At 69.1% G+C, this 56,799-nt stretch carries 55 protein-coding genes and 1 pseudogene (2 of these 56 cut by a window edge); 31 read left to right on the top strand and 25 right to left on the bottom strand.

Features of this window, described 5'->3' with window-relative positions:
* A protein-coding gene (dnaE, locus tag BO226_RS10475) for a DNA polymerase III subunit alpha (RefSeq protein WP_071935181.1) crosses the window boundary here: on the top strand, nt 1-1,775 show its 3' portion. 1,762 nt of this gene lie to the left of the window's left edge; 1,775 of the gene's 3,537 nt are visible here — the last part of the coding sequence; its start codon lies beyond the left edge, outside the window; the stop codon is at nt 1,773-1,775.
* A gap of 66 nt (nt 1,776-1,841) precedes the next feature.
* On the opposite strand, the gene BO226_RS10470 is transcribed toward dnaE, so the two are convergent.
* Nucleotides 1,842-2,069, bottom strand: a complete 228-nt coding sequence (locus tag BO226_RS10470) for a hypothetical protein (protein WP_006554120.1) — start codon at nt 2,067-2,069, stop codon at nt 1,842-1,844.
* Nucleotides 2,070-2,207: 138 nt separating this feature from the next.
* Between BO226_RS10470 and BO226_RS10465 the strand changes: the two genes are divergently transcribed.
* Entirely contained in the window at nt 2,208-2,651 is a 444-nt protein-coding gene (locus tag BO226_RS10465; protein ID WP_024101255.1) for a nitroreductase family deazaflavin-dependent oxidoreductase, read from the top strand.
* 119 nt (nt 2,652-2,770) lie between these two features.
* On the top strand, nt 2,771-4,096 hold the full coding sequence (gene ilvA, locus BO226_RS10460; RefSeq protein WP_071935180.1) for a threonine ammonia-lyase IlvA: 1,326 nt from the start codon (nt 2,771-2,773) through the stop codon (nt 4,094-4,096).
* A 35-nt stretch (nt 4,097-4,131) separates the two neighbouring features.
* Here ilvA and BO226_RS10455 read toward each other — a convergent pair whose 3' ends face one another.
* Nucleotides 4,132-4,407, bottom strand: a complete 276-nt coding sequence (locus tag BO226_RS10455) for a hypothetical protein (protein ID WP_019289739.1) — start codon at nt 4,405-4,407, stop codon at nt 4,132-4,134.
* A gap of 87 nt (nt 4,408-4,494) precedes the next feature.
* The gene (treZ, locus tag BO226_RS10450; RefSeq protein ID WP_071935179.1) at nt 4,495-6,243 is read right to left on the bottom strand and encodes a malto-oligosyltrehalose trehalohydrolase; all 1,749 of its coding nucleotides are present in this window, start codon (nt 6,241-6,243) and stop codon (nt 4,495-4,497) included.
* A gap of 110 nt (nt 6,244-6,353) precedes the next feature.
* Between treZ and BO226_RS10445 the strand changes: the two genes are divergently transcribed.
* Nucleotides 6,354-7,025: a TetR/AcrR family transcriptional regulator gene (locus BO226_RS10445; RefSeq protein WP_024101252.1), complete on the top strand. Its 672-nt coding sequence runs from the start codon at nt 6,354-6,356 to the stop codon at nt 7,023-7,025.
* A gap of 10 nt (nt 7,026-7,035) precedes the next feature.
* Here BO226_RS10445 and BO226_RS10440 read toward each other — a convergent pair whose 3' ends face one another.
* Complete coding sequence (locus tag BO226_RS10440; protein ID WP_071935178.1) at nt 7,036-7,449, bottom strand: YchJ family protein; 414 nt, start codon at nt 7,447-7,449, stop codon at nt 7,036-7,038.
* Nucleotides 7,450-7,571: 122 nt separating this feature from the next.
* On the opposite strand from BO226_RS10440, the gene BO226_RS10435 reads away from it, so the two are divergent.
* The gene (locus BO226_RS10435; protein WP_006554113.1) at nt 7,572-8,057 is read left to right on the top strand and encodes a TIGR00725 family protein; all 486 of its coding nucleotides are present in this window, start codon (nt 7,572-7,574) and stop codon (nt 8,055-8,057) included.
* 117 nt (nt 8,058-8,174) lie between these two features.
* Here BO226_RS10435 and BO226_RS10430 read toward each other — a convergent pair whose 3' ends face one another.
* Entirely contained in the window at nt 8,175-8,639 is a 465-nt protein-coding gene (locus BO226_RS10430) for a hypothetical protein (protein ID WP_232238101.1), read from the bottom strand.
* 365 nt (nt 8,640-9,004) lie between these two features.
* Between BO226_RS10430 and BO226_RS10425 the strand changes: the two genes are divergently transcribed.
* Together BO226_RS10425 and BO226_RS10420 are read left to right on the top strand one after the other, a co-directional pair.
* Nucleotides 9,005-9,214 carry a helix-turn-helix transcriptional regulator gene (locus tag BO226_RS10425; protein ID WP_071935177.1) on the top strand — a complete coding sequence of 70 codons (210 nt, stop codon included), beginning with the start codon at nt 9,005-9,007 and terminating at the stop codon, nt 9,212-9,214.
* A gap of 8 nt (nt 9,215-9,222) precedes the next feature.
* Nucleotides 9,223-9,735 carry a DUF2029 domain-containing protein gene (locus tag BO226_RS10420; RefSeq protein WP_006554110.1) on the top strand — a complete coding sequence of 171 codons (513 nt, stop codon included), beginning with the start codon at nt 9,223-9,225 and terminating at the stop codon, nt 9,733-9,735.
* Here BO226_RS10420 and treY read toward each other — a convergent pair.
* From treY to BO226_RS10405, 3 genes are all read right to left on the bottom strand, one after another.
* Entirely contained in the window at nt 9,732-12,038 is a 2,307-nt protein-coding gene (gene treY, locus BO226_RS10415) for a malto-oligosyltrehalose synthase (protein ID WP_232238117.1), read from the bottom strand. The two genes, BO226_RS10420 and treY, sit on opposite strands and share 4 nt — an antisense overlap.
* Nucleotides 12,039-12,121: 83 nt before the next feature.
* Nucleotides 12,122-14,422, bottom strand: coding sequence for a glycogen debranching protein GlgX (gene glgX / locus BO226_RS10410; protein WP_071935175.1), 2,301 nt, complete (start codon nt 14,420-14,422; stop codon nt 12,122-12,124).
* A gap of 47 nt (nt 14,423-14,469) precedes the next feature.
* Nucleotides 14,470-16,566, bottom strand: a complete 2,097-nt coding sequence (locus tag BO226_RS10405) for an acyltransferase family protein (RefSeq protein ID WP_071935174.1) — start codon at nt 16,564-16,566, stop codon at nt 14,470-14,472.
* 149 nt (nt 16,567-16,715) lie between these two features.
* Between BO226_RS10405 and BO226_RS10400 the strand changes: the two genes are divergently transcribed.
* Nucleotides 16,716-18,005, top strand: a complete 1,290-nt coding sequence (locus tag BO226_RS10400) for an adenosylmethionine--8-amino-7-oxononanoate transaminase (protein WP_071935173.1) — start codon at nt 16,716-16,718, stop codon at nt 18,003-18,005.
* A gap of 9 nt (nt 18,006-18,014) precedes the next feature.
* Here BO226_RS10400 and BO226_RS10395 read toward each other — a convergent pair whose 3' ends face one another.
* Complete coding sequence (locus BO226_RS10395) at nt 18,015-18,524, bottom strand: alpha/beta fold hydrolase (protein ID WP_071935172.1); 510 nt, start codon at nt 18,522-18,524, stop codon at nt 18,015-18,017.
* Between the two features lie 99 nt (nt 18,525-18,623).
* Between BO226_RS10395 and BO226_RS10390 the strand changes: the two genes are divergently transcribed.
* The 6 genes from BO226_RS10390 to BO226_RS10365 all read left to right on the top strand — a co-directional run bounded on the left by BO226_RS10390 (nt 18,624) and on the right by BO226_RS10365 (nt 24,408).
* Nucleotides 18,624-19,763, top strand: a complete 1,140-nt coding sequence (locus BO226_RS10390; protein ID WP_071935171.1) for an 8-amino-7-oxononanoate synthase — start codon at nt 18,624-18,626, stop codon at nt 19,761-19,763.
* Nucleotides 19,760-20,473 carry a dethiobiotin synthase gene (gene bioD, locus BO226_RS10385; protein ID WP_071935170.1) on the top strand — a complete coding sequence of 238 codons (714 nt, stop codon included), beginning with the start codon at nt 19,760-19,762 and terminating at the stop codon, nt 20,471-20,473. Before BO226_RS10390 ends, bioD begins: the two co-directional genes overlap by 4 nt.
* Before the next feature lie 104 nt (nt 20,474-20,577).
* A complete protein-coding gene (locus BO226_RS10380) occupies nt 20,578-20,865 on the top strand; it encodes a hypothetical protein (protein ID WP_024101240.1) in 288 nt (95 codons plus the stop codon).
* The gene (locus tag BO226_RS10375; protein ID WP_071935169.1) at nt 20,862-21,698 is read left to right on the top strand and encodes a hypothetical protein; all 837 of its coding nucleotides are present in this window, start codon (nt 20,862-20,864) and stop codon (nt 21,696-21,698) included. Before BO226_RS10380 ends, BO226_RS10375 begins: the two co-directional genes overlap by 4 nt.
* A gap of 45 nt (nt 21,699-21,743) precedes the next feature.
* Complete coding sequence (locus tag BO226_RS10370) at nt 21,744-23,660, top strand: fumarate reductase/succinate dehydrogenase flavoprotein subunit (protein ID WP_071935168.1); 1,917 nt, start codon at nt 21,744-21,746, stop codon at nt 23,658-23,660.
* A gap of 1 nt (nt 23,661) precedes the next feature.
* On the top strand, nt 23,662-24,408 hold the full coding sequence (locus tag BO226_RS10365; protein WP_071935167.1) for a succinate dehydrogenase/fumarate reductase iron-sulfur subunit: 747 nt from the start codon (nt 23,662-23,664) through the stop codon (nt 24,406-24,408).
* A gap of 37 nt (nt 24,409-24,445) precedes the next feature.
* On the opposite strand, the gene BO226_RS10360 is transcribed toward BO226_RS10365, so the two are convergent.
* Entirely contained in the window at nt 24,446-25,441 is a 996-nt protein-coding gene (locus BO226_RS10360) for an iron-siderophore ABC transporter substrate-binding protein (protein WP_071935166.1), read from the bottom strand.
* A 112-nt stretch (nt 25,442-25,553) separates the two neighbouring features.
* On the opposite strand from BO226_RS10360, the gene BO226_RS10355 reads away from it, so the two are divergent.
* Nucleotides 25,554-27,158: an MFS transporter gene (locus BO226_RS10355; RefSeq protein WP_198040658.1), complete on the top strand. Its 1,605-nt coding sequence runs from the start codon at nt 25,554-25,556 to the stop codon at nt 27,156-27,158.
* 36 nt (nt 27,159-27,194) lie between these two features.
* On the opposite strand, the gene BO226_RS10350 is transcribed toward BO226_RS10355, so the two are convergent.
* From BO226_RS10350 to BO226_RS10325, 6 genes are read right to left on the bottom strand one after another with little or no spacing between them, the layout of a single operon-like run.
* Complete coding sequence (locus BO226_RS10350; RefSeq protein WP_071935165.1) at nt 27,195-28,352, bottom strand: VWA domain-containing protein; 1,158 nt, start codon at nt 28,350-28,352, stop codon at nt 27,195-27,197.
* Complete coding sequence (locus tag BO226_RS10345) at nt 28,349-30,550, bottom strand: DUF5682 family protein (protein ID WP_033097628.1); 2,202 nt, start codon at nt 30,548-30,550, stop codon at nt 28,349-28,351. Before BO226_RS10345 ends, BO226_RS10350 begins: the two co-directional genes overlap by 4 nt.
* The gene (locus tag BO226_RS10340) at nt 30,547-31,665 is read right to left on the bottom strand and encodes an ATP-binding protein (RefSeq protein ID WP_064061528.1); all 1,119 of its coding nucleotides are present in this window, start codon (nt 31,663-31,665) and stop codon (nt 30,547-30,549) included. The genes BO226_RS10345 and BO226_RS10340 overlap by 4 nt, the downstream gene beginning before the upstream one ends.
* 47 nt (nt 31,666-31,712) lie before the next feature.
* Complete coding sequence (locus tag BO226_RS10335; protein WP_071935164.1) at nt 31,713-33,113, bottom strand: DUF5691 domain-containing protein; 1,401 nt, start codon at nt 33,111-33,113, stop codon at nt 31,713-31,715.
* The gene (locus BO226_RS10330; protein ID WP_071935163.1) at nt 33,110-34,399 is read right to left on the bottom strand and encodes an SWIM zinc finger family protein; all 1,290 of its coding nucleotides are present in this window, start codon (nt 34,397-34,399) and stop codon (nt 33,110-33,112) included. The genes BO226_RS10335 and BO226_RS10330 overlap by 4 nt, the downstream gene beginning before the upstream one ends.
* A 42-nt stretch (nt 34,400-34,441) precedes the next feature.
* Nucleotides 34,442-35,068, bottom strand: coding sequence for a TetR/AcrR family transcriptional regulator C-terminal domain-containing protein (locus tag BO226_RS10325; RefSeq protein ID WP_071935162.1), 627 nt, complete (start codon nt 35,066-35,068; stop codon nt 34,442-34,444).
* Between the two features lie 161 nt (nt 35,069-35,229).
* On the opposite strand from BO226_RS10325, the gene bioB reads away from it, so the two are divergent.
* The 3 genes from bioB (at nt 35,230) to BO226_RS10310 (ending at nt 37,066) form a co-directional block, all read left to right on the top strand.
* Nucleotides 35,230-36,243, top strand: a complete 1,014-nt coding sequence (gene bioB, locus BO226_RS10320; protein ID WP_019289721.1) for a biotin synthase BioB — start codon at nt 35,230-35,232, stop codon at nt 36,241-36,243.
* Entirely contained in the window at nt 36,243-36,443 is a 201-nt protein-coding gene (bsaP, locus tag BO226_RS10315; protein WP_024101231.1) for a biotin synthase auxiliary protein BsaP, read from the top strand. Before bioB ends, bsaP begins: the two co-directional genes overlap by 1 nt.
* Nucleotides 36,444-36,532: 89 nt before the next feature.
* On the top strand, nt 36,533-37,066 hold the full coding sequence (locus tag BO226_RS10310; RefSeq protein WP_071935161.1) for a GNAT family N-acetyltransferase: 534 nt from the start codon (nt 36,533-36,535) through the stop codon (nt 37,064-37,066).
* A gap of 61 nt (nt 37,067-37,127) precedes the next feature.
* Here BO226_RS10310 and BO226_RS10305 read toward each other — a convergent pair whose 3' ends face one another.
* Genes BO226_RS10305 through BO226_RS10295 form a run of 3 tightly spaced genes read right to left on the bottom strand, consistent with a single transcriptional unit; the run spans nt 37,128 to nt 39,303 of the window.
* Nucleotides 37,128-37,694 carry a DUF488 domain-containing protein gene (locus BO226_RS10305; protein WP_024101229.1) on the bottom strand — a complete coding sequence of 189 codons (567 nt, stop codon included), beginning with the start codon at nt 37,692-37,694 and terminating at the stop codon, nt 37,128-37,130.
* A 16-nt stretch (nt 37,695-37,710) separates the two neighbouring features.
* Nucleotides 37,711-38,358, bottom strand: coding sequence for a maleylpyruvate isomerase family mycothiol-dependent enzyme (locus BO226_RS10300; RefSeq protein ID WP_071935160.1), 648 nt, complete (start codon nt 38,356-38,358; stop codon nt 37,711-37,713).
* 45 nt (nt 38,359-38,403) lie between these two features.
* The gene (locus tag BO226_RS10295) at nt 38,404-39,303 is read right to left on the bottom strand and encodes an SDR family NAD(P)-dependent oxidoreductase (RefSeq protein WP_071936410.1); all 900 of its coding nucleotides are present in this window, start codon (nt 39,301-39,303) and stop codon (nt 38,404-38,406) included.
* A gap of 111 nt (nt 39,304-39,414) precedes the next feature.
* Here BO226_RS10295 and BO226_RS10290 point away from each other — a divergent pair, with 111 nt between their 5' ends.
* Together BO226_RS10290 and BO226_RS27705 are read left to right on the top strand one after the other, a co-directional pair.
* Entirely contained in the window at nt 39,415-40,044 is a 630-nt protein-coding gene (locus tag BO226_RS10290) for a TetR/AcrR family transcriptional regulator (RefSeq protein ID WP_024101226.1), read from the top strand.
* A gap of 62 nt (nt 40,045-40,106) precedes the next feature.
* A complete protein-coding gene (locus BO226_RS27705; RefSeq protein WP_006554085.1) occupies nt 40,107-40,247 on the top strand; it encodes a hypothetical protein in 141 nt (46 codons plus the stop codon).
* Nucleotides 40,248-40,262: 15 nt separating this feature from the next.
* On the opposite strand, the gene BO226_RS10285 is transcribed toward BO226_RS27705, so the two are convergent.
* The gene (locus tag BO226_RS10285; protein WP_071935159.1) at nt 40,263-40,973 is read right to left on the bottom strand and encodes an NUDIX hydrolase; all 711 of its coding nucleotides are present in this window, start codon (nt 40,971-40,973) and stop codon (nt 40,263-40,265) included.
* Between the two features lie 82 nt (nt 40,974-41,055).
* Here BO226_RS10285 and nadA point away from each other — a divergent pair, with 82 nt between their 5' ends.
* The 4 genes from nadA (at nt 41,056) to BO226_RS10265 (ending at nt 46,166) form a co-directional block, all read left to right on the top strand.
* Nucleotides 41,056-42,087: a quinolinate synthase NadA gene (gene nadA / locus BO226_RS10280; RefSeq protein ID WP_019289717.1), complete on the top strand. Its 1,032-nt coding sequence runs from the start codon at nt 41,056-41,058 to the stop codon at nt 42,085-42,087.
* Nucleotides 42,084-43,655: an L-aspartate oxidase gene (locus tag BO226_RS10275; protein WP_071935158.1), complete on the top strand. Its 1,572-nt coding sequence runs from the start codon at nt 42,084-42,086 to the stop codon at nt 43,653-43,655. The genes nadA and BO226_RS10275 overlap by 4 nt, the downstream gene beginning before the upstream one ends.
* 1 nt (nt 43,656) lies before the next feature.
* A complete protein-coding gene (nadC, locus tag BO226_RS10270) occupies nt 43,657-44,523 on the top strand; it encodes a carboxylating nicotinate-nucleotide diphosphorylase (protein WP_071935157.1) in 867 nt (288 codons plus the stop codon).
* 200 nt (nt 44,524-44,723) lie between these two features.
* Complete coding sequence (locus tag BO226_RS10265; RefSeq protein WP_071935156.1) at nt 44,724-46,166, top strand: WS/DGAT/MGAT family O-acyltransferase; 1,443 nt, start codon at nt 44,724-44,726, stop codon at nt 46,164-46,166.
* A 52-nt stretch (nt 46,167-46,218) separates the two neighbouring features.
* Here BO226_RS10265 and BO226_RS10260 read toward each other — a convergent pair whose 3' ends face one another.
* The 4 genes from BO226_RS10260 to BO226_RS10245 all read right to left on the bottom strand — a co-directional run bounded on the left by BO226_RS10260 (nt 46,219) and on the right by BO226_RS10245 (nt 50,180).
* Nucleotides 46,219-47,337, bottom strand: a complete 1,119-nt coding sequence (locus tag BO226_RS10260; RefSeq protein ID WP_071936409.1) for an alpha/beta fold hydrolase — start codon at nt 47,335-47,337, stop codon at nt 46,219-46,221.
* Between the two features lie 65 nt (nt 47,338-47,402).
* A complete protein-coding gene (locus BO226_RS10255; RefSeq protein WP_071935155.1) occupies nt 47,403-47,822 on the bottom strand; it encodes a hypothetical protein in 420 nt (139 codons plus the stop codon).
* 108 nt (nt 47,823-47,930) lie between these two features.
* Nucleotides 47,931-49,685, bottom strand: a complete 1,755-nt coding sequence (locus BO226_RS10250; protein ID WP_232238100.1) for a PHA/PHB synthase family protein — start codon at nt 49,683-49,685, stop codon at nt 47,931-47,933.
* A 111-nt stretch (nt 49,686-49,796) separates the two neighbouring features.
* Entirely contained in the window at nt 49,797-50,180 is a 384-nt protein-coding gene (locus BO226_RS10245) for a helix-turn-helix domain-containing protein (protein ID WP_006554077.1), read from the bottom strand.
* A gap of 121 nt (nt 50,181-50,301) precedes the next feature.
* Between BO226_RS10245 and hisD the strand changes: the two genes are divergently transcribed.
* Genes hisD through hisH form a run of 6 tightly spaced genes read left to right on the top strand, consistent with a single transcriptional unit; the run spans nt 50,302 to nt 55,323 of the window.
* Complete coding sequence (hisD, locus tag BO226_RS10240) at nt 50,302-51,624, top strand: histidinol dehydrogenase (protein ID WP_071935154.1); 1,323 nt, start codon at nt 50,302-50,304, stop codon at nt 51,622-51,624.
* Entirely contained in the window at nt 51,621-52,748 is a 1,128-nt protein-coding gene (locus BO226_RS10235) for a histidinol-phosphate transaminase (RefSeq protein WP_071935153.1), read from the top strand. Before hisD ends, BO226_RS10235 begins: the two co-directional genes overlap by 4 nt.
* A complete protein-coding gene (gene hisB, locus BO226_RS10230) occupies nt 52,745-53,359 on the top strand; it encodes an imidazoleglycerol-phosphate dehydratase HisB (RefSeq protein ID WP_006554074.1) in 615 nt (204 codons plus the stop codon). Before BO226_RS10235 ends, hisB begins: the two co-directional genes overlap by 4 nt.
* Before the next feature lie 3 nt (nt 53,360-53,362).
* A complete protein-coding gene (locus BO226_RS27700; RefSeq protein ID WP_016696019.1) occupies nt 53,363-53,518 on the top strand; it encodes a hypothetical protein in 156 nt (51 codons plus the stop codon).
* A 1-nt stretch (nt 53,519) separates the two neighbouring features.
* Nucleotides 53,520-54,677: an MFS transporter gene (locus BO226_RS10225; protein ID WP_071935152.1), complete on the top strand. Its 1,158-nt coding sequence runs from the start codon at nt 53,520-53,522 to the stop codon at nt 54,675-54,677.
* A gap of 10 nt (nt 54,678-54,687) precedes the next feature.
* A complete protein-coding gene (gene hisH, locus BO226_RS10220) occupies nt 54,688-55,323 on the top strand; it encodes an imidazole glycerol phosphate synthase subunit HisH (RefSeq protein ID WP_024101217.1) in 636 nt (211 codons plus the stop codon).
* A 365-nt stretch (nt 55,324-55,688) separates the two neighbouring features.
* Here hisH and BO226_RS10210 read toward each other — a convergent pair.
* Nucleotides 55,689-56,207: pseudogene (locus tag BO226_RS10210) on the bottom strand (helix-turn-helix transcriptional regulator); the annotation flags it as partial.
* Nucleotides 56,208-56,290: 83 nt separating this feature from the next.
* On the opposite strand from BO226_RS10210, the gene BO226_RS10205 reads away from it, so the two are divergent.
* On the top strand, nt 56,291-56,799 hold the 5' end (the start) of the coding sequence (locus BO226_RS10205; RefSeq protein ID WP_071935151.1) for an ATP-binding cassette domain-containing protein. Its footprint extends 1,771 nt past the window's final position; the window shows 509 of its 2,280 coding nt (coding positions 1-509); the start codon lies at nt 56,291-56,293; the stop codon falls past the right edge of the window.

Genomic DNA, 56,799 nt, shown 5'->3' with positions numbered 1-56,799 from the left:
ACCTCACCGTCATCGGCGACGCGATCGAGAACATCAAGGTCAACCGCGGGATCGATCTCGACCTCGACACCCTCCCGCTGGAGGATCCGGCGACCTACGAACTGCTCGCGCGTGGCGACACGCTCGGCGTGTTCCAGCTCGACGGCAGCGCCATGCGCGACCTGCTGCGCCGCATGCAGCCCACCGGCTTCGAGGACATCGTCGCGGTGCTCGCGCTGTACCGCCCCGGCCCGATGGGCATGAACGCGCACAACGACTACGCCGACCGCAAGAACGGGCGGCAAGAGGTCAAGCCGATCCACCCCGAGCTCGAGGAACCGCTGAAGGAGATCCTCGCCGACACCTACGGCCTGATCGTCTACCAGGAGCAGATCATGCAGATCGCTCAGAAGGTGGCCGGTTACTCGCTCGGACAGGCAGACCTGCTGCGTCGCGCGATGGGTAAGAAAAAGAAGGAGATCCTCGACGAGGCCTACGACGGCTTCGCGCAGGGCATGAAGGACAACGGCTTCTCGCAGGCGGCGATCACCGCGCTGTGGGACACCGTTCTGCCCTTCGCCGGTTACGCGTTCAACAAGTCGCACGCCGCCGGCTACGGCCTGGTCTCGTTCTGGACCGCCTACCTCAAGGCGAACTACCCGGCCGAGTACATGGCCGGTCTGCTCACCTCCGTCGGCGACGACAAGGACAAGGCCGCGGTCTATCTGTCCGACTGCCGCAAGATGGGCATCACGGTGCTGCCGCCGGACGTCAACGAGTCGCACACCAACTTCATGTCGGTGGGTGAGGACATCCGGTTCGGCCTCGGCGCCGTCCGCAACGTCGGCACGAACGTGGTCGCCTCGATCATCAAGGGGCGGGAGGAGAAGGGCCGCTACACCGACTTCTCCGACTATCTCAACAAGATCGACACCGTCGCGTGTTCGAAGAAGGTCACCGAATCCCTCATCAAGGCAGGTGCATTCGACTCGCTCGGACACCCGCGCAAGGGATTGATGCTCGTCCACGCCGACGCGATCGACGCGGTGATGAGCACGAAGAAGGCCGAGGCCATCGGCCAGTTCGACCTGTTCGGCGGCGACGACGCCGACGAGTCCGTCGCCGCGGTGTTCAACATCCGCATCCCCGAGGAGGAATGGGACACCAAGCACCGCCTCGCCCTCGAACGGGAGATGCTCGGCCTGTACGTCTCCGGGCACCCGCTCAACGGCGTCGAGCACGTCCTCGCGTCCCAGGCCGACACCCAGATCCCCGCGATCCTCGAAGGCGCGCTCAAGGACGGCAGCCAGGTCACCGTCGGCGGCATCCTCGCCTCGGTGAACCGGCGCATCAACAAGAACGGTCTCGCCTGGGCGTCCGCGCAGCTCGAGGACCTCACCGGTGGCATCGAGGTGCTGTTCTTCCCGCAGTCCTACGCCGTCTACGGCATGGACGTCGTGGAGGACTCGGTGGTGCTGGTCAAGGCCCGGGTGTCGATCCGTGACGACCGGATCTCCCTGATCGCCAACGATCTCGCCGTCCCCGACCTGTCGCAGATCGGGGTCGCGAAGCCGGTCTCGGTGTCGATGCCCACCCGGTTGTGCACCCCCGACAAGGTCGGTGCCCTCAAGAATGTGCTCACGCGCCATCCCGGTTCGTCCGACGTGCACGTGCGGCTCGTCACCGGCAGCAAGGTCACCGTCCTCAAGCTCGACGACAGCCTGCGGGTCGAAGCGTCGTCGGCGCTCATGGGCGACCTCAAGGCCCTGCTCGGGCCGGGCTGCCTGGCCACCTAGCGGTCCGCCGCGCGGCGCAAGCCCTTCGGTGAGCGCCGCGCGGGAAGCCGGGGTCGGCCGGTGCGTCTAGGAACGGAGTGCGTGCTGCTGGATCCTGCGGACCCACCACACGACGACGGTGACCGCAGCGGCACCGATGACGGCGCTCTGGGCGCTGGTGGTGACGACGAGGACCACGAGCAGGGTCAGGAGACCGGCCGCGAGTGCTTCGAGCTTGTACAGGGGCCAGATCGTGCCGGCGATGTCCACACCGTCGGTGCGCTCACGGTGTATCCGGGGGTCGAGCACGGACATCGCGGTGCACCTCCTGTAGACCGAGCGACTGTAGGCCGGGCGGAATTCTTTCTTCAGGATAGGCGCAGGGAAGAGTTCGGGCCACCGAACTCGACGATCGGGCGGCGACTGCTACAACGATTGTGTTGACTGGTCGGTATGCCACTGCACGGAGAATACGAACCGAGTCCCGTCGAATGGAGCGCCAAGCAGGTCGAGGAGTACGAGTCGTCGGGCGGAACCCGCGGCACCACCCTCCAGGGTCGACCGGTCATCATCCTGACCACGGTCGGCGCCAAGTCCGGCAAGCTCCGCAAGATCCCTCTCATGCGGGTCGAGCACGAGGGTAGGTACGCCGCTGTCGCCTCGCTCGGCGGTGCACCGAAGCATCCCGTTTGGTACCACAACATCGTCGCGAACCCGCACGTCGAGGTCAGGGACCGCACCGAGGTGTGGGACATGACCGCCCGCGAGGTCCACGGCGAGGAGAAGGCGCAGTGGTGGGAACGTGCCGTCGAGGCGTTCCCGCCCTACGCGGAGTACCAGGAGAAGACCGACCGCGAGATCCCCGTCTTCGTTCTCGAACCGGTCGAAGGCTCGTAGACCGAGCACGCTCGGACGGACTGTGCTGCTACCCCCTCGATGCGGATCCCGCCGTGGTGGTCGAATCGGGGGAGTGGCAGCATTGACGCGTGACCTCCACTTCGCGAACAGCAGAACCGATGACTCTGACCGCCGTGCCCTGCGCGGCCGACATCGATGCGGCTGCCGAGCGAATTTCGGAGGCGGTCGACCCAACGCCACTCGAGCGCAGCCCTCGACTCTCGGCGCTCGTAGGCGCCGACGTCTACCTCAAGCGGGAGGACCTCACCCGGGTGCGGTCCTTCAAGCTCCGTGGGGCGTACAACGCCATGGCGCAGCTCGACGCGGCCGAGCGCGCCGCGGGCGTCGTCACGGCCAGCGCCGGTAATCACGCGCAGGGTGTCGCCTACGCGTGCCGGGTGATGGGAATCCAGGGCCGGATCTACGTGCCCACCCGCACTCCCAAGCAGAAGTGCGATCGGATCCGTGTCCACGGCGGCGACAGCGTCGAACTCATCGGTGTCGGCGACACCTTCGACGCCGCGGCCGCAGCGGCAGCCGACGATGCGATCCGCACCGGTGCGACGATGATCCCGCCCTTCGACGACGCCCGCACCGCTGCCGGGCAGGGCACCATCGCGCGCGAGGTCCTCGAACAGCTCGACGGCGATCTCGACGTCGTGCTCGTCCCCGTGGGCGGGGGCGGCCTCATCGCCGGTGTCGCCGCCTATCTGCGCGAGCGGTCCCCACGCACGTCGATCGTCGGCGTCGAGCCGGCGGGTGCAGCGTCGATGACCGCCGCGCTGGTCGCGGGCGGTCCCGTCACGCTGCCGGAGGTCGAGCCGTTCGTCGACGGCGCTGCGGTCAAGCGGATCGGCGACATCCCCTACGCCGTGGTCTCCGAACTCGGTGCCGAGGTCGTGTCCCATTCGAGCCTGCCGCTCGTGGCCACGCTGCGCCGGGAGGGGCTCGGCCGGGCCCCGTTCGGGATGACCCAGATCGACGAGGGTGCGCTGTGCACCACGATGCTCGATCTGTACCAGAACGAGGGCATCATCGCCGAGCCCGCCGGCGCCCTGTCCGTCGCTGCCCTCGAGTCGATCTCGGTGCAGCCCGGAGCGAACGTGGTGTGCCTGGTGTCGGGCGGTAACAACGACGTCTCACGCTACGGCGAGATCATCGAGCGGTCGCTCGTCCACCGCGGGCTCAAACACTATTTCCTCGTGGACTTCCCCCAGGAGCCCGGCGCACTGCGCCGGTTCCTGGACGAAGTCCTCGGACCGGACGACGACATCACCCTGTTCGAGTACGTCAAGCGCAACAACCGGGAGACCGGTGCTGCCCTCGTCGGTATCGAACTGGGTGCCGCGGAAGACCTTTCGGCCCTGCTCAATCGCATGGACGCGTCGCCGATCGACGCGCAGCGACTCGAGCCGGGGTCGCCGGCCTACCGTTATCTGACGTAACCGGGTGGCCCGGTCACGTCACGGTTGGTGTGCGATCACCAGCGATTGCACACCAACCATGGGCCCCACCAATAGCAGTCGGGCCGCCAGTAGTGGTTCCGGTGATGGTCGCGGTCGTACTTCTTGTCGTGATGGTTGTAGTTCTTGTCGTGATCGTGGTGGTCGTACTTTCCGTGGTCGTCGTGTCCTCCGCTGACATTCACGATCCCGGGTGCCGTGTCGACGGTGGGGGTCGCCGATGCGACTCCGGCGGGAGCGAGGACGAGGGCGGTGCTGAGGAATACACTCGCCAGAATCTTCTTGGGTTGCATGGTGATTCACCTCGAGAATTCGACGGTACTTGAGACGGTACTCGCCCACTCGTGGCATAATCGACGACTTTTTTCGCCTGACGAACGTTATCGGCGGGGCATCTCGGGAGCCTCCAGGATCGCGAAGGACCAGCCCGGGATCAACACTGCGGACTCGGTGCGGTTGACCACCGGTTCGTCCCACCAGAGCAGCGGCCTCCCGCCGACCGGCACGGTGACGGGGTCGGGTCCGAGATTGCACGCCACGCGCAGCGCCCCGCGGTACACGACAAGCCATTTCTCGTCCTCGTCGTACGTCACGTGCACGTGCTCGAGCCAGGGATCGGTGAGCTCGGCACGGTCCCGCCGGAGCGCGACGAGCGCGCGGTAGCACTCCAGCAACCGGGCGTGCCCGCCCTCGTCGCGTTCGTCCCAGCGCAGCTTCGAGCCGATGAAGGTCTCCGGAGCCTGCGGGTCGGGTACGTCGGCGGCGTCCCAGCCGTGTTCGGCGAACTCGCGCCGGCGACCCTCGACCACGGCCGCGGCGAGTTCCGGTTCGGGATGCGACGTGAAGTACCGGAAGGGTGTGCTCGCACCCCACTCCTCGCCCATGAACAACATCGGCGTGAACGGGGACGTGAGCACGAGCGCCGCCTTGAGAGCGAGCTGACCGGGCTCGAGATAGGCACCCGGCCGATCGCCGAGCGCCCGGTTGCCGACCTGATCGTGCGTGCAGGTGTAGGCGACCAGACCGCTCGCCGGCGTGCGCCGGGTGTCGAGCGGGCGCCCGTGGACCCGGCCGCGGAAGCTCGAATACGTCCCGGCGTGGAAGAAGCCGTGCCCGAGCGTGTACGCGAGGCAGTCCAGCGAACCGAAGTCGCCGTAGTAGCCCTGCCGTTCACCGGACACCGCCGCGTGGATCGCGTGGTGGACGTCGTCGGCCCATTGTGCGTGCAGTCCGTATCCACCGCCGGGCCGGGGAGTGATCAGCTTCGGATCGTTGAGGTCCGATTCGGCGATCAACGACAGGGGGCGGCCGAGATGGGCGGACAGGCGGAACGTCTCGACCGACAGTTCCTCGAGGAGGTGTGTGGCGGTGTGGTCGATCAGCGCGTGCACGGCGTCGAGCCGGAGGGCGTCGATGTGGAAGTCGCGGAACCAGCGCAGCGCATTGTCGAGGATGTACCGGCGCACCTCCCCGGATCCGGGACCGTCGAGGTTGATGTTGTCGCCCCAGATTCCCGGGGCCGCGGAGAGATAGGGACCGAAGCGGCCCAGATAGTTTCCCGACGGACCGAGATGGTTGTAGACGACGTCGAGTGCCACCGCCAGTCCGCGCGCGTGGGCGGCGTCGACGAAACGCTGCAGGGCATCGGGGCCACCGTAGGGTTCGTGCACCGCGTACCAGAGCACGCCGTCGTAGCCCCATCCGTGGGTGCCGTTGAACGCGTTGAGCGGCATGAGTTCGACGAACTCGACACCGAGGTCCACGAGTTCGTCGAGACGGTCGATCGCCGAGTCGAGTGTGCCCTCGGGGGTGAAGGTCCCCACGTGCATCTCGTAGACGATGCTTCCTGTCAGTTGCCGGCCGGTCCAGCCGTGGTCGGTCCACTTCGTCTCGTCGAGCACGTGGAGCTGCGACGGCTCGTGCACGCCCTCCGGCTGCCGCGGAGATCGCGGGTCGGGAAGGACCGTCCCGGTGTCGTCGTCGAGCACGAAACCGTATCGGGTGTCGGGAGCGACGTCGACGGTGGTGCGCCACCAGCCGTCGTCGCCGCGTTGCATGTCGTGGAACCGTCCGTCGGCGAACAGTCGGACGGACGACGGGATCGGAGCCCAGACCTCGAAGGTGTGCACTCGACCAGCATGCCGTGTCGGAGGCGTCGGTGCAGGGGATGGCGCCACCGGCGTCCCACCCTGCCGCGCGTCAATTTTGTTGCAGCTGCAATGCACTCGATACTGGGGGAGTGAACCCGAATCCCGAGCGAGCCCGCCGACGGTACACCTCGCCGTTGCGGGAGGAAGCGGCCCGCCGAACCCGCGAGACGATCCGCGACGCCGCGGCGCGGCTGTTCGTTCGCGACGGCTACGTCAGCACCACCGTCAAGAACATCGCGGACGAAGCGGGTGTGGCGGTGCGGACGGTGTTCACCGCCTTCCCCGGCGGCAAGGCGGAGATCTTCCGCGAGGCGCTCGATCACGCGGTGGCCGGCGACGGCGATCCGCGCGCGGTCGCGGCGGCGGATCCGGAATCGTCCCACGGCAGCGGCGCGGTCTCGCACGTCGACCTCGTGGTCGAGCAGGTGGTCCGCTACGGCACCGCGATGCTCGAACGCGCGGGCGGGCTGCTCATGACCTCCGTGGAATCATCGGGGGCGGACCCCGACATGCGTCGTTTCGCCGCGGACGACGCGAAGGCGACGGCCGAGAACGCCCGCACCCTCGCGGAAGGACTCGAACACGCCGGCTGGCTGCGCGAGGACGTCACCGTCGAGCACGCGGCCGATGTCCTGTTCACCCTGAGTTCCCCGCAGGTGCACGCGCTGCTGAGACGGGATCGCGGATGGGACGTCGACCAGTACCGTCAGTGGCTCTCGGGGACGCTGCGCGCGACGCTGTTGCGACGAACGGCGCCGTGACGGAGTCGGTTCAGTCGTCGCCGCAGTCGTCGAGGTAGAGCCACTCGCCGTCCTCCCGCACGAACCGGCTGTGCTCGCGCATCGAGTCGGGCACCCCGTCCGCCGTCCAGTGCGCGCGGAAGTCCACCGTGCCGGTCGTATGCAGGAATCCGCCTCCGGTGGTGTGCAGGACCTCGAGCCCGGTCCAGCGCTGACCGGGGTCGAACTCGATCGAGCGCGGACGTGTGGACGGGTGCCAGGTGCGCAGCAGGTGCGCCGCATCGCGCGTCGCGAATGCCGTGTACCGCGAACGCATCAGTCGTTCGGCGGTGGGCGCGCTCGCACCGGCCAGCAGCGGCCCGCAGCATTCGGACAGGGGAACGCCGCGACCGCACGGGCACGGGGAATCCGGGCGGGTGTCGGTGCTGCGGTCGGCTCTGCTCATGGCCACAGTCTCCCCCGATGGGCTCGATCGCCCGGCCTCGGGGCGGTCAGAGCGGGAGCGGACGATGCCGGGCGTGAATGATGTTCTCGGACCGCGCGCTCCGGAGCGCTCCGTGATGCAGAATGCCGGACATGAATGCGCAGCGCTATGTCGGGGTCGTGGGGCCGGGTGAAGCCACGCCCGAACAGCGACGCCTCGCCCGCCAGGTCGGGGGACTCCTCGCCGGACGCCGGGCCGTCGTGGTCACCGGCGGTCTCGGTGGGGTGATGGCGGCAGCCTGCCGTGGCGCTGTGGAAGCCGGTGGGACGACCCTCGGCCTGCTGCCCGGAGACGACCGTGCCGAGGGCAATCCCTATCTGACGGTGGCCGTTCCCACGGGCCTCGGAGAGATGCGCAACGCGCTGCTCGTGCGCAGCAGCGACGCGTTGATCGCGGTGGGTGGAAGCTGGGGCACCATGAGCGAGATCGCGCTCGCGGTCCGCATCGGTGTTCCGGTCATCGCGATCGGCGGTTGGCGGATGCCCGCCGCCGGAGTGCTCGATGTCGAATCGCCCGCCGAGGCCGTCGAGTGCCTGCACGCACTGTTGTGGCGCAAGGACCCGATGTGAGCCGACCGTGACGACGCAGTAGGCACGACGCAGTAGGCACGACACCGTAGACGCGACGATGCCCGCCGATCCGGATCGGCGGGCATCGTCTGTTGTGGGCTCCTGTGGAGCAGGAATCTACGAGCCGGAGTTGGTGAGCTCGTAACGGCGGCGGTACTCCTCCTTGGACGTCTCGCTGATGTCGACGTCGGTGGCGCGGGCGCGCAGGGCGCCGACGGTGGCCTCCTCACGCGGGATGTGCTCGAAGGGATCCCAGTCGAAGAACTTCGCGGCGTTGGCGAAGGTGATCTTGTCGATCTCCTCGTCGGTGCACTCGCACGCGTCGAGTTCCTCCTCGAGCATCTCGGGGGAGTTCGGCCACGTCGAGTCGGAGTGCGGGTAGTCGCATTCCCACGCGATGGTGTCGACGCCGAGCCGGTGACGGTTGTTCAGTCCGCTCGGTTCGGTGATGTAGCAGGCGAGGAAGTTCTTGCGCCACACGTCCGTCGGGCTCATGCCGGCCGGCAGGAAGCTGGTGCCGGTCCGGGACTGGTTGACGACGTGGTCGTCGATGCTGATCATCACCATGTCTTCGGTCTTCATCGAAACCTCTCTCTGACTGCGCAAAGTCCTGTCGGCGACGGCGCTCGCGATGAGAACTAAATTTCCGTATTCGAGAACGTAAATCAAGGACTGCTGCGTATCGGGTGGATTCGGTAGGTGACGATCCTGAATCCACCCCTCGTCGGGATCGGATCCTGCTCGGAAATCCTGACATTGTTGCATGATTCGCCGAAGGCCGGAGCGGTGACGGAACCTTCGACCGTGAGAATGTAATTCTCTGTTTCGTGATCGACTACGTCGAGGGGTGATCGCATGTCCAGCTCGACGGGTGTGCCGGAGGGGTTCGACGATCGAAAATGACAAGAATGCTTGACATGAAATGACAAGCAGAGTTTACTTTTGGTGTGACCGACACACCGAGGAGCAACCGGGTCCGCGAATTCCGCAAGAAAGCGGGACTCACCCAGGCCGCGCTCGGCGACGCGGTCGGCGTCAGCAGACAGAGCATCGTCTCGACGGAGAAGGGTGACTACGCGCCCAGCGTGTACCTCGCCCTGCGTCTCGCCCTCAGACTCGACAGCACGGTCGAGGAACTGTTCCCGCTCACCATCTAGGAGCCCTCATGACGGTCTTCGTGAAAACCGCGCGCTTCATCGGCGATCTGGACGACGAATTCTACCGCGACGAACGTCAGCGAGACGTCTGGAACGAAGCATCGGCGGTGGGATTCCAGTTGTCCCTGTGGATCGCGCTGGTGGCGGCGGCGCTGCTCCCGTGGCTCGCCGGCCGGCCCGGGGCGTGGACGGCACTGGGCATCCTCGTGGCCTGGTTCGTCGTGTCGATCGTGACCCAGTTGTACGCGCGGCAACGCGACGTCGACCTGTACGCCACCGCGAAACTGTGGCGACCCCGCAGTGCCGCCGCCGCCGCGCTCTATCTCGTCGGCGTCGCCGGCATCTTCCTCCGCCTGCGTTACGAGAGCCATCCTTTCGAGAACGACGCCGCGACCTGGGCGGGGCGGGTCGTCGGCGCGGCGGTCGTCATCGTCCTCGCAGGACTGGTTCTCGCCTGGAGTCGGCGACGCACCCAGCGCCGGCTCGACGCTGAGGAAGCGCTCGACGCGCTCGAGGACTAACGCGCGCGGACGAGTGCTGCGACCGGCTGGGAGTCGAGCAGATCGGCGACCCGCACCCGACCGGTGAAGGAGCGTCTGGTCAGGGCATCCGACCAGTCGCCGTCCGGCAGGTCGACGGTCGTGTCCTTCCACCCCGAACGCGACAGCGCCACGGTGCGGCGGGAGGCCACCGCGAGGACATCGAGGTCGTCCGGCGCCGGACCGCGGCCGAACGCGAGCAGGTGCTCGGCGGCCGGGCCGGTGGCGAGGACCGGAACGTACGCCCCGCCGACGAAGCTCGCGGGTCGTTCGCGGCGCAACCGGAGCGCGGTGCGCACGATCGTGAACTTCGCCGGCGCCGAATCAGGGGCGTCGAGCAGCCGCCGTCGGACGTCGAACTCCACCGGCCGCCGGTTGTCCGGATCGACGAGCGAGTCGTCCCACAGTTCGGTGCCCTGATAGACGTCGGGGACGCCGGGGCCGAGCAGTTGCAACAGTTTCTGGCCGCACGAGACGGCCGCGACGTGCGGTTCGACCTCGGTCACGAAAGCGGTGAGCTCACCCGCGACCGGTCCGTCGATCACCGTGTCCAGCCAGTTGCCCACCGCGGTCTCGAATTCCTCGTCGACCTCGGTCCACGTGGTGCGGGTTCCGTTCTCGCGCAGCGCCTTCTGCGCGTACGCATGTACCCGTTCGCGCAGCTCGTCGGTCACCACTCCGTCGAGCGGCCAGACTCCGAACAGGGTCTGCCACAGGAACAGTCCGATCGCCGGATCCGGTGCGGGCGCCGACTCGTTCCACTGCCCGAGCCGACGGGACCACACGTCGGCGACCTGCGAGAGCACACCGATCCGCGCCCGGACGTCCTCGCTGCGTTTGGTGTCGTGGGTCGACAGGGTGGTCATCGCCCGCGGCCAGTGCCGTGCCCGCTGGGTCCACGCGAGGTGGAACTCGGCCGGGGTGGCCGAGAAACGGCCGGGTTGCCCGCCCACCTCCTGCAGCGAGATCAGCCGCGCCGCCCGATAGAACAGGCAGTCCTCGACCGCCTTGGCCGTCGCGGCACCGCACACCTGGCCGAAGCGGGACGCGGCCTCACCGCCGAGGGCCATCGCCCGGGCGAACACCGCGAGCGCAGGATCGAGCGCGGGTTGCGTCCGCGCGAGGTCGCCGACGATACGCGGCACCAGGGTCGCGAGCGGCGCGTAGTCGGCGCGGTAGACGGGAAGCTGTGCGGCGACGGCCATCACGGCCTCGCGCAGGGACGCGTCATCGCAGCCGGTGTCGCCGGTCTCGCGTCGGATCGCCCGCACGAGGCGGCGCACCTCCGGGGCGAGCCCGCTGCCGAGCACCGATCGTTTGAGGTCGTGTTCGCGGGCGTGCAGCCACGGCGCGTCGCCTTCGGCGCCGGTGAACCTGCGCGACAGGGCGTTCAGCTCCGACTCGCCGGACGGATCGACGAACACCGTCGACAGTTCGCCGAGTGCGTCGTAGCCGGTGGTGCCGTCCACCGGCAGCGTCGCATCCAGCGGTTCGGCATCGCCGAGGATCTTCTCGATCACGAGCCACCGCTCGGGGCCGATCACCTCGCGCAAGCGCGCGAGATAACCGGACGGATCGGCGAGACCGTCCGGATGGTCGACGCGGATCCCGTCGACCAGATCGTCGGCGATCCACGAGGCGACCTGCTCGTGCGTCGCGTCGAACACCGCGGGATCCTCCACCCGCACCGCGGCGAGATCGTCGACGGTGAAGAAGCGGCGGTATCCGATCAACCCCGAGTTCCACGCCACGAGCCGGTAGGCCTGCCGCGCGTGGACCTCCTCACCGGTGCCCTCGTCGGTCCCGGGAGCGATCGGGAATCGCTTGTCGTAGTAGGCGAGCATCGGCTCGTCGCCGGAGCGGTCGACGGTCAGCTCCTGCACCGCGTCGTCCGATCCGAGCACCGGCAGAGCGATCCGACCGTCCACACCGTTGTCGCCGGCGAGGTCGAGATCGAAGAACGACGCGTAGCGCGACTCGGAGCCGTGCTTCAGGACGTCCCACCACCACGCGTTCTGACGTGGGTCGGCCACCCCGACATGGTTGGGGACGATGTCGACGACCAGCCCCATGCCCCGTGCGCGTGCCTCCTTCGACAACCGTTCCAGACCCTCGCGTCCCCCGAGCGACTCGGAGACCGTGCCGGGATCGACCACGTCGTATCCGTGGGTGGACCCGATCGTCGCGCTGAGGACGGGGGAGAGGTAGACGTGCGAGACACCCAGGGCGTCGAGGTAGTCGAGCAGGGCGACGGCGTCGGCGAAGGTGCACTCGTCGCCGCGCATCTGGAGTCGGTAGGTGGACAACACCGGCGCAGTATTCCCCGCGCCGGCGCCGTTCACACCTGCCGACTCCGTACCGCCGGGGGTCACCGGGTCTTCCGGAGCACCAGAACCGAGCGTGCCTGCACCCGGACCGGCTTACCGGCGACGACGATCTCCTCGCGCAGACCGTCGGGAACGTCGGTGTCGAGCGCGACCGTCCATTCCTCGGCGTGCGGGCCGTCGGGGGTGACGAACTCGATCGGTTCGTGATGGGCGTTGAAGCACATCAGGAACGAGTCGTCGACGACGCGCTGCCCCCGCTGATCGGGTTCGGGGATGCCCTCGCCGTTGAGGAAGACCGCGAGCGACTTGCCGAAACCGCTGTCCCAGTCCTCTGGCATCATCTCGTCGCCGGCCGGTGTGAGCCACGCGATGTCGCGGGACTGATCACCGCTGCGGATGGGTCGGCCCTCGAAGAACCTGCGACGCCGGAAGACAGGGTGGTCGGTGCGCAGCGCGATCACGTTGCGGGTGAACGCGACCAGGTCGGCGTTGGACTCGGCGAGCGACCAGTCCACCCACGAGAGTTCGTTGTCCTGGCAGTACACGTTGTTGTTGCCCTGCTGGGTGCGACCGAACTCGTCGCCGTGGGCGAGCATCGGCGTGCCCTGCGACAGGATCAGCGTCGCGAGCATGTTGCGCTGCTGGCGCCCGCGCAGCGCGAGGACCTCGGGATCGTCCGTGGGGCCTTCCACACCGCAGTTCCACGACCGGTTGTGCGACTCACCGTCGCGATTGCCCTCGCCGTTGGCATCGTTGTGTTTCTCGTTGTACGACACCAGATCCGCAAGGGTGAACCCGTCGTGGGCGGTGACGAAGTTGACCGACGCGCCGGGACGGCGGCCGGTGTCCTCGTACAGATCCGACGAGCCGGTCAGGCGCGACGCGAACTCGCCGAGGGTGGCCGGTTCGCCGCGCCAGTAGTCGCGGACCGTGTCGCGGTACTTGCCGTTCCACTCCGTCCACTGACCGGGGAAGTTGCCCACCTGGTAACCGCCCTCACCGATATCCCACGGCTCGGCGATGAGCTTGACCTGCGAGACCACCGGATCCTGCTGGACGAGATCGAAGAAGGCCGACAGCCGGTCGACGTCGTGCAGCTCGCGCGCCAGGGTCGACGCGAGATCGAACCGGAAGCCGTCGACGTGCATCTCGGTCACCCAGTAGCGCAGCGAGTCCATGATCAGCTGCAGGGTGTGCGGGTGACGGGCGTTGAGGCTGTTGCCCGTCCCCGTGTAGTCCATGTAGTAGGCCTTGTCGTCGTCGACGAGGCGGTAGTAGGCGGCGTTGTCGATGCCGCGGAAGCAGATGGTGGGACCGAGATGGTTCCCCTCGGCGGTGTGGTTGTAGACCACGTCGAGGATCACCTCGATGCCCGCCTCGTGGAAGGCCCGCACCATCGCCTTGAACTCGGCGACCACGGCGCTCGGCTTGGTCGACGACGAGTACTCGGCGTGCGGCGCGAAGAACCCGAAGGTGTTGTACCCCCAGTAGTTCCGCAGCCCCTGGTCGAGCAGCACCTGGTCGTGCATGAACTGGTGCACGGGCATCAGTTCGATCGCGGTGACGCCGAGATCGAGGAGATGGTCGATGATCGCCGGGTGCGCGAGACCGGCGTAGGTGCCCCGCATGTGTTCGGGGACGTCCGGATGCGTGGCCGTCATGCCTTTGACGTGGGCCTCGTAGATGACCGTCTCGTTGTAGGGGCGGCGGGGATGACGATCCGTCGCCCAATCGAAGAACGGGTTGATCACCACGGTCGTCATGGTGTGGCCCAGCGAATCCAGGCCGGGAAGCTCCGCGGCGGCGTCGGAGGTCTGCCCCGTCGCGATCACCTCGGGCTCGGCGTCGTCGGTGGACACGGCGTCGCCGGTGGACGCGGCGTCGCCGGTGTCGGTGTCCTCGGTGTCGTCCGTGCTCTCGTCCGAGGCGCTGTCGGCCACGGGCTCGGCACCGGGCAGCGGGTACGAGAACAGCGACGGGTCGCCGTCGAACGACCCGTCGAACGCCTTCCCGTACGGGTCGAGGAGCAGCTTGCTCGGATCGCACCGGTGACCGTTCTCCGGATCGAACGGACCGTGCACGCGGTAGCCGTAACGCTGGCCGGGGGAGACCGTCGGAAGGTAGGCGTGCCAGACGTAACCGTCCACCTCCTCGAGCGGGATGCGGGTCTCGGTCCCGTCACGGGAGATCAGGCACAGCTCGACCTTCTCGGCGATCTCGGAGAACAGTGCAAAGTTCGTGCCCGCCCCGTCGTAGGTCGCGCCGAGGGGATAGGGGGATCCCGGCCACACTTCCAGGGGCTCGGGCATCTCGTCGCTGGCGCTCGCTTCGGTGGTCTCCATGCCCGCCAACAGTAGTCTTCCGGCGGTCCCGGCACCGGGTGAGCGCGTCACCACCAGCCGGTGGCGGGACCGAGTTGTCGGCCGAGCTCGGGCGTCAGCGTCCGGACGTAGGTCGTGGTGAGGTGGTTCTCGTCACGATAGATGAGGATGTTTCCCTCCACCGCCCGGCACAGATCCTGCCGGCAGAACTTGTCGGACAGGTCGAGCAGCGACACGGTGGGCAGGTGCGCGGATGCGGCGACGGCCGGGTCGATCGGGTCCAGCGCCTCCTCGCGCGGCACCCCGCACGTCTCCGCGGTGCCGCCCCCCGCAAGGCAGTCGGCGGCCCGATAGGCGAGATCGCCGCGGAACAGCCACGGGTTGTCGCGGATCGCCACCACCGGGATGCCGTAGTCGGCGAGCGTCTCCCACAGATCGACGTACCAGAACGGAACGAAGTCGCCCGGCCCTTCGCCCTGGTCCTTGGTGCGCGTCGACGTGGTGAACACGTAGTCGGGCGGATCCGCGCGCAGTTCGGCGAGCACGGCGGTCGACCATGTGTCGCACTCGACCGTCGGGGACTCCTCGACGAGCGGGGCGAGGGGATCGGAGAGCGGGCACCCGACCTTGAGATAGGTGTCGAGGCGGAAACCGTGTTCGATGCCGAGCGCGTCGAGCGCGGCGAGCCAATGCTCTGAGTGCGACCCCCCGACGATCACCATGCGGCGGGTCGCGAGCGGGTCGCCGTAGGTACAGGTCAACGGTGCGCGATTGGTGTGCTGGGCGATGCAGTTGTCGAGCGTCGCGGGAGGCAGGTCGCGATGGGCGACGAGCAGCGGCGGTTGCACCGGTTGCGGCTCGGTGGAGACGGCGGGATCGAACACCGCAGCGCCGGGGTACAGCTCCGTCGGCAGGGCGGCGACGCCCTCGAGGGCCTCCGTCGAACGGTCGACGTGGGTGTGCCAGAGGTTCGCGGCCCCGACGAGGGTGACGGCCAGGACCGTCACGAGACCCACGAGCGCGGTGCGGGACGGCCGAGGGGGTTCGACGCGGCGGATGGGGTCCTCGAACCACCGGGTCGACGCCTCGGCGAGCAGCAGCGACAGGGCGATCACGACGAGCCCGCCCACCAGGCCGACCGACGGGTGCCCGAGCACGATCAGGTAACCGATGAGGATCGGCCAGTGCCACAGGTACAGCGCGTAGGCGATCGCCCCGAGGCGCACCATGGGCGCGGATGCCAGCAGTCGCGCCGACGGCGTGTCGTGCTCGGAGCCGGAGCCGGAGCCGGAGCCGGAGCGGATACCCGCGACGACGAGCGCCATGGCCGCACCGACGGGGACGAGCGCCCACGGCCCGGGGAAGAGGGAGTTGCCGTCGAGGACGAAGCCGCACGCGAGCAGCACCGCGAGTCCGAGCGCACCGAGCACGATCCGCAGCGCGCGCGGAACCCGCAGCCACGGCGACAGGCACATCAGCAGTCCGCCGAGAGTCAGCTCCCAGGCACGGGCGGCGCTGTCGTAGTACAGCCACGACTGCGGCCGGTCGGCGAGCACCGCGTACGCCAGCGACGCCGCGGTGAGGGCGGCCAGCAGCACCGTCAGGGGCAGGCGGACCGGCACCGACATCCGCCGCAACAGCCACGCGAAGCCGAACACCACCACGAGCGCCGCGATGTAGAACTGGCCCTGCACGGCGATCGACCACAGGTGCTGGAGCGGGCTGACCATCGGATCCGCGGCCAGATAGTCGCTTGCCGTGCGGGCGAGATACCAGTTCTGGAAGAACAGCAGCGACGCCCCGGTCTGGTCGGCCACCTCGAGCCACTGCGTGAACGGCCGCAGCACCACCGTGGCGGCCGCGACAGCGGTGAGCACGACGACGAGCGGAGGCAGCAGACGCCGGCCGATCCGCCGCAGGACGGGACGCGGATCGAGCGGGGCCGAGGAGTCGGCGGTCCTCAGGAGCGTGCCCACGAAGAAGAAGCCGGAGAGCGCCAGGAAGACGTCGACACCACCGGAGACGCGACCGAACCAGACGTGGAAGATCACCACGAGCGCGATCGCGAGACCGCGCAATCCGTCGATGTCGGCACGACGCGCGGGGCGCCTGCCTGCTGTCCGCGCGCCACTCTCGAGTTCCGGTCCCGAGGTGTGGACGGACATGTGACGGATACCCCCGGTGTCTTACGTGTTCGGCTGTGCTGCGAACCGGGCGACGAACGCACCGGCCGATTGCCGTGAGCGTCGTTCACGGCAACTCGGGCAGACTACGCGGCTGCGGGCGGCGACCTCCAACCGCCTACAGTTTGGGCGTGGGCAACTCTCCTCTCCCGGTCGAGCGGATCCGCACCCTCGACGCTCGGCACCTCTGGCACCCCTACGGCGCGTTTCCGGCGACCACCGAATCGTTGGTGGTCGACCGTGCCCACGGTACCCGGATCGTCCTCGCCGACGGTCGTGAGCTGGTCGACGGCATGAGTTCGTGGTGGGCCGCGGTGCACGGATACGGGCATCCCGTCCTCGACGCGGCCGTCCGCGATCAGCTCGACCGGATGAGCCACGTGATGTTCGGCGGCCTCACCCACGAGCCCGCCGCGCGGCTCGCGGAACTGCTCGTCGACATCACCCCCGCCGGTCTCGACACCGTCTTCCTCGCCGACTCGGGCTCGGTGTCGGTGGAGGTGGCCGTGAAGATGGCGGTGCAGTACCAGCGTGCCGTCGGCAGACCGGGACGGCGTCGCCTGCTCACCTGGCGCGGCGGCTACCACGGCGACACCTTCGCCCCGATGAGCGTGTGCGATCCGGAGGGCGGCATGCACGCACTGTGGACCGACATGCTCGCGCGGCAGGTCTTCGCCCCCGCCCCGCCGGCCCGTTTCGATCCCGACTACGTCGCGCACTTCGAGGCGGTCCTGCTCGAGCACGTCGACGAGCTCGCCGCGATCGTGGTCGAGCCGGTCGTCCAGGGCGCCGGCGGCATGCGCTTCCACGACCCGCGGTATCTGCGCGAGCTGCGCAGGATGTGCGACGAGCACGGACTGGTACTGATCTTCGACGAGATCGCGACCGGTTTCGGGCGCACAGGCGAACTCTTCGCCGCCGACCACGCGCAAGTGAGCCCGGACGTGATGTGCGTGGGCAAGGCACTCACCGGCGGATACATGACCCTCGCAGCGACATTGTGCACGCGGGCCGTCGCCGAAGCGATCAGCGCGGGGGAGGGTGGCGGTGTGATGCACGGCCCGACCTTCATGGGCAACCCGCTCGCGTGCGCCGTCGCCGTCGCGGCGGTCGAACTGCTGCTCTCCCGCGACTGGCGGGCCGAGGTGGCGGCGGTGAACGCGGGACTGACGGAGGGACTCGCGCCGGCACGCGAGTTGCCGGGGGTCGCGGACGTCCGCGTCCTCGGAGGCATCGGCGTGATCGAACTCACCGATCCGGTGGACATGCGCGCGACGACCGACGCCGCCGTGGCGGCCGGGGTGTGGCTGCGGCCGTTCCGCAATCTCGTCTACGCGATGCCGCCCTACATCTGCTCGGCCGACGATCTCGCGGCGATCACCTCGGGGATGATCGCCGCCGTCAGCGCGAATGCTCGGTGACCGAAGGGGTCAGCGGACGGCGGTGAGGAACCCCGCGATCGCGTCGGCCACCGGCGTCGGGGTGGTGACCTGCGCGAAGTACTCGTGCCCCGCGAACTCGACCAGCCGGGTGTCGGGCATGACGCGCAGGGCTTCGGTGGCCACGAGGTGGTGCTGTGCGGTCCGCGAGCCCTGCAGGAAGAGGGTCGGGGTCGTGACCGAGGCGTACCTCGTGACGTCCGGCCCGTGACCGTCGATGTAGGAGTGCCCGACGAGCGAGGCGTCCGGTCCGGCGGCGTCGAGGACCGCGGCGATGTCGGCGATCTCGGTGTCGATCGAGTACGCGTCGGCGTCGCCGCTGAGGCCGCGCCCGCGCCGGTCCACGAGATGGACGGTGAAGCGGTCCGCCAGGGCGGATGCCATACGCGACCATTCGTCCCCGGTCGCGATGCTGCTGTGCACGACGACGAGACCCGGACCCTGCCCGAGCTTGCGGAATCCGATCGTCGTTCCGTCCCGGGATTCGATGTGGACGACCACCTCCCATGCCGTTCGTCGGGGTCTGCCGAACCGTCCGAGCCTACGACCCGAGCCGACCGACGTGACGACTTGAACGGTGTTCAAGTATGGTCACCGCTCATGACCGCACATCCCGCCCTGGCGTGGCTCGACGACACCGCAGCGGCGCGACGCGCAGCGGGCCTGCACCGCGACCCCGTCGTCCGAACCCCCGGCTCGACCGTCGTCGACCTCGCCTCCAACGACTATCTCGGCCTGACCCGCCATCCCGAGGTCCTCGCGGGAGCGACCGCTGCCCTGCGGCGGTGGGGAGCCGGCGCCACCGGATCGCGGCTGGTCACCGGCACCACCGCCGAACACGAACTCCTCGAACGCGAACTCGCCGACTTCGTCGGGGCCGACAGCGGCCTGGTGTTCTCGAGCGGATACGCCGCGAACCTCGGTGCCGTCGCCGCCCTCGGTGGCAAGGACGCACTGATCGTCTCCGACGCCGGCGGTCACGCCTCGCTCGTCGATGCGTGCCGGCTGTCCCGCTCGAGGATCGTCGTCACCCCGCACAACGACGTCGATGCAGTCGTGCACGCCCTCGCGACCCGCACCGAGGCCCGCGCGCTCGTCCTGACCGACTCGGTGTTCAGCACCGACGGCGACCTTGCGCCGCTGCGGGCACTGCATCGCGTCTGCCGAGCGCACGGCGCGTTGCTCCTCGTCGACGAGGCCCACGGAGTGGGAGTCCGCGGCGCGGGGGGCCGCGGACTCGTCCACGAAGTGGGCCTCGCCGGCGAGCCCGATGTGGTCGTCACCGCGACGCTGTCGAAATCCCTTGCCTCCCAGGGCGGAGCCGTCCTCGCCGACGGGCGTGTGCGGGAACATCTCGTGGACACCGCGCGCACCTTCATCTTCGACACCGGACTCGCCCCGGCCGCCGTCGGTGCCGCCCGGGGTGCGCTGAAGGTGCTGCGCACCGAACCCGCCCGTGCCGCTGCCGTGCTCGAGCAGGCCGCGCACCTGGCTCGTCTCACGGGCGTCGAGGCGCCGCTGTCCGCCGTGGTGTCGGTGATCCTCGGCGACCCGCACGTTGCCGCCGACGCCGCGGCGCGGTGCCGCGACCGCGGCGTGCACGTCGGCTGCTTCCGGCCACCCTCGGTTCCGGCCGGTACCTCGCGGCTGCGCCTGACGGCACGCGCGAACCTCACCGACGACGAACGCGCCCTCGTCGACGAGGTGCTCACCGACGTCCTCGCGGGCGCCCGGGCGTGAGCATCCTCGTCGTCACCGGCACGTCGACCGATGTGGGCAAGACCGTCGCGACCGCGGCACTCGCCGCGAACGCCGTGGCCGCGGGACTGCGGGTCGCGGTGTGCAAACCCGCCCAGACGGGCGTGACGGACGACGGGCCGGGCGACCTGCAGGAGATCCGGCGACTGGCCGGGGACCGTGTCCGGCTCGTCGAACTCGCGCGGTATCCCGATCCGCTCGCACCGGATACCGCCGCGCGGCGCAGCGGACGCCCGATGCTCACCCTCGAGGAGATCGTCGACACCGTCCGGATTCTCGACACCGAGTACGACCTCACCCTGGTCGAGGGGGCGGGAGGTCTGCTCGTACGGCTCGGCGCGGGCGGTTTCACCCTCGCTGACGTCGCGGCCGCGCTCGGAGCGCCGGCGGTGATCGTCGCCGCCGCGGGACTGGGCACGCTCAACCACACCGCGCTCACCGTGGCCGCGCTCCGCTCTTCAGGGGTGGAGTGTCCGGGAGTGATCATCGGATCCTGGCCTACTGCACCGGATCTGGCGGAGCGGTGCAACCTCGACGACCTCCCCGACGTCACAGGCGTCCCCGTCGTGGGCAGGATCCCGGCCGGCAGCGGCGCCCTCGACGCCCGCGTCTTCGCCACCCGTGCCTCTCGGTGGTCGGATCTGCCGCTCCCGACGAAACGGCGTGCGGGCGGATCTTCCGCTGCACTGTGATGGATGCCACATTGCAACTGGCCTGTTCCCATCGTGTCGGCCGGCGCGACATGCCGATACCCGCTACGGAAGGGACATGTCGACCGCTCGGCCCGGAGGTACGGATGTCCATCAGCGAATTGCAGGAACTTCAGCGCACCGCCGCCCACCTGCGCCAATGCCTCGGATCCCTACGATCGCGCTACGGGGACGCAGCCCCGGTGAAGAGGCTGTCGAACGACGTCGAACGTCTCGACATCGACATACGCGACTTCGCCGAACATCCTCCGCGCGAGGTCGTCAACAGCCTCGGTCAACGCATCCCGATTCCCGATACGCCGTACGACGACTCGTTGTTCCGCGGAACGGATACGGACGACGAAGGTCTCGGCGGGCTGCACGGCTCGCGGTGAGCACCTCCGAGGCGACGCCGGCGGCGCGCGGTGAGCCGGCCACCGGCGTCCGATCCGAGGGCCGCGCACGGATCACCGCGCGGACGCTGCGGACCGACCGCTGGTGGCAGACACCCGCACTCACCGTCCTCGGTCTCGGTGTGTTCGTGGTGTATGCGACGATCCGTTCGTTCGTGCGCAGCGCCTACTACGTCGAGGACTACCACTACCTCACGCCGTTCTACTCGCCGTGCGTGAGCGCGTCCTGCGTGGACGGCGCCCGCCATTTCGGCACGTGGGTCGGCGAACTCCCGATGTGGATCCCGCTCGCCTTCCTGTCGTTGCCGTTCCTCCTCGGCTTCCGGCTGACCTGCTACTACTACCGCAAGGCCTACTACCGATCGTTCTGGTTGTCGCCGCCCGCGTGTGCGGTCGCCGAACCGCACCGGCACTACACCGGGGAGACGCGGTTCCCGCTGATCCTGCAGAACTCGCACCGCTACTTCTTCTACGCCGGCTTCGTGGTGTCGCTGATCAACACCTACGACGTCGTCCTGTCCTTCCGCGGTCCGAGCGGGTTCGGTATCGGACTCGGCAACCTGATCCTGCTGATCAACGTCGTGCTGCTCTGGGGCTACACGTTGTCATGCCACTCTTGCCGGCACGTCACCGGAGGCCGGCTGCGGCACTTCTCGAAACACCCCGTGCGCTACCGGATCTGGACGTTCGTCACGAAACTCAACACCAGGCACATGCAGTTCGCGTGGATCACGCTGGCAACCCTGATCCTCACGGACTTCTACATCATGCTCGTGGCGAGCGACACCATCGCCGATCTGCGGTTCATCGGCTGACGCGCACGGCACGACACCGGCCGCACCGGAGGAGGGGGAACACGGATGGTGGATGTCGAACGGCACAAGGTCGACGTCGTCGTGATCGGAGCAGGCGGCGCCGGGCTACGCGCGGTGATCGAGACGCGGCAACGCGGCTTCTCCGTCGCCGTGGTGTGCAAGTCGCTGTTCGGCAAGGCCCACACCGTGATGGCCGAGGGCGGATGTGCCGCCGCGATGGGCAATGCCAACCCCCGCGACTCCTGGCAGGTGCACTTCCAGGACACGATGCGCGGCGGCAAGTTCCTCAACAACTGGCGGATGGCCGAACTGCACGCCCGCGAGGCCCCCGACCGCGTGTGGGAGCTGGAGACCTACGGAGCGCTGTTCGACCGCACCCCCGACGGACGGATCAGCCAGCGCAACTTCGGCGGCCACACCTATCCGCGACTCGCCCACGTCGGCGACCGCACCGGACTCGAACTCATCCGCACGATGCAGCAGAAGATCGTGTCGCTGCAGCAGGAGGACCACGCCGAGCACGGCGACTACGAGGCCCGGGTGCGGGTCCTCGCCGAATGCACCATCACCGAATTGCTGAAGGACGACGAGGGACGCATCGCCGGTGCGTTCGGATACTGGCGCGAGACCGGGCGTTTCGTGTTGTTCGAGGCGCCCGCGGTCGTCATCGCCACCGGTGGTATCGGCAAGTCGTGGAAGGTCACGTCGAACTCGTGGGAGTACACGGGCGACGGTCACGCCCTCGCCCTGCGTGCCGGCGCCACCCTGATCAACATGGAGTTCGTCCAGTTCCACCCGACAGGGATGATCTGGCCGCCGAGCGTGAAGGGCATCCTCGTCACCGAGGGTGTGCGAGGCGACGGCGGAGTGCTGAAGAACTCCGAGGGGGAGCGGTTCATGTTCTCCTATATCCCGCCGGTGTTCAAAGGCCAGTACGCGGAGACCGAGGAAGAGGCCGACCGCTGGTACGAGGACCAGGAGAACAATCGCCGCACGCCCGACCTGCTCCCGCGCGACGAGGTCGCCCGCGCCATCAACTCCGAGGTCAAGGACGGCCGGGGGACTCCGCACGGCGGAGTCTTCCTCGACATCGCCTCGCGGATGCCGGCCGACGAGATCATGCGCCGCCTGCCGTCGATGCATCACCAGTTCAAGGAACTCGCCGACGTCGACATCACCGCCGAGGCCATGGAGGTCGGCCCGACCTGCCACTACGTGATGGGCGGCATCGAGGTCGACCCCGACACCGCCGCTGCGGCAGTCCCGGGGCTGTTCGCCGCCGGGGAATGTTCCGGTGGCATGCACGGATCGAACCGGCTGGGCGGGAATTCGCTGTCCGATCTGCTGGTCTTCGGTCGCCGGGCAGGTCTCGGCGCCGCCGACTACGTGCAGAGCCTCACCTCGCGGCCGATCGTCGGCGACGCCGACATCGACGCCGCCGCCCGTGCGGCGCTCTCGCCCTTCGATCCGGCCGACACCGATCGCGCCGAGAACCCGTACACCCTGCACACCGACCTGCAGCAGGTCATGCAGGATCTCGTGGGCATCATCCGGCGCGCGGACGAGATCGAACGTGCCCTGCGCGAACTCGACACCCTGCGCACACGGATCCGCAACGTCGCGGTGGAGGGCCACCGCCAGTTCAACCCGGGCTGGCATCTCGCCCTGGACCTGCGGAACATGCTCCTCGTGTGCGAGTGCGTCGCGCGGGCCGCGTTGCAGCGCACCGAGAGCCGCGGGGGACATACCCGCGACGACCACCCGTCGATGGACTCCGAATGGCGTCGCACTCTGCTCGCCTGTCGCCTGGACGGCGGCGACCCGTTCGTCCCCGACGTGACGGTCACCGCCGAACGGCAGCAACCGATGCGTCCCGACCTGCTGGAGCTGTTCGACATCGACGAACTCGGGAAGTACTACACCGACGAGGAACTCGCGGATCATCCCGGACGGAGGGGTTGAGATGGGATACCAGGCGGCGTTCAGGATCTGGCGGGGCGACGCCGACGGCGGGGAACTGCGGGACTACACCGTCGAGGTCAACGAAGGGGAGGTCGTCCTCGACATCCTGCACCGTCTGCAGGCCACCCAGGCACCGGATCTCGCCGTGCGCTGGAACTGCAAGGCGGGCAAGTGCGGATCGTGTTCGGCGGAAGTCGACGGTCGCCCGCGCCTGACGTGCATGACCCGCATGTCGCTGTTCGATCCCGACGCGACGATCACCGTGACCCCGATGCGCACCTTCCCGATCATCCGAGATCTCGTCACCGATGTCTCGTTCAACTACCGCAAGGCACGCGAGATACCGGCTTTCGCGCCGCCTCCTGATCTGGCGCCGGGGGGGTACCGGATGCAGCAGGTCGACGTGCAGCGCTCCCAGGAGTTCCGCAAGTGCATCGAATGCTATCTGTGCCAGAACGTCTGCCATGTGGTGCGCGACCACGAGGAGAACAAGGAGGTCTTCGCCGGTCCCCGCTATCTCATGCGCATCGCGGAACTCGAGATGCACCCGCTCGACGTCGCCGACCGGCGCGACGTCGCGCAGGACGAGCACGGCCTGGGTATGTGCAACATCACCAAGTGCTGCACCGAGGTGTGCCCGGAGAACATCCACATCACCGACAACGCGCTGATCCCGATGAAGGAACGCGTCGCCGGCCGCCGCTACGACCCGATCGTGTGGCTCGGCAACAAGCTGTTCCGGCGCTGAGCAGGGAGCAGGGACCGGGCCGGACGCAGGGACCGGCTCAGTTCACGCGTTCGGCGACCAGCGGAACCAGCTCGTCGAGCGCGAACGGCACCGACAGCACCGAGTTCGTCGAGAACGCCGCGGAGATGTCGGAATCGCTGTCGAGCACGAGGAACCGGCCGTCGCGCACCGCCGGGATCTGCTGGAAGACCGGATTGTCGGTCACCTCGGCGGCCGGCACGTAGATCGGCAGCACGATCAGCAGGTCGGAGTCGAGCATGTCCAGGTTCTCGTCGGAGACGGTGATGAAGAAATCGTCCGTCGCCGCGGCCTGCACCTGCGGATTGTTCACGAAGCCGAGCTCGGTCATGAAGTCGACGCGCGAGTCGCCGACGACGTAGGCGCCCCACCCCTCCGACGTGTAGGAGGCGACGGTGACGGTCTTGCCCGCGAACTCGGGATTGTCGGCGGCGGCCTGTTCGAAGTCCGCATCGATCTGCGACAGCAGTTCGGCACCCTTGTCCGGGACACCGAGAGCCGCTGCCACGGTGGTCACCTGGTCGTCGAGCGACGTGAGGTAGGCGTCGCTGCCTTCCGGGCCGGCGACGGTCGGGGCGATCCCCGACAGCGTCTCGTAGCGGGCCGGTTCACCGGAACTCTTGGTGTCGAGGATCAGATCGGGCTCCTGCGCCGCGAGCATCTCGAAGGACGGCTCGATCGTGCCGATGAGCTCCGGCGGCGAGTCGTACAGCCCCTGCGCCCACGGCCCCACGCCGTCGCCGCCGAAGGCGAGCCAGTCGCTCGCCGCCACCGGCTGAACGCCGAGTGCCAGTGCAGTTTCGGCGTCGCCCCAGCCCAGAGCCGCGACGCGTTCGGGGGCGGACTCGATGGTGACCTCCCCGAACTTCGTGTCGACCGTGACGGGGAAGGCGCCGTCGGCCGGTGCCGAACCGGAGTCGGACTCCGTGTCGGACGATCCACACGCGGTCAGCGCGATCGCGGTGGCCGTGAACAGAGCGGCGGAACGGAGCAACGCAGCGGATCGGCGTGTCATGACGGGCCTCGAGTCTGTCGAACAACAAGTGAGGCGATCCTAACCCGGCGGGGTGACCGAAGGTGAAAACCCGCCGGAAACCGCGCAGGGCAGCCGCTCGAGCGCGCACTATGTGTCCGTGACCCCACCTGACGACGGTCGGCCGGCACGGGCGAAACCGGTGCTGGCCTCCTTGATCCTCGTCGCCGCCGTGGCGAACTTGAACCTCGCCGTCGCGAACGTGGCACTGCCCGACATCGGGAAGGCGTTCGACGCGAGCCAGACCCAGCTCAACCTCGTCGCAGTCGGCTATTCCGTCGGTCTCGCCGCGTCCGTGCTCTACCTCGGTGCCGTCGGCGACCGTTACGGACGCAAGACGATGCTGCTGCTCGGCATGGCGTTGTCGGTTCCCGCATCGGCGGTCGCCGGGTTCGCGCCGAACACCGAGGTGCTGTTCGCGGCGCGGGTGCTCGGCGGTGTCTCCGCCGGTCTGGCGTTCCCCACCACCTTGGCCCTGATCACTGCACTGTGGTCGGGCGCAGCCCGCACGCGCGCGATCGCGTTGTGGTCGTCGATCGGTGGTGGCCTGACCGCGCTCGGCCCGCTCGTCGCCGGCACCCTGCTCGAACAGTTCTTCTGGGGTTCGGTCTTCCTGGTGACGATTCCGCTCGCGCTGATCGCTTTCGCCCTGACCTGGATGTTCGTGCCCAGCCACGTCAATGAGTCGACCGATCCGGTCGATCATCTCGGCGGTGTGGTCTCGATCGTCTTGGTCGGCTCGCTCGTCCTCGGCATCAACTTCGTGCCCGTCGACGGGATGGAGACCATCGCGGTGTCCGCTCTCGTGATCGCTCTCGTCGCGGTGATCCTCTTCGTCATGCGCCAGCTGCGAGCGGCGAATCCTCTGTTCGACCTGCGGGTCGCCCGGCGTCGCGTGTTCTGGGTCGCGGCCGTCGCGGGCATCATCGTGTTCGGCACCCTGATGGGCACGATGTACATCAGTCAGCAGTACCTGCAGAACGTGCTCGGCTACTCGACTCTCGCAGCTGGATCGGCGGCGCTGCCCGCCGCTTTCGTGATGGTGCTGGTGGCGCCGCAGTCGGCGAAACTCGTCGGGTCGCGCGGCTCCCGTTTCACGCTGCTGTCCGGTTACGTGGCGATCGTGGCCGGACTCGTCGTCGCACTGATGCTCTGGGACGAGGACGCGCATTACTGGGTGATCGCCCTCGGATACATGTGCCTCGGAGCCGGTGTCGGTCTCGCCGGTACCCCGGCCTCGCATTCGCTCACCGGCTCGGTGCCGGTCGCCCGTGCCGGGATGGCCTCCGGCACGGCCGATCTGCAACGCGATCTCGGTGGCGCGATCGTCCAGTCGATCCTCGGCGCCCTGCTCACCGCCGGATACTCGGCCTCCCTCGCCGCGACGATCGCGGCGAGTCCTCAGGCCACGGCCGTCGACGAGCAGACCGAGACCGCACTGGAGAAGTCGTTCGCGGGTGCCGTCGGGATCGCCGAGCACTATCCGCAGTACGCGCAGCAGATCATCGAGGCCGCGCGGTCGGCCTTCCTCGACGGCGACACCCGCGCCTACACGGCCGCGATCGCGATCGTGCTGGTCGGAGCGGCGCTGGTGGCCCTTGCGTTCCCCTCACGCTCGGCCGAGATCGCGCTGCTCGAACGGTACGCCGAGGAGGACGGTGACGCGGCGGTCGACTCGTCGGAAAAACCGGCCCACTGAACCCGGATCCTCACGCAGTCCGGGTCGGTCAGGCGGTCAGAACGACTGCGACCAGCGTCCGACGTCACCCCGCTCGAGCGCGACGGCGAGCAGTTCCGGGAAACGGTCGGGCGTGCACGCGAAGGCAGGAACTCCGAGTTCGGCGAGTGCCGCCGCGTTGTCGCGGTCGAAGGACGGCGCCCCGTCGTCGGACAGAGCCAGCAACACCACGACCTGCACACCCGCGGCGAGCATCTCCCGGATGCGCGAGAGCATCTCGGCGCGGATGCCGCCCTCGTACAGATCCGAGATGAGCACGAACAGCGAATCGGCCGGGCGCGTGATCAGCGACCTGCCGTAGGCGATCGCCCGATTGATGTCGGTGCCGCCGCCGAGCTGGGTGCCGAACAGCACGTCCACCGGGTCGGCGAGCTTGTCGGTCAGGTCCACCACCGCGGTGTCGAAGACGACCAACGAGGTGCGCAGTGCCCGCATCGACGCCAGGACCGCCGCGAACACCGACGCGTACACCACGCTCGACGCCATCGACCCGGACTGGTCCACCGCGAGCACCACGTCGCGTTTCACCGCCTGGGAGCGGCGCCCGTAGCCCACCAGCTTCTCGGGCACCACCGTGCGATGCTCCGGCAGGTAGTGGGCCAGGTTCGCGCGGATCGTGCGATCCCAGTCGATGTCGCGGAGTTTCGGGTTCGACGTCCGCGACGACCGGTCGAGCGCACCCGTGACGGCGGCACGGGTGTGCTGCGCGATGCGAGCCTCGATCTCGCGCACGACCTTCTCGACGACCGTCCGTGCCGTCGCCTTGGTGGTCTCCGGCATCACGCGGTTCAGGCTCAGCAACGTGCCCACGAGATGCACGTCCGGTTCGACGGCCTCGAGCATCTCGGGTTCGAGGAGCAGCCGGGTCAACCCGAGCCGATCCACCGCGTCGCGCTGCATCACCTGGACGACGGATGTCGGGAAGTAGGTGCGGATGTCGCCGAGCCAGCGCGCCACCCGGGGCGCGGACGCGCCGAGACCTGCGGTGCGCGGTGCGGTGCCGTCGCCGGGCGCGGTGTCGTACAGCGCGGCGAGCGCGGCGTCCATGGCGTTGTCGTCGGCCGAGGACAGGGAGCCCGTCGAGTCCTCGGCGGCCTCGCCGAGTGCGAGCCGCCAGCGGCGCAGACGTTCGGTGTCTCCGGATTCGGTTGTCATGCCGACACTCCCAGGATCGACGCGGTGGCGGTCAAAGCGATCCGGCCGCGATCCACGGCGGGCGGTGCCTCCGTGCGGCGGGTGCGTTCGCCCCGCACCGTCTGCCCGAGCAGGCGTCGCTCACCGAAGGCGAACGACCCGAAGGTGCGCCGGAGGACGGGCAGGACGTCGACGAAATCGTCGTCGGTGAGACCGCTGATCCACTCGTCGACGAGATCGAACAGTGCGCTGTCGTGGACGAGCAGGAGTCCGCCCCCGCCGAGGAACCCGTCGATCCAGCGCGCCTTCGCGGGTGCCGATGACCCCACCGACAACGCTCGCGCGACCCGCACGGACGCCTCGTACTCGCCGAGTCGGCCGGTGTCGCGCAGCATCCGGGTGGTGCGGCCGACGAGCAGACCGTCGATGTCGTCACGCTCGCTCACCGACGTCAGTGTGTCGAGCCATCGGACGGTCGCGGTCGGGTCCTCACGCAGCGCGAGAGCGAGATGCACGTCGTCGATCGCGGTGCGCAGTGCATCGGCGGCGTCGTGGTCGAGACCGGTGACCGCCGCCGGGAGACCGGCGCACACACGCGCGAGCAGGGCGTCGCAGACATGTTCCAGGGAGGACAGATCGGTGCCCCGCACATCGCCGTAACGGACGGTGCGCACGAGGGTCGGCAGGGCGCTCATCAGATGCAGCACATCGTGATCGAGTGCAGCCGCCGCGTCGATCGCCGTCACCAGCGACGGGATCGTGGTCCGCAGGTCGGCGAGCAACGCCCGTTCGAGCAGTTCGGTGAGGTCGGCGAGCGCGATCCCGGAACGAGTGGCACGGTCGGCCACCGTGGCGCCCGCTGCGGATTCCACCGTCGTGCCCCACCGCGACGCCTCGACGATCGCCACCGACAACTCCGGTTCCCACCGCAGCGTCCAGGTCTCGCGGAAGGTGCCGGTCGAGCGCACCTCGCTCTCCGCCGGTCTACCCCAGTCGATACCGAGCAGCGCCAGGCGGTGCAGCAGTCGCGACCGGGCGACGTCGATCTCTCGGCGCAGGTCCAGATCGAGATGCCTGGCTTCGGCGGACCGCTTGAGACGCAACGACTTCGCATTCCGCTGCAGGTCGGTGTCGAGCGGGACGGTGGGGGTGTCCTCGGAGACGGAACCGAGTGCCTCACCGACGACGAGCCGGCGGGAGACGAGACCGAGCAGGACGTCGTCGCCGTCGCACAGCACCGACCGCGTCGCCTCGACGACCTCGTCGAGTCCGGCCACCGCGCGACCGCGCAACGCCGCGAGCGTGTCAGCGAGACGTGTCGCCTCGATGATGTGGGCGCTCGAGACGGGTAGATCCTCCTCGCGCAGGACACGGGCCACGCGGGTGAACCAGCGTGCGGTCGTGTCCGCGGGCTGTGTGAACAGGTGGTGGTACCAGCCGGGTGAGGTGATGCCGGCGCCGTAGCCCGACGACAGCGACAACCGGGAGTGGCTCCACGGCACCCACGTGAGGGTGGTCTTGACCTTGGGCATGCCCTTGAGCAGGCGCGCGTCGGGCGCTGCCGGTCCGAGCCGGCCGGTCAGCGCGGGTGCGTGCATCGCTCCGCACACCACGGCGATCGCGCGGGCCCCGGCCTTGACCGTCGCGCGCAGCACCTGCCGCATGTGCGCCTCGCGTCGCGCGGTGTGGTCGTCGATCCCGACGTCCTCGCGCAGCGCGCGCATCGCGTCCGTGATCTCGTCGAAGGCCTGTGCGGTGCCGTGCTCTACCACCGCGTCCCACCACTGCTCGAAGTCGGAGTATCCGCCGGCGCGGGCGAGTATGCCGAGCAGGTTGTCGGTGGCGCGGTCGCCGACCTCGCGCTCCGCGCCGAGCGACATCGACGCCGGAAGGTCGCAGAACCGCACGTCGGCATCGTGCAGGTACGCCCAGCGCAGGGCCTGCCATTCGGGGGAGAAGGCCGCGAACGGCCAGAACGCCGCCCGCGCCGGTTCGTCGCGTGCGTAGGCCAGCAATGCCACCGGCGGCACCATGTCGTCGGCCACGGTGAGCGGGAGCACCGGATCGGCGTCCGACGGACCCTCGATGAGGACGGTGTCGGGTTCGAACTCCGCGAGTGCCTGCAGGACCGCACGCGCCGAACCCGGCCCGTGGTGCCGGATCCCGAAGACCCGGATCTCCGCGGGCGCATCCGCGCGGTCGAAGAGAGCGTCGGTCACCCGGTGATCTCCCGGCACGCCCGGTAGAAGTCGGTCCAGTCGCCGCGTTCTCGGACGACGGCCTCGAGATATTCGTTCCATACCACCCGATCGGAGACAGGGTCCTTGACCACCGACCCCAGGATTCCGGCCGCAACGTCGGAGGGCCGAAGCACCCCGTCACCGAAGTGCGCCGACAACGCCAGGCCGCCCGTGACTACCGAGATCGCCTCGGCGGTGGACAGCGTGCCCGACGGGGACTTCAGCTTGGTCCGGCCGTCGGTGGTGACGCCGCTGCGCAACTCCCGGAATACCGTGACGACGCGGCGGATCTCCTCCGCGGCCGCAGGCACGGTGGGAAGTTCGAGTGCGGTGCCGAGCTGTTCGACGCGGCGGGTGACGATCGCGACCTCGTCCTCCTCGCTCGCCGGCAACGGCAACACGACGGTGTTGAACCGTCGACGCAGCGCGGACGACAGGTCGTTGACCCCGCGGTCGCGATCGTTGGCGGTGGCGATGACGTTGAACCCCTTCGTCGCCTGTACCTCGATGCCGAGTTCGGGGACGGGAAGCGTCTTCTCCGACAGGACGGTGATCAGCGCGTCCTGCACGTCAGCGGGGATGCGGGTGAGTTCCTCGATCCGTGCCACGGCGCCGTCGCGCATCGCGGTCATGACCGGGGAGGCGACCAGCGCGTCGGCGCTCGGCCCTTCGGCGAGCAACCGCGCGTAGTTCCAGCCGTACCGCACCGACTCCTCGGTCGTACCCGCCGTTCCCTGCACGAGCCGGGTCGACGAACCGCTGATCGCGGCGGCGAGATGCTCCGACACCCAGGTCTTCGCGGTACCCGGCACACCGAGCAGCAACAGTGCCCGGTCGGTCGCCAGGGTCGCCACGGCAACCTCGATCAACCGGCGCGGACCGACGTACTTCGGGGTGATCACGGTGCCGTCGGGCAGTTCGCCGCCGAGCAGATAGGTCACCACCGCCCACGGGGACAGTTGCCACGACGGCGGTCGCGGCCGGTCGTCGAGTCGCGCGAGCGCCGCGAGTTCGTGCGCGTACTGCTGCTCGGCGTGTGGGCGCAGCAGGTCGGTGCCGGACCCGGCGGTCTCGGACGTGCCCGTCTCGGGCATCGCGGCCTCGTCGGTGCCGACAACTGCAGGGGTCGACTCGAAGTCGGTCAACTCAGCTCCTCGTGGATCGTCTTGCGGAGGGTCAGGGTGTCGGCTGCGCTCGCGAACAGGTGCAGGCGACCGAGATCGTCGGTGCGGTTCGCGGCGTCGGCCAGCAGATCGGCCAGCTCGAACGGTGCCCGGTGGGCGAGCAGCGTCAGGACGTCGCGCACCAGACGGGTGGTCGTCAGCTTCGTGTACAGCGCGGTGAGCACCTTCTCGGCGACATCGCGCGGCCACGGCGCCGGGAGCGCGGCGAGCAACGCGTCGTCGAGAACCGCGGGCGGCGACGCCTCGCGCAGGTGCGTGAGCAGGATGTCGCGAGGTACGACCCGGGCGACCGATGTGTCGGCGGTGCCGTCGCGTCGCAGCAACGCCGCGGCCCATCCGCTGTCGCGTTGCCGGACCGCCGCGCGGCCCCACGCGTCCGTCAGTGCCGTGCGGAGGGCGTCGTCGACGTCGAACTCCGGCAGCACCCCGTCTCCGACGTGCTCGCGCCACACCGACAGCGGAGCGGCCGCGACTGCCGCCACCAGCAGATCGCGGGCCGGACCGTCGGAGAGACCGTCGCGGAGTGCGCTCTCGTCCGGCCGTTCGGGGACGGCGAGGGTGACGGTCGAGCCGTCGACGAGCAGCCATTGCCGCACTCGTTCGGCCATGCGTCGCGCGAACGCGGAGTCGGGGAGGCGGGGAAGAAGGTCGAGCGCGACGGCGCGAACCTTGCGGCTACGGTCGTCGAGGGCGCGCTCGAGCAGGTCTTCGTCGTGCGGGCCGAGACCGACCGCGAGCAGGGCGACGAGCTCGGCCCGCTGGGCGGCGGTCTGCGCACCCCATGACGCCGCGAGTGTGGCTGTCGCCGCGGCCGGATCGTGCGCGCGGAGCACCTCGAACCATCGGCGTCGCCGGGCGGGCGGACCGACGTGCCAGGGCGTGTCGTCGAGCGGGTCGGGTGGCAGCAGATCGGCCCATTCCGGGTGGCGCGCGGCCACCCAGCGCCCGCGGGCGCCGGTGAGAGCGATCAGCCGGTCGCGGTGCACCGCGTCGGTGGTCGCGACGATCAACAGGTCGACCACGATGTCGTGCGACGCGCGGAGCCGGGCCGCCACCTCGAACCATTCGTCGAGTAGCGGGGAGCGGACGGCGAGCAGCGCGCGCAGGCGTTCGGCAGCCGCGCCGGGCAGGACGGGACGGTCGTCGTCCGGGGCCGGCGACGGCAGCTCGCGGATCACCGGCACGGTCGCGGCGGTGAGGAAGGTCGCCTCCAGGGCGGCAGCGGCGAGCAGTGTCGCGGCGGGGTCTCCGGCGAGTTCGCCCGCGGCACCGGCCGTGTGCAGCGCGCCGAACTCCGGAGCGGAGCGTGCCGTTCCGAGAAGTGCTGCGGCCGTCAGCGATTCGGGCAAGGCGGTCACCAGGTCATCACCTGTCCTCCGGTGAACAGTGAGACGGGAGTGAGAGCGGTTCCGTCCCAGTCGCCGCAGACCGTCACGGGACGGCCTCCCGCGACGGCGTGCAGCCGCCAGCGGCTGTCGTCGTCACCGGCCAGCGGCAGTGCCCGTCCGGACGGGTCGACGACGTACCAGCCGTCCTCGCTGTCGGTGGGAGTGACCGCGTCGAGCAGGACGGGCCAGGTGCGCAACCACGGATCTGCTCCGCGCATGCGGGCGTACTCGTCCAGCGCAGCGTCGAGTCCGGTGGCGGGCAGGGTCGTGAACGGCTCCGTCTCCCCGTGCTGCCGGCCGAGTACGGCTCGCAGTGGGGCCGCGCCGGGGTAGAAGTGCAGATCGGCGTCGACCAGCGAACCGGGGAAGGGGAGGGGCGTGGCGAAACGCGCTGTGCCGTGAGCGAAGTCGAGCAGGATCGCCCAGCGTCCGCTCGACCTCCCCCGAAGCCACGTCTTGCGGGCGAACATCCGGCTCTCCTCGGTGACGCGCACGGCGAGGACCTGCCAGCGGTCGCGCACAGCCGGTTCGGCGCGGACCTCCTCGCTGCGGGTGCCGAAACCGAGATGGGTCTGCAACGCCCGCAGGAGCGGCCTCGGCAGCTCGTCGCGCTGCCGGTACGCCACGGCCATGAGGTGCAGGCTCGCATACTCTTCGAGCAGCCTGGCGGGCCAATCGGTTTCGTCGTTCACGACGGCGGCCAGAGCGCGCAGTGCCGACGCCGCGCCGGGAGCCTGGGCATCCACCATGCGGGCAGCGATCGCCTCGTAGATGTCGTAGCCGTGATCCACCGCCCCGAGGCCGTGCCGGATGCGGTCGGTGAGCCAGCGGTCGAGGTCGTCGAGTCCTGCCGCGACCCGCTCGGCGCGACGCCGGGCGGTCGCAGGGTCGGGCGCCTTGACCGGCTCGTCCGCCGGTGCGGGAAGTGTGGTGGACGCGATGCGGGCGGCGCGCCATCCGGTCACGAAGTCGGGCGCCTGCGCGGCCGGCACGGCACCCTCGGACCAGCGCACGAGCAGTGACAGGGCGTGCTTGCAGGGCAGCTTCCGGCTCGGGCACGTGCACGTGTAGGCGGGAGCGCTCGGGTCGATCGCCGTGCGGTACGGCGTGGTGCCGCGTCCGCGGCACAGTCCCCACAGGGCGGTGGTGTCGTGACCGGTCTCGAGCCATGCGGAGGCGACGCCGCGCGCAGCCGTCATCGAGGACGGATCGGGCGCGACGGCGTTGATCTGCTGGAGGGTCCAGGGGGCGGTCACGAGCGTCGAAGGTAGGAGACGGGTCCGACAGGAACGGCGGGATCAGGATGTCGCACGGGTCTCCAGACGTGCGCGGATGCCGTCGACGAACAACCGCAGACCGAATTCGAACCGGACGGCGGGGTCGCCGTCGAGCAGGTCGTCGTCGGCCTCGGCCGGCTGTTCGGTCGCGACATCGGGGGAGAGAGGTGCGCGCGTGAGCGCACCGAGTTGCTCGAGTTGCGCGCGGGACTGCTCGTCGACGGTGTGGCCGAGCACGTAGTGCAGCAGCGCGTAGCCGGTCAGTTCTGCGTACGCCCGGGACAGACCCGCGCGTTCGGCGGTGGCCACGAAGGCGTCGCGGGCCCGGGAAGTGGTCAGCCGGGAGGCGTAGCTCGAGGCGACGAGTTCGGCGCCGTCGCGATGGGCGAGCAGCGCGGCGCGGAAACGGTGCGCCAGCTCGGAGAGGGCGTCGTCCCAGGCATCGCTCGCGGGCGCCTCGTCGACACCATCGAGGATGCGGTCCGCCATGGCGCCGAGCAGGGTCTGCTTGTTCGGGAAGTGCCAGTACAACGCACCGGGCTGGACGCCGAGCGACGACGCGAGCTTGCGCATCGTCAGGTCGCCGAGCCCGTACTCGTCGAGGATCGCCATGGCGCCGTCGAGGACGTCGCCGCGTCGCAACTGCACTGCTCTTCTGCTCCCGCTTCTCCCACTGCCCGCGGCGGTACCGCGCCACCGGGGATCCGAACCGAAGGATTCGTGCCTTTGACACTATCGGACGCTTCGCCCTAACCTGAACGCTGTTCAATTGAACGATGTTCAAGTTCTCGCCACCCCAGGAGACGGCAGTGACCCAGGCGCCCGCCCGCACCGACATCCTCGACATCGCTCGCGACCAGGTGCTCCGTCGCGGCATCGGTTTCGACCGCGACCAGACCCTCGAGGTCCTGCAGCTGCCGGACGATCGCATCGACGACCTGCTGGCGGTCGCCCACGACGTGCGCATGGCGTGGTGCGGACCGGAGGTCGAGGTCGAGGGGATCATCAGCCTCAAGACCGGTGGCTGCCCCGAGGACTGCCATTTCTGCTCGCAGTCCGGCCTGTTCGCCTCCCCGGTGCGGGCCGCCCGGCTCGACATCCCGTCGCTCGTCGAGGCCGCGAAGCAGACCGCCAAGACCGGAGCAACCGAGTTCTGCATCGTCGCGGCCGTGCGCGGACCCGACGAACGCCTCCTCGCGCAGGTCGCGGCCGGTATCGAGGCGATCCGCAACGAGGTCGACATCCAGATCGCGTGCTCGCTCGGCATGCTCACCCAGGAACAGGTCGACCGACTCGTCGCGATGGGTGTGCACCGCTACAACCACAACCTCGAGACCGCCCGCTCGCACTTCCCGAATGTCGTCACCACCCACACCTGGGAGGAGCGCTTCGAGACGCTGCGCATGGTCCGCGAGGCGGGTATGGAGGTGTGCTGCGGAGGCATCCTCGGAATGGGTGAAACCGTCGAGCAGCGAGCCGAATTCGCAGCCGACCTCGCGGCGCTCGAACCCGACGAGGTGCCGCTGAACTTCCTCAATCCGCGCCCCGGCACCCCTTTCGGCGATCTCGAGGTGCTGCCCGCCACCGAGGCGCTCAAGGCGGTGGCGGCCTTCCGATTGGCGTTGCCGCGCACCATCCTCCGGTTCGCCGGTGGCCGCGAGATCACGCTCGGCGACCTCGGCGCGCAGAAGGGGATCCTCGGCGGGATCAACGCCGTCATCGTCGGCAACTACCTCACCACGCTCGGCCGACCGGCAGAGACCGACCTCGATCTGCTCGGCGAACTCAAGATGCCGATCAAGGCCCTCGGCGAGACGATCTGATGTTCGATCCGTTCACCGGCGAAGCGATCGTCGACGGGACGGTCCGAACCCATTCCGCAGCAGTGCAACTCGGACTCGAACCGCCACGGTTCTGCGCGCAGTGCGGTCGCCGGATGATCGTCCAGATCGCGCCGGACGGGTGGTGGGCACGGTGCTCGCGCCACGGGACCGTCGACTCGGTGATGAGCGAACAACGCTGACCTACCGTGGCGCGTCTCGGATCGTGCCGGGCCGACTGCGCGACCGATTCGCGAAAGTTACGGCGACCGAAGGATGTAACTTCGTGTGCATGCTGAATACTCGACTGCTGCCGTTACGCAACGACCGAGCACAGCTGCGGGCGATGATCGGCGACGACGCGGCCGCCTACGCCGCCGGGACGGCAGATCCACTCGTGCGCCGGTACGCGCACCTGCCCGAACCGGCGTATACGGAAGCGTCCGTCGCAGCGTTGATAGACGGCGAGATTCGGCACGGGCTGGAGCGCGGAGATCCGGCCGTACTGACGATCGTCGATCCGGAGACCGATCGCTTCGCCGGCAGCCTGGTGTTGTTCGACATCGTCGACGAGGAGGCAGAAGTCGGATTCTGGTTGCATCCGCACGGTCGTGGGAAAGGGCTCGCTGCCGATGCACTCGAACTTGCGGCCGAGCTCGCGCGGCGCAGCGGATTACTTCGCCTGACCGCGCGCACCCTCCCCGAGAACGAAGCATCACAGCGCGTGCTCGAGCGGTGTGGTTACATCCGCGGTGACCGAACTCGGACCGTCACTCCGTCGGGGGCGGAAGCCCTCGCCGTGCACTACTCACGGGATCTCGGATGATGCGTGTTGTCGCTGTCTCCCGGGCGGGGCGAGCACGCGGGCCTCTGCGAGGCTCGGAACGCTACGGGAGCTCACGTTCTTCGGCAGGATAGGTCACGATCCCGTCGGAACCCACCGACGGCGTCGCGCCCCACTGTCCCAGTTCGTGCTGTCGCGGCTTCGCGTTGTTGACGAGATGCACGACGGTCCATCCCCGTGCGGCGAGGGTGTTCGCGATCAACAGTCGGTGACAGCGCCACGGCATCGGCTCGCCGCACATGATCGCGACGTGCCGATGCTCGGCCAGTTCGGTAAGGCGCTCCAATCCGGCCTCGAAGTCGTCGGTGAGGGTGTAGTCGGCGTAGTTCTTGAAACTCGCGTTCTTCCAGCCCGCGTTGACGGCCGGATCGATGCCCTTCTGCTTCGGCCGCCTGCCACCGAGTTCGGTGAGGTGCAGATAGCCGATCCCGGCGCTGTCGAGCCAGGAGGGCATCTCGTCGGCGTCGAACTGAGGGCTGCGGCGCGAACCGGGCATCTTCCGCACGTCGACGACGAGTTCGATGTCGGCCGAGGCCAGCGTGTCGAGCAGGACCGATTGCGGGCACGTCCAGTGGCCGATGGTCCACAGGACGCGGGTGTCGGCACTCATGCCTCCCATCGTGCCATCACGCGTGCGCCAGCCGGCGGCGCAGTTCGCCGGCGCCGTCGCCCTCCAATCGGGACAACCCCGCGCGACGGCCCGAGAGCAGCAGCAGGATCGCGGAGATCGGTCCCCGCACCTCGGGTCCGGAACCGGAGGACCACTCGGCATCGGTTGCGGTGAGACGGAATCCGTCGAGCGGGAGGTCGGCGAAGACACGGGCCTTCCCGGTCCCGCGGGTGGACCACAACCGAGTGGCGCCCGCCGCCGCGGCATCCGGCGGCATCGGCAGGTCGCGCTGCAGGGGTATCGCGATGTCCTGGCCGTGGACGAGCAGATCGATCATCGTCTCGAGCGGGAGGATGCCCACGTTGTGCCGGCGGGAGCCGATCATTCCCCGGAGGTCGGCGATCAACTCGGCCGTCGGCTGTCGGGCGCGGTGCCGGGAGGACTCACGGATGATCGTGTTCACGCCACCGGGATGACGCAGCGCCATCCGAACGAGGTCGACCACGGTGAGCTGCTGTAGCGTGAGGTGGGCCGCGACGTCGCGCACGGTCCAGCCCTCGCACAGCGACGGCCGGCTCCACTCGTCCTCGGTCAGTTGTTCCAGCAGGTCAGCAGTTCGTGCGCGCTGCTCGTCGATGGTGTTCCAGATGTCGTCGACGTTCATGGGATCACCCGACCTGTGCTCCGCCCGACACACGATCCACCCATTCTAGATCGCGGATCGTGCCCCACCCGAGGATTCCGGTGCCGGTACGGCATCTTCCGCGGCACGGCTCACCGACTCCCACTCGAGCCAGGTGTCGACCTTCTCCCTGGTGGCGGCAACGGCCGCATCCAGGACGGCGCTGCCCAGGACGATGCGTCGCGGCGGTCGGTCGGCATCGACGACCTCGAGGAGTGCCCGCGCGGCCAGGGCGGGGTGGCTGTCGATGCTCGTGGACGCGCTCTGCTCCTCGATCTCGGCTCGCAGCGAATCGTAGTCCGATCGCGGAGTGCTCACCGTCATGGTGGTGTAGAGGTCGGTCCAGTAGCCGCCCGGCTCGACGATCGTCACGTCGATGCCGAAATGCGCGGCCTCGACCGCCAGGGCTTCACTGAGTCCTTCGAGGGCGAACTTGCTCGCGCTGTACAGCCCTGTGCCGGGCCCGCTCAGTACGCCCCCGATGCTCGAGATCTGCACGAGATGCCCGCGTCCTCGGCTCCGGAAGGCCGCCATGGCGGCCTGGCTGACCCACATCGCTCCGAAGAAGTTCGTCTCGAACTGTGCACGCGCCTGCTCCTCGGTGAACTCCTCGACGAATCCGTAGGCCATGGTGCCCGCGTTGTCGACGACGATGTCGAGGCCTCCGAAATGCTCGCGGGCGGTGTCGAAAGCGGCGAACACCGCCGTGCGGTCGGTGACGTCGGCCGGGAGTCGGAGGAGACGTTCCGGATCCCGGGGGAGATCGGCCGATTCGATCGATCGGGAGACGGCCACGACGTTGTCGCCTCTCGACAGCGCCGCACGGGCGAACTCCCTGCCCAGACCGCGGCTCGCGCCGGTGATCAACCAGGTGCGGGGACGGACGCCGGGAGTGGCGGGGGACGCGGTCGTCGATTGGGTCTTCAATGCATACCTCCTGAGTGAGACGAGACGGTCCGTCTCGTTCATTTGAGGATGACCCTCCGGAGGGCGCCTGTCAAGACGCAACGTCTCGTCTCGATGAGATATCGTCGTCCCATGCCCCCACGTCCCGAAACCGGACACTCCCGGCGGAACCCCGCCTCGCGGAAAGCGATCCTCGATGCCGCTTTCGACCTGGTCACCGAGGTCGGCTACTCGAAACTCGGTATCGAGGCGATCGCCGCCCGGGCCGGCGTGGGGAAGCAGACGATCTATCGCTGGTGGCCGTCGAAGGGAGCCGTGCTCCTCGACGCGTATCTGGCACACACGCAGGGCGATGCCGGGGACGAGGCCTCGCTGCCCGACACCGGCGATCTCCGCGCGGACCTCGTCGCGGTGCTGCAGGCCACCGTGGCGGAGCTGCGTGATCCGACGTTCGCCGTCCCGCTGCGTGCGTTGACCGTGGCGGTACTCGAAGACCCCGGGCTCGCAGCGGAATACGAACACCGCCTCGACGCGCCGATGCGGGAGATGAAGAAGGCCAGGCTACGGGCCGCGCAGAGTGCGGGGCAACTGCCGGACGACCTCGATCTCGATGTCGCCGTGGACATGTTGTTCGCGCCTGTCGCTCAGAAGTGGTCGACCGCCGGCGAGCCCCCGTCGGACGACTATGTCCGCACTCTGGTCGAGACCGTTCTCTCCGGCCTGACGCGTCCGTCCGAGGGCGACCGGTCCGCCGATCTGTAACGTACGACTCCTCCTGCCCGACACACACGTCGGAATCACATGACGATCAGGGGAGGGGCAGCATGGGTTCGGTCGATGTTCTGGAATGGATCCGCGAAGGTTATCTGGCGGGCGACCCGCTGCGCTCGGCGCTGTTCGTCGGGTCGGCCTTCCTGACGATGCCGCTGCAGTTGCTCGAGGTCATCATGGGACGGCCTTTCTGATCTCCTCCGGGAGGTTCACACCGGCGGTCGCAGGGCGGCGAATTCGTCCGTCACGCGCAGCCTGGAATCGGTGAAGCGGTAGAGCGCCGGGGGGCGACCTCCCGCTTTGCCGGACGGTGCGGTGTTGCCGGTGCGGGTGAGCACGTTCCGGCGCGCCAGCACCCGTTGGAGATTGGTGGCATCCACCTCGTAACCCAATGCAGCGCAATAGATGTCGCGCAGCGTGGACATCGAGAACTCCGCAGGTGCGAGGCCGAATGCGATGTTCGTGTACGACAGCTTCGCGGCAAGGCGCGCATGGGCGTTCGCCACCATCACCCCGTGGTCGAAGGACATCGCGGGAAGGTCCGAGACCGGATGCCAGGCCGTATCGGACGGCAGCTGGGGATCCGAGGTGAGGGGGATCAGACCGAGATAGGTCGACGCGATCGTGCGCGGTCCCGGCACCCGATCCGGGTCGGAGAAGACCGACAGCTGTTCGAGGTGCGCGACCTCGCGGACGTCGACCTTCTCCGCCAGTTGCCGCCTCGCCGACGTCGTGAGGTCCTCGTCGTTGCGTAGTTGGCCGCCGGGGAGCGACCACGTGCCGACCTGCGGATCGAGGGCCCGCTGCCACAGCAGCACCCCGAGTTCGGGCTCCTCGCGGAGGGCTCCCGAGGCGTCCGGGAAGCGGCGAACCTGGAACACGGCGATGAGCACTTCGTGACGGGTGTTACCATGTGTCATGTTTTCGATCCTAAGTCGAAAACCTCGAATACGGCAATTCCGGTAGAACCCGCCGGGATGACACCCTCGAAGGAGCTAGGCCATGACCACGACCGAGTGGGCGGGAGCCGCCACCATCGTCGACGGCCCCGGCGGATACACGGGCGTCGAGGCGACGCCGGAGTGGGCCGAGGAGGTCCGCCGGTTGGCCCGTGAGCGCAACGCCACGCTGCTCGCGCACAACTACCAGCTTCCCGCGATCCAGGACGTCGCCGACCACGTCGGCGACTCGCTCGCGCTCTCGCGTATCGCCGCCGAGGCCGAGGAGGACACCATCGTCTTCTGCGGCGTGCACTTCATGGCCGAGACCGCGAAGATCCTCAGCCCGAACAAGACGGTGCTCATCCCCGACGAGCGCGCCGGCTGCTCGCTCGCCGACTCGATCACCGCCGACCAGCTGCGCGAGTGGAAGGCCGACCACCCCGACGCCGTGGTCGTCTCGTACGTCAACACCACCGCCGAGGTCAAAGGCCTGACCGACATCTGCTGCACGTCCTCGAACGCCGTCGACGTCGTCGCGTCCATCGACCCCGACCGCGAGGTGCTGTTCCTGCCCGACCAGTTCCTCGGCGCCCACGTCAAGCGCGTCACCGGCCGCGAGAACATGCACATCTGGGCCGGGGAGTGCCACGTGCACGCGGGCATCAACGGCGACGAGCTCGCCGCGCAGGCCAAGGCGCACCCCGACGCCGACCTGTTCGTCCACCCCGAGTGCGGCTGCGCCACCTCGGCGCTCTACCTCGCCGGGGAGGGCTTCGTGCCCGACGACAAGGTCAGGATCCTGTCCACCGGCGGCATGATCGACGCCGCGCGGGAGACCGGCGCGAAGCAGGTCCTCGTCGCCACCGAGGTCGGCATGCTGCACCAGCTCCGCAAGGCCGCGCCCGGCATCGACTTCCAGGCGGTCAACGACCGCGCGTCGTGCCCCTACATGAAGATGATCACCCCCGCCGCGCTGCTGCGCTGCCTGCAGGAGGGACGCGACGAGGTCCACGTCGCAGCCGACGTCGCCGAGCGGGCCCGCCTGTCGGTGCAGCGCATGATCGCCATCGGTAACCCGGGCAGCGGCGAGTGACCACCGCCATCACGGTCGCGTGGGAGGACTACGCCGACCTGGTGGTCGTCGGGGGTGGCGTCGCCGGTCTCACGGCCGCGCGCGCCGCCTCGCGGCGCGGCGCGCGGGTGCTCACGGTGAGCAAGGGCGGTCCCACTGACACGGCCACCCAGTACGCCCAGGGCGGTATCGCCGTGGTGGCGCCGGTGGGCGACAGCGTCGACGCCCACGTCGCCGACACCCTCGCCGCAGGCGGGGGACTGTGCGACGAGGACGCGGTGCGCTCGATCGTCACCGCCGGCCCCGATGCCGTCACCGCTCTGCGCGATCTCGGCGCGGTGTTCGACACCGCCGGAGACGGCGACATCGCCCGCACCCGCGAGGGTGGGCACAGCACCCGCCGCATCATTCACGCCGGTGGCGACGCGACCGGCGCCGAAGTTCAGCGCGCCCTCGGCGAGGCGGGCTTGCCCGTCCTGTTCGGAGCCGCTGCCGCCCGGGTCCTCACCGACGCGCGGGGTGTCACCGGACTGCTTGTCCTCGACGAGCGCGGGTTCGGCGTCGTCCACACCCCGGCCGTGTTGCTCGCGACCGGTGGCCTCGGGCAGCTGTACGCGTGCAGCACGAATCCGCCCGGCGCCACGGCCGACGGCATCGCGCTGGCCCTGGCCGCCGGCGCCGGTGTCGCCGACCTCGAATTCGTCCAGTTCCACCCGACCGTGCTGTTCGCGGAAGGCGGCACCGGACGTCGGCCGCTCATCAGCGAAGCAGTGCGCGGGGAGGGAGCACGATTGGTCGACTCCCGCGGCCGATCGATCACCGAGGGTGTGCATCCGCTCGGCGACCTCGCACCCCGCGACGTCGTCTCGCGGGCCATCGCCGAGCGACTCACTACACTCGGTGAGGATCACGTGTACCTCGACGCCCGTCACCTCGACGGCTTTGCCACGCGTTTTCCGACCATCACGGCGATGTGCGCCGACGCCGGTCTCGATCCGGCCCGTGATCTGCTTCCGGTCGCTCCCGCCGCGCACTATTCGTGCGGCGGTGTCGTCACCGATGTGCACGGCCGCACCCGCATTCCCGGTCTGTACGCGGCCGGTGAGGTGGCACGTACCGGCCTGCACGGCGCGAACCGGCTCGCCTCCAACAGCCTTCTCGAAGGGCTCGTCCTCGGCGAGCGCGCGGGGATGGCCGCGGCGATCGAACGGGCCGGAACGCGTGTCGAGACCGACGGCATTCCCGCCGTCGCCTCGGCCGTCTGTGATCGGACGGTGCTGCAGCAGCTCATGACCCGGCACGCGCTGGTCGTGCGCGACGCGAACGGACTGGCCGCTGCCGCAGTCGAACTCGACAGGATGAGCGTCGCTGCAAGCTGTACCGACGCCGATCGGCTCGAGGACTCGGCCCTCACCGTCACCGCTCGGGCCCTGCTGCTCGCGGCGCAGCGCCGCACCGAATCGCGGGGATGCCACACCCGCAGCGACCGTCCGGACACCGACCCGGCGCAGGCTCGCAGCCTGGAGTTGCGTATCGACGATGACGGCGAGTTGTCCTTCACCACACCGGAACTGACAGGAGTCAACTGAGATGACCACCGCCCTGCCCGACGGACTCGACCTCGCCGAGACCCGCGAGCTGGTCCGGAAGGCGCTCGACGAGGATCTACGCTACGGACCGGACGTCACCACCGACGCCACCGTGCCCGCCGACGCCGTCGCCACCGCCTCGGTGGTCGCGCGGCAGGCCGGCACCCTCGCCGGTCTGGACGTCGGTCTGCTCGTCCTCGACGAGGTCATCGGTGCCGATCATTACGGCGTGCTCGATCGCAGGTCCGACGGGGAGCGGGTGCTGCCCGGCGATTCGGTCCTGACCGTCGAGGCGCCGACCCGCGGCCTGCTCATCGCCGAGCGCACGATGCTCAATCTCCTGTGTCACCTGTCGGGCATCGCGACGGCGACCTCGCACTGGGTCGATGCGGTGACGGGCACCGAGGCGAAGATCCGCGACAGCCGCAAGACACTGCCGGGAATGCGCGCGCTGCAGAAGTACGCGGTGCGGATGGGCGGCGGTGTCAACCACCGCATGGGACTCGGGGACGAGGCGCTGATCAAGGACAACCACGTCGCGGCGGCCGGTTCGGTGGTCGCGGCGCTGCGCGCCGTCCGGGAGCACGCTCCCGACATCGCGTGCGAGGTGGAGGTCGACACTCTCGAGCAGTTCGACGAGGTGCTCGCCGAGAACGTCGAGTTGATCCTGCTCGACAACTTCCCGCTGTGGCAGACGCAGATCGCGGTGCAGCGGCGCAACACCCACGCGCCGCAGACACGACTCGAATCCTCCGGCGGCCTGTCCCTCGACGTCGCCGCGGACTACGCGCGCACGGGCGTCGACTTCCTCGCGGTGGGTGCGCTTACCCACTCTGTGACCGTCCTGGACTTCGGCCTCGACATGTGAGCGTGTAGGTCGCAGGTCGCGGCACGGATGAATCGGACGCGCCACCGGAACATCCGTCGGTGAGACGGTCCCCGCACGTGCGCTTTCTGGGGTAGAACTGACAGCACATCGACGTGCCGGTACCGGTCACGTAGGGGCGGTGCTCCGGTTGTCGCCGGTGCCGGGTGGGGGGAGGAAGACAGAACACGATGCGGTTACCGATGTCACCGACCGACTCGATGTTCCTGCTCGGCGAGTCGCGCGACCACCCGATGCATGTCGGCGGTCTCCTGCTGTTCCAGCCGCCGGAGGGCAAGGACGCGAGTGACCTGAAGTCGATGTTCGCCGAGGCGCTCGCCCGGGAGGAACCCGCCGGGCCGCTGTGGCGCAAGCGGCCCACCCGCTCGCTGTTCACCCTCGGGCAGTGGGCCTGGGAGGACGATCCGCGCTTCTCGATCGACTACCACGTCCGGTTCAACGCGCTGCCGTCCCCGGGCACGATGGACGATCTGTGGGAACTCGTCTCCCGCCTGCACGCCTCGCTGCTCGACCGCACGCGCCCACTGTGGGAGATGCATCTGATCGAAGGGCTGGCCGACGGTCGCTACGCCCTGTACGTGAAGATCCACCACGCGCTCGCCGACGGGGTGGGGGCCATGCGTCTGATGCGCCGCGCGCTCAGCACCGACCCGGAACGCACCGACATGCCGGCGCCCTGGGCGGTCGACGACGCCCGGTCGCCGAGCCGCTCGGCGATGGGTACCGCGATCGGGTTCCCCGGTGCGGTCGTCCGTGCGGCGACCGGCGTGGTGAACGACGCGGTGAACGTGGTGTCCGAGGCGGTCGCTCTGGTCCCGGCGCTCGTCGGCACCGTCGACCGTGCCCTGCACAATCGCGGTGGTTCGTTGTCGCTGGGCGCTCCGAACACGATCCTCAACCGGAAGATCTCGGGATCGCGCAGATTCGCGGCCCGGTCCTGGCCGATCGAGCGACTGCGAATGGCGGCCAAGGCGGCCGACGCGACGCTCAACGACGTCGTCCTCGAACTGTCCGGTGGGGCGTTGCGGGCGTATCTCTCCGAACACGATGCGTTGCCGGAGGATTCGCTGGTGGCGATGGTCCCGGTTTCGTTGCGTCAGAGCAGGAGCTCGTCAGGGAACGAGATCGGCATTCTCATGTGCACGCTCGGGACGCAGTGCGTGGATCCGGTAGAACGTCTTGCGCGCGTGCGTGGTTCGATGATCGAGGGCAAGCACGCGATGAACTCGATGTCGAAGCTCGGTCGTCTCGCGACGAGCGCGGTGGGTGTGGCGCCTCTGGCGGTGGGAGTACTCACCGGCAACCGGGCGCTGCCGCGGCCGCCGTTCAACGTGATCGTCTCGAACGTGCCGGGTCCCGATGCGCCGTTGTACTGGAACGGTGCGCGCGTCGACGCGTTGTATCCGCTGTCGGTGCCCGTCGACGGGCAGGCGCTGAACATCACGTGCACGAGCACCGACGACGAGATCGCCTTCGGTCTCACGGCGTGCGGTCGCACGGTCCCGGATCTCGTCTGGCTGCTCGATCGCTTCGACGAGGAACTCGAGGCGCTGGAATCCGCCCTCGGCGTCCGGGTGGAGGTCGACGACGAGGAGAGCGGGGAGGACGACGCCGGGAACGACTGACCGTGCCGTTTCGAGAATCGGCGCGCCGCATCGCCGAACGGCCCGGGATGAGTCAGGACGTCGCCGCCACACGGCGGGCGTGCGGCGTCCACACTTCGGTGAGGGTGCGGCGGCCGATGAACAGCCCGATGTGACCGGCGTCGGCGACGGTGGTGGTGATCCTCTGCGGCGGGGTCGATACGTACTCCGCGAGCGTGGTGACCTGCCGGGGAGTCGCGATCGGGTCGGCGGAGCCGGCGATCAGATGGACCGGGCAGTCGACGGCCGCGAGATCGACGACGCGTCCTTCGGCCTTCAGGCTGCCGGCGACGAGTTCGTTGCCCACGAACAGGTGGCGCATGATCCACGCGCGGAAGGCCGAAGGGATCTCCTGCTTCCACGTGAACCAATGCCGTTCGGCCTCCCAGCGCGCCACTTCGTCGGGATCGTGGAGCAGGGCGAGCAGCGCCATCGCTCGTTCGATCTCACCGATCGGATCGGTGGTCGGCACTCCGACGGTCCGAGCCGCCCCGTACCAGAAGTCGATCGTTGTGGCCGCGGCAACGTGGGGCGCGCGGGCCAGCACCGACAACGCCGGCTGGTCGACGTGGAAGTCGATGGGTGCTCCCGCCACGGTCAGCGAGTGCACGCGCTCGGGATGCAACGCCGCGTAGACCGTGCCGAGCCACCCGCCCTGACTGTCGCCGATCAGGTTCACCCGGCCACCGAGATGGTCGACGGCCTCGGCGACGACCGCCAGGTGCTCGTCGATCGAGCAGCCGTCCGTCGCGAGGGTCGCGGGCGCCCAGTCGAGACAGTGCAGGCGGGTCAGGCCACCGGCTCGGAGGGCTTCGACCTGACTGCGGTCGGCGGAATGGTCGACGATGCACGAATGGGTGCCCGCCTGCGGCGGCAACAGCAGCGTCGGGATCTCGTCGCGTGCGGGGTCGGAGGTGCTGCAATCACGCAGACCTCCGAGGGGCCACCGGCGCACGACCGGCCAGTCCGTGGTCCAGCGCGGCGGCGTGGCCGATGTCAGGGCGCGGCTGTACCGGTTCGCGTCGGAGATCAGCGTGCACGGCGTGGCGCCGCGTCGTACGAGGCCGGCGAGATAGCCGCTCCAGCCGGCGATCGCCGCGGTCCCGAGACGAAACGGGGCCGCGGCGATCCGGGCTGGTGTCAGTGTCAGCATGCACTGCACCGGAGAACGTCCGCTGATGCGGTGTTCGGTATCGACTGCATCGAGTGAGTCGACGATTACTTCAGCAGGTCGCGAGCGGTGCTCGTGACGGTGGTGGTGAACTCGCGAGCGAAGGAGACCTGCGCCTTGGCGAGATCGGCGACCCACTCGACGGGGGTGGCGTCGGCGACCTTCTCCTGCAGATCCAGGAGGCTCGAGACGGCCTTCTCGTAGGTGTCGACACCGAGGTTTCCGCTCTGCTTCGCGGCGTCGACGAACTTCGCGTTGAACTCCTGGAAGCGCTCGGTGGCCTCGTCGACGGTCTTGGTGAACTCGGTCGCGGCCTTGTCGGCAACCGCAGCGGCCGTCGAGGTCAGCTTTTCGGCCGACTGCTGGGCCGTTGCGGTGGCCTCGGCGGCGGCCTTCGTGGCGGCTTCGGTCGCCTTTGCCGCGGCATCGGTGGCCTTGGCGGCGGTGGTCTTGGTCGGTGCGGTCATGGTGTGTACCTTCCGTGGGCGCTCGTGACAGGAGCGGGGCTTCCCCTGTGGGGTGCGCTCGGATCAGCGCTGTTAGCAGGTTAGCAATATGATAGCTAACGCGCAACGTCACTCGAAGACATAGGTTCCCGGGGCATCGCACAGCGGCGGATGCTGCGCGCTGCCCATCGCCGGGGGAGCGACCAGCTCACCGGCGCGCTTCGTCGACCATGCGGTCGAGTCCTCCCACCACGACCCGGCGGTGCGAGTGGCCTTCTCCGACCACGCCTTCGGGTCCTCGGGCAGCGTCGGCAGCTTCTCGCCGTCGGGCGCGCCGACGGCCTCGAACCAGGCCTTCGGGTTGGGGGGATTGACCGCGCCGGCCACATGGCCTCCGCTGGTCAGGACGTACCGAACCGACCCGCCGAGCAGGCCCGTGGCCTTATACGATGACGTCCACGGCACGATGTGGTCGTTGATCGCGCCCACCACATAGGTGTCGCACGTGATGTCCGACAGGTCGAGGACCTCGCCGTCGAGCTCGTACACGCCGCGCGCGAGCTCGTTGCGGCCGTACAGCGACCGCAGGTAGTGCGAGTGCATCTTCGCCGGCATGCGGGTGCTGTCCTCGTTCCACGCGAGGATGTCGAAGGCGGCGGGCTTCTCGCCCTTCATCCACCGCGACACCCAGTAGTTGAAGATCAGATCGCGCGCGCGGATCATGTCGAAGCTGCCGGCCATCTCGTTGCCCGAGAGGAAGCCCTGCTTGCTCATCCGGAACTCGACGCGGTCGAGCGTCGCCGGGTCGGTCAGCAACGCCAGCTCGCCGACCTCGCTGTAGTCGAGGAGCGTGTTGAGCATCGTGAACGCGCTGATCCGCTTGTCGTCGAGCTTGCCCATGCGGGCCGCGGCCATCGCCGCCATCGCGCCGCCCAGGCAGATCGACAGCACCTCGATACGCGAGGATCCGGTGATCTCCTCGACGACGTCGAGCGCCGCCGCGACACCCTGCCGGTAGTAGTCGTCCATCGTGATCTCGTGCATCGACTCGTCCGGGTTGCGGTACGAGATCGCGAACACGGTGCGGTTGTGCTGCACGGCCCACTCGATGAGGCTGCGCTGCGGCGCGAGATCGAGGATGTAGTACTTGTTGATCCACGGCGGCGCCGCCAGGATCGGGATCTCGTGCACCTCACCGGTCTGGGGGGCGTACTGGATGACCTCGATGAGGTCGTTGCGGAAGACGACCTTGCCGGGGGTCGCGGCCATGTTCTCGCCGAGGGTGAACGCCTCGCGGTCGACCTTGAGCGGCAGGCCCTTCCGGTGCACGACGTCCTCGATGGCGTACTTCGCGCCGCGGAACAGGCTTGCGCCACCGGTGTCGAGCGCGCGCACGAGCACACCCGGGTTGATGAGGAAGTTCGAGGGGGCGAGTGCGTCGAACATCAAGTTCGCGAACTGGCGGGCCTTGCCGTCCTGCACGGGATCGCCCGAGCCGGCGTCGGCGAGATCCTCGACGTACTCGCGGGTGGCGAGATAGCTCTGCAGCAGCGAGAAGTAGGCCGGGTTCTCCTTCCAGGCGGCATCGGAGAACCGGCGGTCCTTCGAATCCAGCGGCATCGGGGGCTGCGGATCGGCGGCGTTCCACACGCGTGTCGCCGCTGCCGGGATGTTCGCCAGGCGGGTGGCGTACTCCGTGGTCGCGCCGGCCACGGCCCGCGGATTCTTCACTGCACGGCCGGCGACGGATGCGACTGCCGGTCCCCACCCGATCGGGTCGAGGGAGGAGGTGAGCTTCTTCTGCAGATGGTTGAGCACCGAGCAACTCCAGAACTGGGTGAATGGTCCGGAGCCGATGGTGACGTCGCCGAGAAAGGTGCGCATCTTACCCCCAGGTACGTGCTACCTGCATGTTCGTCGATGAGGCGACGAAATCGGGCTGACCTCGGACGCTGGGTGGCGCACGAACGCACTCGGTACTGATTGTGAGAATGCTCACTTCTCGTCGGGTTCGCGTCCTCCACCACGCCGACGGCGCGCGACGGTGACCTCGCGGAACGCCTCGTACATCTCCTCGAGCGAACGCCGTTGGGGATTGGTCAGGTCGGGATCCTCGCGGATCGCCCGCAGGACCGCGGACTCCGCTCCGTCGTCGGCCTGCGCGTGGGTCGCGAGGGTGTCCGCTGACAGGTGCAACTGTTCGGCGATCGCTTGCAGCACACGCTCGCTCGGCGCCCGCAGGTTCCGCTCGATCTGCGACAGGTACGGATTCGAAATGCCCACCATCGCCGCGAGTTGACGCATGGGCAGTTCTGCGAGCTCACGCTGGCGGCGGATCAATTCGCCCAACGTGCTCGGGCGCGACTCGTCCTCGTCCATGCCGTCAGCATAAGCACGGTGATCCGTGTCGAGAGCATCCTCACGCGGGCGCGACTTCGAACGTCACCACTCGATGCGAGATAGTAGAAGGTGACCCCTGTTCGACGAGAGAGGACACCTCATGCTTGCCCGCACCGACCTGCGCGGTCGTACTCCCACCACTGCGGAGCTCAGGGGCGCACTGCCCCGCGGCGGAGTGGATGTGGACGCGGTGCTCCATCAGGTCCGTCCCGTCGTCGACGACATCCGCGATCGCGGCGCCGAGGCCGCGCTCGACTACTGCGAGAAGTTCGACGGGGTCCGCCCCGCCTCGGTACGTGTTCCCGCCGCGGAACTCGGCCGCGCGCTGGCCGAACTCGCCCCCGCCGTCCGTGCCGCTCTCGAGGAGGCCATCGCGCGCACGCGCGTCGTGCACGCGGCCCAGCGCCGCACCGACGTCACCACCGAGGTCGTCCCCGGCGGTACCGTCACCGAACGCTGGGTGCCGGTCGAACGCGTCGGCCTCTACGTGCCGGGTGGCAACGCGGTCTACCCGTCGTCGGTCGTGATGAACGTCGTGCCGGCGCAGGCCGCCGGCGTCGAATCGCTCGTCATCGCCTCGCCGCCGCAGAAGAACTTCGGCGGACTGCCGCACCCGACGATCCTCGCCGCCGCGGCCCTGCTCGGCGTCGAGGAGGTGTGGGCCGTCGGCGGCGCACAGGGTGTCGCACTACTGTCCTACGGCGGCACCGACACCGACGGCGCCGAACTCGCCCCGGTCGACATGATCACCGGCCCCGGCAACATCTACGTCACCGCCGCCAAGCGGCTGTGCCGCGCGGTCGTCGGCATCGACGCCGAGGCCGGTCCCACCGAGATCGCGATCCTCGCCGACCACACCGCCGACGCGGTGCACGTCGCCGCCGACCTGATCAGTCAGGCCGAGCACGACATCATGGCCGCCTCGGTGCTCGTCACCACCAGCACCGACCTCGCCGACGCCGTCGATACCGCGCTCGCCGCGCAGCTCGAGCTCACCGAGCACCGCGAGCGCGTCACCACCGCGCTGTCCGGCAGCCAGTCCGGCATCGTCCTCGTCGACGACATCGAGCAGGGCCTGAAGGTCGTCAACGCCTACGCCGCCGAGCACCTCGAGATCCAGACCGAGAACGCCTCCGAGGTCGCCGCGCGTGTCCGGTCGGCGGGCGCGATCTTCGTCGGGCCGTGGGCGCCGGTCTCCCTCGGCGACTACTGCGCCGGATCGAACCACGTGCTGCCCACCGCCGGCTGCGCCCGGCACTCGTCGGGCCTGAGCGTGCAGACCTTCCTGCGCGGCATCCACGTCGTCGAGTACACCGAGGCGGCCCTGAAGGACGTCTCCGGTCACGTCATCACCCTCGCGAACGCCGAGGACCTGCCCGCCCACGGTGAAGCCGTCCGTCTGCGATTCGAGGCGCTGAAGTGACCCAGATCCCCGGCTCCCGCATCACCCTCGCCGACCTGCCGTTGCGCGAGAATCTGCGCGGCAAGTCGCCCTACGGTGCACCGCAGCTGACGGTGCCCGTCCAGCTCAACACCAACGAGAACCCGCACCCGCCCACGCAGGCGCTCGTCGACGACGTCGCCGAGGCCGTGCGTGAGGCGGCGACGCAGCTGCACCGCTATCCCGACCGCGACGCGGTCGCGCTGCGCACCGACCTCGCCGCTTATCTGACGAAGGCGTCCGGTGTTCCCCTCGGCGTCGAGAACGTCTGGGCCGCGAACGGTTCCAACGAGATCCTGCAGCAGCTCCTGCAGGCCTTCGGTGGCCCCGGGCGCACGTCGATGGGCTTCGTGCCGTCGTACTCGATGCATCCGATCATCGCCGACGGCACCCAGACCGAGTGGCTGGCCACCTACCGGCGCGACGACTTCACCCTCGACGTCGACGCATCCGCCGCCGCCGTGCGCGAGCGGCGGCCCGACGTCGTCTTCGTCACCAGCCCCAACAACCCGACGGGACACAGCATCCCGCTCGACCAGTTGCGGGTGATCCTCGACGCCGCCCCCGGCATCGTGATCGTCGACGAGGCGTACATCGAGTTCTCCTCGCAGCCGAGCGCTCTGTCGCTGATCGACGAGTACCCGACGAAGATCGTCGTCTCGCGGACGATGAGCAAGGCGTTCGCCTTCGCCGGTGGACGGCTCGGCTATCTCGCCGCAGCCCCCGCGATGATCGACGCGCTGCTGCTCGTGCGCCTGCCCTACCACCTGTCGGTCATCACCCAGGCCGCCGCGCGTGCGGCCCTGCGGCACGCCGCCGAAACTCTCGCGTCGGTTGCGGAACTGGCCGCCCAGCGCGACCGCGTCGCCGCCGAACTCGCCCGGTTCGGCTACGACGTGATCCCCTCCGACGCCAACTTCATCCTGTTCGGCCGCTTCGCGGACGCCCCTGCCACCTGGCAGCGGTATCTCGACGAGGGTGTACTCATCCGCGACGTCGGGATCTCCGGCTACCTGCGCACCACGATCGGCCTGACCCACGAGAACGACGAGTTGCTGCGAGTGAGCGAGAAGCTCGCGGCCACGGAAATCGAGGAAACCCGATGAGCGACCGCATCGCGCGCGTCGAACGCACCACCAAGGAATCGAGCATCACCGTCGAGATCGACCTCGACGGGACCGGCCGCACCGAGATCTCCACGGGGATCCCGTTCTACGACCACATGCTCACCGCGCTCGGCCAGCACGGTTCGTTCGATCTCACCGTGCAGGCGCAGGGCGACATCGAGATCGAGGCCCACCACACCGTCGAGGACACCGCCATCGTCCTCGGCCAAGCCTTCGGTCAGGCCCTCGGCGACAAGCGCGGCATCCGGCGCTTCGGCGACTGCTTCATTCCGATGGACGAGACCCTCGCGCACGCGTCGGTCGACGTCTCCGGCCGTCCCTACTGCGTGTTCACCGGTGAACCCGACTACATGGTGCACTCGGTGATCGGGGGATATCCCGGCGTGCCCTACTCGACGGTGATCAACCGGCACGTGTTCGAGTCGTTCGCCTTCCACGCCCGCATCGCACTGCACGTGCGGGTGCTCTACGGCCGCGACCCGCACCACATCACCGAGGCCGAGTTCAAAGCGGTCGCCCGCGCGCTGCGCGAGGCCGTCGAACCCGACCCGCGTGTGACCGGCATCCCGTCGACGAAGGGCAGTCTCTGACATATGGATGTCGTCCTCACCTACCTGTGCTTCATCGTGGCCGGATTCGCGGCAGGCGGAACGTGGTCGATGTGGAAGGCGCGCAACACGTTGTTCGCGGGTGTGCTGCTGGCTCTGACCGTGCTGGCCGCCGCCGCGGGCGTCTTCCGGCTGCTCTGAGGTGGCGGAACAACAAGGACTGTTCACCGTTCGTGGTCTGATCCCGGCGTGGTCGACGTCCGCTGCGGCCTTCGGCGGCTTCTCGCTGCTGCTGCCGGTCGTGCCGTGGGCGATCGCCGAGGCCGGCGGCAGCGACATGCTCGCCGGGTCGGTGACGGCGGTGTTCATGTTCACCACCGTCCTCACCCAGCTCGCGATGCCGCGACTGTTGCGCGCGTTCGGTCACCGCGCGACGCTCGTGGCCGGCTGCCTGTTCCTGGGGCCGCCGTCGCTGCTGTTCCTCGTGTCGATGGCCCCGGCGGCCGTGCTCGGAATCTCCGCGCTGCGCGGTATCGGCTTCGGCATGATCACCGTGGCGGCGGCCGCCCTCATCGGCGAACTCGCGCCGCCGCGATTGCTCGGCCGGGCCACCGGCATGCTCGGCATCGCCATCGCCGCGTCCCAGACGATCGGTCTGCCCGCCGGGCTGGCGATCGCCGAGCGGTTCTCCACCACGCCGGTGTTCGTGCTCGGCGCGATCATCTCGTCCGCCGGTCTGCTCGCCGCGATCCGTCTGCCACGGCTGACCGCGAAACAATCCCGGACGGCGCGACGAGTGCCTCCGGTCGTGCTGTTGTTCCCGCTGGTCGCGGTCGGCGCGGGTGCGATCGCCTACGGCGGTCTCACCTCGCTGTTGCGTATCGCGGTCGCCGGTCTGCCCGTCGCGGCGGCGTTGGCCGTGCTCAGCGCGGCCTCGCTGATCGGACGGTACGCGGCCGGTTCGGTCGCCGACCGGATCGGCGCCGGCAAATTGCTGCCCGTCGGTCTCGGTCTGGCGGGCCTGGCGATGATTCCCTTCGCACTCGTCGCCGACGACCGAGGGGGAGCGATACTGCTGATCGTCGCCGCGATCGCCTTCGGCTTCGGCTTCGGTGTCGTGCAGAACGAGGCGCTGCTCGTCGCGTTCCGTCGCGCCGGGGCCGGCAACACCGGCTCGGCGAGCGCCGCCTGGAACATCGGCTTCGATGCGGGCACCGGCGCCGGTTCGTTCGCCCTCGGCGCGGTGGCAGCCGTGGCCGGATACTCCGCGGCCTTCGCCGCGGCCGCCGTCCTGGTTCCGGCGCTGCCGTTGCTGGCCCGACTGGCCGGGCCGTCGGAACGTCCCCGTCCCACCACATAGAATCGACATCATGAGCGCAACCACGGTCGCCGTCCTCGACTACGGCTCGGGCAATCTCCACTCCGCCACGCGGGCGGTCGCCCGTACCGGCGTGCACGTGGAGGTCACCGCCGACCCGAAGATCGCGCTCGCCGCCGACGGACTCGTCGTCCCCGGCGTCGGTGCCTTCGACGCGTGCATGAAGGGCCTGCGCAGCGTCGGCGGAGACAAGATCATCGGCACCCGCCTCGCCGGCGGACGCCCGGTGCTCGGCATCTGCGTCGGCATGCAGATCCTGTTCGAACGCGGCGTCGAGCACGGCATCGAGACCGAGGGCTGCGGCGAGTGGCCGGGCACGGTCGAGCGTCTGGACGCGCCGGTGCTGCCGCACATGGGCTGGAACACCGTCGAGGCTCCCGCCGATTCGGTGCTCTTCGCCGGCATGGACGCCGACACCCGCTTCTACTTCGTCCACACCTACGCCGCCCGCAAGTGGGAACTCGACGCTCCCGAGCGTCTCGCCCCGCCGAAGGTGACCTGGGCCGAGCACGGCAGCCGCTTCGTCGCTGCCGTCGAGAACGGTCCGCTCTCGGCCACCCAGTTCCACCCGGAGAAGTCCGGCGACGCCGGCGCACAGTTGCTGCAGAACTGGGTCAGCTCGTTGTGACCGAGCCGCGGCGCGGACGGCCGAGCGGAGAGTTCTCCCTCGGCCGTCACGCACTGATGTCCGTCGGCGCGGCGACCGTCGTCCTGCTCGTCACCGCGATCGTCGTGGTGGCGGTCCGGCCCACGCCGGTCGTCGGGCTCGTCATCGCACTCGTCGGCATCGTGGTGGCCGTCGTGGCGATGGGTGTCGTGTCGACGCGGTCGGCCCGCCGCGCCTTCGGTCCCGCCGAGGACGACCGCCCCGAAAGCTGACGCGCCGAAACGGATTTCGCCCGGCGTGTTGCGGTAGCGAACCCCGGTTGGGCGCGCGACACGCCAGTCCTCGCGGTCGACGTCCCATCCGAGGAGGTACCACCGCAGCAGGTGGTGCACCTGCCTGTACGGCTCGACCCGGCGAGAGGTGGGCGAGCCCTGCGCGTCGACGTAGTCGAAGGTGAGCGTGTCGCACCGTGCGATCGCCTCCGCGACGGTGCCGAGCAGCTCCGCCGACACGCTGGGAGCCTGCAGCGCACTCGTCTCCACCGCGCTGCGGACGGCCGCGACTCGCGGGCGCAGCCGCGCGGGCAGGAACTGGTCGAGCTTGCCGTAGGCGCGGGTCGCGGCGTCGTCCAGTCCGCCTTCGGTCGGTCCGGTCGCAGCGAGAGCGCCGAGCCCCAGCAGCACCGCGACGGCCTCGTCGTCGTCGAGCACCAGCGGCGGCATCGAGCGTCCCGACGAGAGGCGATAGAAACCGCCGGGCCCGGAACGGGTTTCGACGGGATACCCGTAGCCGCGCAGACGGTCGACATCGCGGCGGAGCGTCCGGCGGCTCACCTGCAGCCGCCGGGCCAGTTCGTCCCCGCCGATCGCGCGTCCGGTCTGCAGGATCGACAACAACGCGAGCATCCGCTCGGTGACGTCCGCCATGCCGTCATCCTCCCACCGGTTGCGGTCAGGATCCGGCCGCAACCGGTCGTAGCGTCGAACCCATGACCACCACCGTCACGACCACCGAGGCGGCAGTGCGAGGCCGCGCGATCACGATCCGCCGCGCCCGCACCCACAACCTGGCCGACGTCGATCTGACCGTTCCGCGCAACCGGCTCGTGGTGATCGTCGGGGTGTCCGGCTCCGGGAAGTCGTCGCTCGTCTTCGACACGATCGCCGCGGAGGCCGGCTACCAGCTCAACGAGACGTACCCGCCGTTCACGCGCAATCGGTTGCCGAAGTGGACGCGACCCGACGTCGACCATATCGACGGTCTGACGCCGGTGATCGTCGTCGACCAGCGCCGGCTCGGCGGCAACGCCCGATCGACGGTCGGCACCATCGCCGACACCTGGACCTATCTGCGGCTGCTGTACTCCCGGGTGGGCACACCCGTCCTCGGGGAGTCGAACCGCTTCTCGTTCAACGACCCCACCGGGATGTGCCCGGCCTGCTCCGGGCTCGGCGAGATCGTCGTCAGCGCTGTCGAGCGGTTCCTCGATCTCGACAG

The organism is Rhodococcus sp. 2G (assembly GCF_001886355.1).
In the GTDB taxonomy this organism is placed as follows: Bacteria; Actinomycetota; Actinomycetes; order Mycobacteriales; family Mycobacteriaceae; genus Rhodococcus; species Rhodococcus pyridinivorans.
Note: the sequence above shows the minus strand (reverse complement) of the source record. Positions and strands in the feature narration are given on the sequence as shown.

Coding starts and splice junctions, on each gene's coding strand:
- BO226_RS10360 (WP_071935166.1), bottom strand. CDS start 25,441: ATGACACGCCGATCCGCTGCGTTGCTCCGTTCCGCCGCTCTGTTCACG.
- hisD (WP_071935154.1), top strand. CDS start 50,302: ATGCTTGCCCGCACCGACCTGCGCGGTCGTACTCCCACCACTGCGGAG.
- BO226_RS10420 (WP_006554110.1), top strand. CDS start 9,223: ATGACGGTCTTCGTGAAAACCGCGCGCTTCATCGGCGATCTGGACGAC.
- BO226_RS10455 (WP_019289739.1), bottom strand. CDS start 4,407: ATGCAACCCAAGAAGATTCTGGCGAGTGTATTCCTCAGCACCGCCCTC.
- BO226_RS10435 (WP_006554113.1), top strand. CDS start 7,572: ATGCCGGACATGAATGCGCAGCGCTATGTCGGGGTCGTGGGGCCGGGT.
- BO226_RS10380 (WP_024101240.1), top strand. CDS start 20,578: ATGTCCATCAGCGAATTGCAGGAACTTCAGCGCACCGCCGCCCACCTG.
- BO226_RS10245 (WP_006554077.1), bottom strand. CDS start 50,180: ATGGACGAGGACGAGTCGCGCCCGAGCACGTTGGGCGAATTGATCCGC.
- ilvA (WP_071935180.1), top strand. CDS start 2,771: ATGACTCTGACCGCCGTGCCCTGCGCGGCCGACATCGATGCGGCTGCC.
- BO226_RS10430 (WP_232238101.1), bottom strand. CDS start 8,639: ATGAAGACCGAAGACATGGTGATGATCAGCATCGACGACCACGTCGTC.
- glgX (WP_071935175.1), bottom strand. CDS start 14,422: ATGGAGACCACCGAAGCGAGCGCCAGCGACGAGATGCCCGAGCCCCTG.
- BO226_RS10465 (WP_024101255.1), top strand. CDS start 2,208: ATGCCACTGCACGGAGAATACGAACCGAGTCCCGTCGAATGGAGCGCC.
- BO226_RS10370 (WP_071935168.1), top strand. CDS start 21,744: ATGGTGGATGTCGAACGGCACAAGGTCGACGTCGTCGTGATCGGAGCA.
- bsaP (WP_024101231.1), top strand. CDS start 36,243: ATGTTCGATCCGTTCACCGGCGAAGCGATCGTCGACGGGACGGTCCGA.
- BO226_RS27705 (WP_006554085.1), top strand. CDS start 40,107: ATGGGTTCGGTCGATGTTCTGGAATGGATCCGCGAAGGTTATCTGGCG.
- BO226_RS10470 (WP_006554120.1), bottom strand. CDS start 2,069: ATGTCCGTGCTCGACCCCCGGATACACCGTGAGCGCACCGACGGTGTG.
- BO226_RS10440 (WP_071935178.1), bottom strand. CDS start 7,449: ATGAGCAGAGCCGACCGCAGCACCGACACCCGCCCGGATTCCCCGTGC.
- BO226_RS10405 (WP_071935174.1), bottom strand. CDS start 16,566: ATGTCCGTCCACACCTCGGGACCGGAACTCGAGAGTGGCGCGCGGACA.
- BO226_RS10390 (WP_071935171.1), top strand. CDS start 18,624: ATGACCGCACATCCCGCCCTGGCGTGGCTCGACGACACCGCAGCGGCG.
- BO226_RS10290 (WP_024101226.1), top strand. CDS start 39,415: ATGCCCCCACGTCCCGAAACCGGACACTCCCGGCGGAACCCCGCCTCG.
- BO226_RS10255 (WP_071935155.1), bottom strand. CDS start 47,822: ATGACCGCACCGACCAAGACCACCGCCGCCAAGGCCACCGATGCCGCG.
- nadC (WP_071935157.1), top strand. CDS start 43,657: ATGACCACCGCCCTGCCCGACGGACTCGACCTCGCCGAGACCCGCGAG.
- BO226_RS10265 (WP_071935156.1), top strand. CDS start 44,724: ATGTCACCGACCGACTCGATGTTCCTGCTCGGCGAGTCGCGCGACCAC.
- BO226_RS27700 (WP_016696019.1), top strand. CDS start 53,363: ATGGATGTCGTCCTCACCTACCTGTGCTTCATCGTGGCCGGATTCGCG.
- BO226_RS10250 (WP_232238100.1), bottom strand. CDS start 49,685: ATGCGCACCTTTCTCGGCGACGTCACCATCGGCTCCGGACCATTCACC.
- BO226_RS10310 (WP_071935161.1), top strand. CDS start 36,533: ATGCTGAATACTCGACTGCTGCCGTTACGCAACGACCGAGCACAGCTG.
- BO226_RS10285 (WP_071935159.1), bottom strand. CDS start 40,973: ATGACACATGGTAACACCCGTCACGAAGTGCTCATCGCCGTGTTCCAG.
- BO226_RS10365 (WP_071935167.1), top strand. CDS start 23,662: ATGGGATACCAGGCGGCGTTCAGGATCTGGCGGGGCGACGCCGACGGC.
- hisB (WP_006554074.1), top strand. CDS start 52,745: ATGAGCGACCGCATCGCGCGCGTCGAACGCACCACCAAGGAATCGAGC.
- treY (WP_232238117.1), bottom strand. CDS start 12,038: ATGCGCGGCGACGAGTGCACCTTCGCCGACGCCGTCGCCCTGCTCGAC.
- nadA (WP_019289717.1), top strand. CDS start 41,056: ATGACCACGACCGAGTGGGCGGGAGCCGCCACCATCGTCGACGGCCCC.
- hisH (WP_024101217.1), top strand. CDS start 54,688: ATGAGCGCAACCACGGTCGCCGTCCTCGACTACGGCTCGGGCAATCTC.
- BO226_RS10260 (WP_071936409.1), bottom strand. CDS start 47,337: ATGCTGACACTGACACCAGCCCGGATCGCCGCGGCCCCGTTTCGTCTC.
- BO226_RS10300 (WP_071935160.1), bottom strand. CDS start 38,358: ATGAACGTCGACGACATCTGGAACACCATCGACGAGCAGCGCGCACGA.
- BO226_RS10350 (WP_071935165.1), bottom strand. CDS start 28,352: ATGACAACCGAATCCGGAGACACCGAACGTCTGCGCCGCTGGCGGCTC.
- BO226_RS10340 (WP_064061528.1), bottom strand. CDS start 31,665: ATGCCCGAGACGGGCACGTCCGAGACCGCCGGGTCCGGCACCGACCTG.
- BO226_RS10305 (WP_024101229.1), bottom strand. CDS start 37,694: ATGAGTGCCGACACCCGCGTCCTGTGGACCATCGGCCACTGGACGTGC.